At 51.1% G+C, this 57422-nt stretch carries 56 protein-coding genes and 1 riboswitch (2 of these 57 running past the window's edge); of the genes, 24 read left to right on the plus strand and 32 right to left on the minus strand.

Annotated features, from left to right (window positions below):
- The 4 genes from artQ to yegS all read left to right on the plus strand — a co-directional run.
- Positions 1–715, plus strand: the 3' portion of a protein-coding gene (gene artQ, locus G4551_RS15375) for an arginine ABC transporter permease ArtQ (RefSeq protein ID WP_003027301.1). Its footprint begins 2 nt before the window's first position; the window shows 715 of its 717 coding nt (coding positions 3–717); the start codon is cut by the window's left edge — 1 of its three bases falls inside, at position 1; it ends in the stop codon at positions 713–715.
- On the plus strand, positions 715–1383 hold the full coding sequence (artM, locus tag G4551_RS15380; protein ID WP_003840185.1) for an arginine ABC transporter permease ArtM: 669 nt from the start codon (positions 715–717) through the stop codon (positions 1381–1383). The genes artQ and artM overlap by 1 nt, the downstream gene beginning before the upstream one ends.
- Positions 1384–1645: 262 nt before the next feature.
- Positions 1646–2377 (plus strand): arginine ABC transporter substrate-binding protein ArtJ, encoded by a 732-nt coding sequence (gene artJ / locus G4551_RS15385; protein ID WP_003834417.1) that lies wholly within the window; start codon positions 1646–1648, stop codon positions 2375–2377.
- Positions 2378–2509: 132 nt separating this feature from the next.
- Positions 2510–3409, plus strand: a complete 900-nt coding sequence (gene yegS / locus G4551_RS15390; RefSeq protein ID WP_003840183.1) for a lipid kinase YegS — start codon at positions 2510–2512, stop codon at positions 3407–3409.
- A 22-nt stretch (positions 3410–3431) separates the two neighbouring features.
- Here yegS and fbaB read toward each other — a convergent pair whose 3' ends face one another.
- Positions 3432–4484, minus strand: a complete 1053-nt coding sequence (fbaB, locus tag G4551_RS15395; protein WP_003027312.1) for a class I fructose-bisphosphate aldolase — start codon at positions 4482–4484, stop codon at positions 3432–3434.
- A 252-nt stretch (positions 4485–4736) separates the two neighbouring features.
- On the opposite strand from fbaB, the gene G4551_RS15400 reads away from it, so the two are divergent.
- From G4551_RS15400 to G4551_RS15410, 3 genes are read left to right on the plus strand one after another with little or no spacing between them, the layout of a single operon-like run.
- The gene (locus G4551_RS15400) at positions 4737–6014 is read left to right on the plus strand and encodes a nucleoside permease (RefSeq protein ID WP_003840181.1); all 1278 of its coding nucleotides are present in this window, start codon (positions 4737–4739) and stop codon (positions 6012–6014) included.
- The gene (locus G4551_RS15405; RefSeq protein ID WP_003840179.1) at positions 6011–7015 is read left to right on the plus strand and encodes an ADP-ribosylglycohydrolase family protein; all 1005 of its coding nucleotides are present in this window, start codon (positions 6011–6013) and stop codon (positions 7013–7015) included. Before G4551_RS15400 ends, G4551_RS15405 begins: the two co-directional genes overlap by 4 nt.
- A complete protein-coding gene (locus G4551_RS15410; protein WP_003840177.1) occupies positions 7012–7977 on the plus strand; it encodes a PfkB family carbohydrate kinase in 966 nt (321 codons plus the stop codon). The genes G4551_RS15405 and G4551_RS15410 overlap by 4 nt, the downstream gene beginning before the upstream one ends.
- On the opposite strand, the gene G4551_RS15415 is transcribed toward G4551_RS15410, so the two are convergent.
- Genes G4551_RS15415 through thiM form a run of 3 tightly spaced genes read right to left on the minus strand, consistent with a single transcriptional unit; the run spans position 7951 to position 10325 of the window.
- The gene (locus tag G4551_RS15415; protein WP_003840175.1) at positions 7951–8697 is read right to left on the minus strand and encodes a GntR family transcriptional regulator; all 747 of its coding nucleotides are present in this window, start codon (positions 8695–8697) and stop codon (positions 7951–7953) included. The genes G4551_RS15410 and G4551_RS15415 overlap by 27 nt on opposite strands.
- Before the next feature lie 42 nt (positions 8698–8739).
- The gene (thiD, locus tag G4551_RS15420) at positions 8740–9540 is read right to left on the minus strand and encodes a bifunctional hydroxymethylpyrimidine kinase/phosphomethylpyrimidine kinase (RefSeq protein WP_003027328.1); all 801 of its coding nucleotides are present in this window, start codon (positions 9538–9540) and stop codon (positions 8740–8742) included.
- Between the two features lie 2 nt (positions 9541–9542).
- A complete protein-coding gene (thiM, locus tag G4551_RS15425; RefSeq protein WP_003840172.1) occupies positions 9543–10325 on the minus strand; it encodes a hydroxyethylthiazole kinase in 783 nt (260 codons plus the stop codon).
- A 31-nt stretch (positions 10326–10356) separates the two neighbouring features.
- Positions 10357–10453, minus strand: a riboswitch (TPP riboswitch).
- 234 nt (positions 10454–10687) lie between these two features.
- Between thiM and G4551_RS15430 the strand changes: the two genes are divergently transcribed.
- Positions 10688–11020: an RcnB family protein gene (locus G4551_RS15430; RefSeq protein WP_085951590.1), complete on the plus strand. Its 333-nt coding sequence runs from the start codon at positions 10688–10690 to the stop codon at positions 11018–11020.
- A 53-nt stretch (positions 11021–11073) separates the two neighbouring features.
- Here G4551_RS15430 and G4551_RS15435 read toward each other — a convergent pair whose 3' ends face one another.
- The 6 genes from G4551_RS15435 to apbC form a co-directional block, all read right to left on the minus strand.
- Complete coding sequence (locus tag G4551_RS15435) at positions 11074–12039, minus strand: fimbrial protein (protein ID WP_080602214.1); 966 nt, start codon at positions 12037–12039, stop codon at positions 11074–11076.
- A gap of 8 nt (positions 12040–12047) precedes the next feature.
- Complete coding sequence (locus tag G4551_RS15440; protein ID WP_003840166.1) at positions 12048–14528, minus strand: fimbrial biogenesis outer membrane usher protein; 2481 nt, start codon at positions 14526–14528, stop codon at positions 12048–12050.
- A gap of 12 nt (positions 14529–14540) precedes the next feature.
- Positions 14541–15224: a fimbria/pilus periplasmic chaperone gene (locus G4551_RS15445; RefSeq protein ID WP_003840164.1), complete on the minus strand. Its 684-nt coding sequence runs from the start codon at positions 15222–15224 to the stop codon at positions 14541–14543.
- 113 nt (positions 15225–15337) lie between these two features.
- On the minus strand, positions 15338–15880 hold the full coding sequence (locus G4551_RS15450) for a fimbrial protein (RefSeq protein WP_003840162.1): 543 nt from the start codon (positions 15878–15880) through the stop codon (positions 15338–15340).
- Between the two features lie 275 nt (positions 15881–16155).
- Complete coding sequence (locus G4551_RS15455) at positions 16156–16437, minus strand: DUF2574 family protein (protein WP_003840160.1); 282 nt, start codon at positions 16435–16437, stop codon at positions 16156–16158.
- 266 nt (positions 16438–16703) lie between these two features.
- A complete protein-coding gene (gene apbC, locus G4551_RS15460; RefSeq protein ID WP_003027343.1) occupies positions 16704–17813 on the minus strand; it encodes an iron-sulfur cluster carrier protein ApbC in 1110 nt (369 codons plus the stop codon).
- Positions 17814–17977: 164 nt separating this feature from the next.
- On the opposite strand from apbC, the gene metG reads away from it, so the two are divergent.
- Positions 17978–20011, plus strand: coding sequence for a methionine--tRNA ligase (gene metG / locus G4551_RS15465; RefSeq protein ID WP_003027344.1), 2034 nt, complete (start codon positions 17978–17980; stop codon positions 20009–20011).
- A gap of 206 nt (positions 20012–20217) precedes the next feature.
- The gene (locus tag G4551_RS15470) at positions 20218–20676 is read left to right on the plus strand and encodes a YehR family lipoprotein (protein WP_003840158.1); all 459 of its coding nucleotides are present in this window, start codon (positions 20218–20220) and stop codon (positions 20674–20676) included.
- Positions 20677–20718: 42 nt separating this feature from the next.
- On the opposite strand, the gene G4551_RS15475 is transcribed toward G4551_RS15470, so the two are convergent.
- The 3 genes from G4551_RS15475 to G4551_RS15485 are packed head-to-tail and all read right to left on the minus strand — an operon-like array spanning position 20719 to position 23637.
- Complete coding sequence (locus tag G4551_RS15475; protein ID WP_003027346.1) at positions 20719–21189, minus strand: YehS family protein; 471 nt, start codon at positions 21187–21189, stop codon at positions 20719–20721.
- 46 nt (positions 21190–21235) lie between these two features.
- The gene (btsR, locus tag G4551_RS15480; protein WP_003840155.1) at positions 21236–21955 is read right to left on the minus strand and encodes a two-component system response regulator BtsR; all 720 of its coding nucleotides are present in this window, start codon (positions 21953–21955) and stop codon (positions 21236–21238) included.
- Positions 21952–23637 (minus strand): sensor histidine kinase, encoded by a 1686-nt coding sequence (locus tag G4551_RS15485; protein ID WP_003027348.1) that lies wholly within the window; start codon positions 23635–23637, stop codon positions 21952–21954. Before G4551_RS15485 ends, btsR begins: the two co-directional genes overlap by 4 nt.
- A 225-nt stretch (positions 23638–23862) precedes the next feature.
- Between G4551_RS15485 and mlrA the strand changes: the two genes are divergently transcribed.
- Both mlrA and G4551_RS15495 read left to right on the plus strand, forming a co-directional pair.
- Positions 23863–24594 (plus strand): HTH-type transcriptional regulator MlrA, encoded by a 732-nt coding sequence (mlrA, locus tag G4551_RS15490; RefSeq protein WP_003027351.1) that lies wholly within the window; start codon positions 23863–23865, stop codon positions 24592–24594.
- 51 nt (positions 24595–24645) lie between these two features.
- Positions 24646–24753 carry a protein YohO gene (locus tag G4551_RS15495; protein ID WP_003027354.1) on the plus strand — a complete coding sequence of 36 codons (108 nt, stop codon included), beginning with the start codon at positions 24646–24648 and terminating at the stop codon, positions 24751–24753.
- Here the strand turns inward: G4551_RS15495 and G4551_RS15500 are convergent.
- The 5 genes from G4551_RS15500 to bglX form a co-directional block, all read right to left on the minus strand.
- Positions 24734–25465, minus strand: coding sequence for an ABC transporter permease (locus G4551_RS15500; protein WP_003840153.1), 732 nt, complete (start codon positions 25463–25465; stop codon positions 24734–24736). The two genes, G4551_RS15495 and G4551_RS15500, sit on opposite strands and share 20 nt — an antisense overlap.
- The gene (locus G4551_RS15505) at positions 25449–26396 is read right to left on the minus strand and encodes an ABC transporter ATP-binding protein (RefSeq protein ID WP_003840151.1); all 948 of its coding nucleotides are present in this window, start codon (positions 26394–26396) and stop codon (positions 25449–25451) included. The genes G4551_RS15500 and G4551_RS15505 overlap by 17 nt, the downstream gene beginning before the upstream one ends.
- Positions 26389–27555, minus strand: a complete 1167-nt coding sequence (locus G4551_RS15510) for an ABC transporter permease (RefSeq protein ID WP_032941234.1) — start codon at positions 27553–27555, stop codon at positions 26389–26391. The genes G4551_RS15505 and G4551_RS15510 overlap by 8 nt, the downstream gene beginning before the upstream one ends.
- A 15-nt stretch (positions 27556–27570) precedes the next feature.
- Positions 27571–28488 carry a glycine betaine ABC transporter substrate-binding protein OsmF gene (gene osmF / locus G4551_RS15515; protein WP_003840148.1) on the minus strand — a complete coding sequence of 306 codons (918 nt, stop codon included), beginning with the start codon at positions 28486–28488 and terminating at the stop codon, positions 27571–27573.
- A gap of 195 nt (positions 28489–28683) precedes the next feature.
- The gene (gene bglX / locus G4551_RS15520; RefSeq protein WP_003840146.1) at positions 28684–30981 is read right to left on the minus strand and encodes a beta-glucosidase BglX; all 2298 of its coding nucleotides are present in this window, start codon (positions 30979–30981) and stop codon (positions 28684–28686) included.
- A gap of 232 nt (positions 30982–31213) precedes the next feature.
- Between bglX and dld the strand changes: the two genes are divergently transcribed.
- Positions 31214–32923: a D-lactate dehydrogenase gene (dld, locus tag G4551_RS15525; protein ID WP_003840144.1), complete on the plus strand. Its 1710-nt coding sequence runs from the start codon at positions 31214–31216 to the stop codon at positions 32921–32923.
- A 64-nt stretch (positions 32924–32987) separates the two neighbouring features.
- Here dld and pbpG read toward each other — a convergent pair whose 3' ends face one another.
- Complete coding sequence (gene pbpG, locus G4551_RS15530; protein ID WP_003027363.1) at positions 32988–33935, minus strand: D-alanyl-D-alanine endopeptidase; 948 nt, start codon at positions 33933–33935, stop codon at positions 32988–32990.
- 180 nt (positions 33936–34115) lie between these two features.
- Positions 34116–34703: a Yip1 family protein gene (locus G4551_RS15535; protein ID WP_003840142.1), complete on the minus strand. Its 588-nt coding sequence runs from the start codon at positions 34701–34703 to the stop codon at positions 34116–34118.
- A 241-nt stretch (positions 34704–34944) separates the two neighbouring features.
- On the opposite strand from G4551_RS15535, the gene G4551_RS15540 reads away from it, so the two are divergent.
- A complete protein-coding gene (locus G4551_RS15540; RefSeq protein WP_003027365.1) occupies positions 34945–35514 on the plus strand; it encodes a DedA family protein in 570 nt (189 codons plus the stop codon).
- Positions 35515–35551: 37 nt separating this feature from the next.
- Here the strand turns inward: G4551_RS15540 and mdtQ are convergent, their stop codons facing one another.
- Entirely contained in the window at positions 35552–36991 is a 1440-nt protein-coding gene (mdtQ, locus tag G4551_RS15545) for a multidrug resistance outer membrane protein MdtQ (RefSeq protein ID WP_003840138.1), read from the minus strand.
- A gap of 169 nt (positions 36992–37160) precedes the next feature.
- Here mdtQ and G4551_RS15550 point away from each other — a divergent pair, with 169 nt between their 5' ends.
- Positions 37161–37895: a class I SAM-dependent methyltransferase gene (locus tag G4551_RS15550; protein ID WP_003840136.1), complete on the plus strand. Its 735-nt coding sequence runs from the start codon at positions 37161–37163 to the stop codon at positions 37893–37895.
- A gap of 70 nt (positions 37896–37965) precedes the next feature.
- Positions 37966–38049, plus strand: coding sequence for a small membrane protein YohP (gene yohP / locus G4551_RS24135; RefSeq protein ID WP_015572324.1), 84 nt, complete (start codon positions 37966–37968; stop codon positions 38047–38049).
- 68 nt (positions 38050–38117) lie between these two features.
- On the opposite strand, the gene dusC is transcribed toward yohP, so the two are convergent.
- The 6 genes from dusC to mhbT form a co-directional block, all read right to left on the minus strand.
- A complete protein-coding gene (gene dusC / locus G4551_RS15555; protein WP_003840134.1) occupies positions 38118–39056 on the minus strand; it encodes a tRNA dihydrouridine(16) synthase DusC in 939 nt (312 codons plus the stop codon).
- 61 nt (positions 39057–39117) lie between these two features.
- Entirely contained in the window at positions 39118–40311 is a 1194-nt protein-coding gene (locus G4551_RS15560; RefSeq protein WP_003840133.1) for a 3-hydroxybenzoate 6-monooxygenase, read from the minus strand.
- 14 nt (positions 40312–40325) lie between these two features.
- Complete coding sequence (gene maiA, locus G4551_RS15565; RefSeq protein WP_003840131.1) at positions 40326–40970, minus strand: maleylacetoacetate isomerase; 645 nt, start codon at positions 40968–40970, stop codon at positions 40326–40328.
- A gap of 8 nt (positions 40971–40978) precedes the next feature.
- A complete protein-coding gene (locus G4551_RS15570) occupies positions 40979–41680 on the minus strand; it encodes a fumarylacetoacetate hydrolase family protein (RefSeq protein WP_003840128.1) in 702 nt (233 codons plus the stop codon).
- Between the two features lie 15 nt (positions 41681–41695).
- Positions 41696–42733 carry a gentisate 1,2-dioxygenase gene (gene gtdA / locus G4551_RS15575; RefSeq protein ID WP_003840127.1) on the minus strand — a complete coding sequence of 346 codons (1038 nt, stop codon included), beginning with the start codon at positions 42731–42733 and terminating at the stop codon, positions 41696–41698.
- Between the two features lie 11 nt (positions 42734–42744).
- A complete protein-coding gene (mhbT, locus tag G4551_RS15580) occupies positions 42745–44103 on the minus strand; it encodes a 3-hydroxybenzoate transporter MhbT (protein WP_003840125.1) in 1359 nt (452 codons plus the stop codon).
- 126 nt (positions 44104–44229) lie between these two features.
- Here mhbT and G4551_RS15585 point away from each other — a divergent pair, with 126 nt between their 5' ends.
- The 8 genes from G4551_RS15585 to preA all read left to right on the plus strand — a co-directional run bounded on the left by G4551_RS15585 (position 44230) and on the right by preA (position 51193).
- Positions 44230–45138 (plus strand): LysR substrate-binding domain-containing protein, encoded by a 909-nt coding sequence (locus G4551_RS15585; protein WP_003840122.1) that lies wholly within the window; start codon positions 44230–44232, stop codon positions 45136–45138.
- 131 nt (positions 45139–45269) lie between these two features.
- Complete coding sequence (locus tag G4551_RS15590; RefSeq protein WP_003027379.1) at positions 45270–45668, plus strand: CidA/LrgA family protein; 399 nt, start codon at positions 45270–45272, stop codon at positions 45666–45668.
- Positions 45665–46360: a CidB/LrgB family autolysis modulator gene (locus G4551_RS15595; RefSeq protein ID WP_003027380.1), complete on the plus strand. Its 696-nt coding sequence runs from the start codon at positions 45665–45667 to the stop codon at positions 46358–46360. The genes G4551_RS15590 and G4551_RS15595 overlap by 4 nt, the downstream gene beginning before the upstream one ends.
- A 148-nt stretch (positions 46361–46508) precedes the next feature.
- Entirely contained in the window at positions 46509–47393 is an 885-nt protein-coding gene (gene cdd / locus G4551_RS15600) for a cytidine deaminase (RefSeq protein WP_003027381.1), read from the plus strand.
- A 134-nt stretch (positions 47394–47527) separates the two neighbouring features.
- Positions 47528–48247, plus strand: coding sequence for an outer membrane permeability protein SanA (gene sanA / locus G4551_RS15605; RefSeq protein WP_003027383.1), 720 nt, complete (start codon positions 47528–47530; stop codon positions 48245–48247).
- 2 nt (positions 48248–48249) lie between these two features.
- The gene (locus G4551_RS15610) at positions 48250–48489 is read left to right on the plus strand and encodes a DUF2542 family protein (protein WP_003027385.1); all 240 of its coding nucleotides are present in this window, start codon (positions 48250–48252) and stop codon (positions 48487–48489) included.
- 233 nt (positions 48490–48722) lie between these two features.
- The gene (locus G4551_RS15615; RefSeq protein WP_003840117.1) at positions 48723–49964 is read left to right on the plus strand and encodes an NAD(P)-dependent oxidoreductase; all 1242 of its coding nucleotides are present in this window, start codon (positions 48723–48725) and stop codon (positions 49962–49964) included.
- Positions 49958–51193 carry an NAD-dependent dihydropyrimidine dehydrogenase subunit PreA gene (gene preA / locus G4551_RS15620; RefSeq protein WP_003027389.1) on the plus strand — a complete coding sequence of 412 codons (1236 nt, stop codon included), beginning with the start codon at positions 49958–49960 and terminating at the stop codon, positions 51191–51193. Before G4551_RS15615 ends, preA begins: the two co-directional genes overlap by 7 nt.
- A 57-nt stretch (positions 51194–51250) precedes the next feature.
- Here preA and mglC read toward each other — a convergent pair whose 3' ends face one another.
- From mglC to yeiB, 5 genes are all read right to left on the minus strand, one after another.
- Entirely contained in the window at positions 51251–52261 is a 1011-nt protein-coding gene (mglC, locus tag G4551_RS15625; RefSeq protein ID WP_003027393.1) for a galactose/methyl galactoside ABC transporter permease MglC, read from the minus strand.
- Positions 52262–52276: 15 nt separating this feature from the next.
- Positions 52277–53797 (minus strand): galactose/methyl galactoside ABC transporter ATP-binding protein MglA, encoded by a 1521-nt coding sequence (gene mglA, locus G4551_RS15630; RefSeq protein ID WP_003027396.1) that lies wholly within the window; start codon positions 53795–53797, stop codon positions 52277–52279.
- Between the two features lie 71 nt (positions 53798–53868).
- Positions 53869–54867, minus strand: a complete 999-nt coding sequence (gene mglB / locus G4551_RS15635) for a galactose/glucose ABC transporter substrate-binding protein MglB (protein ID WP_003027399.1) — start codon at positions 54865–54867, stop codon at positions 53869–53871.
- A gap of 292 nt (positions 54868–55159) precedes the next feature.
- The gene (galS, locus tag G4551_RS15640; RefSeq protein ID WP_003027402.1) at positions 55160–56185 is read right to left on the minus strand and encodes an HTH-type transcriptional regulator GalS; all 1026 of its coding nucleotides are present in this window, start codon (positions 56183–56185) and stop codon (positions 55160–55162) included.
- A 144-nt stretch (positions 56186–56329) separates the two neighbouring features.
- Positions 56330–57422: the 3' portion of a DUF418 domain-containing protein YeiB gene (gene yeiB / locus G4551_RS15645; protein WP_003840115.1), read on the minus strand. 65 nt of this gene lie beyond the right edge of the window; 1093 of the gene's 1158 nt are visible here — the last part of the coding sequence; its start codon lies beyond the right edge, outside the window; the stop codon is at positions 56330–56332.

The following is a 57422-nucleotide window of genomic DNA, read 5'->3' on the forward strand; positions in this document are numbered from 1 at the left end:
GAATGAATTTTTTCCTTTAGCAAGCGCCGCCGGGATGACCGTCGGCCTTGCCGTTTGTGCGCTGATCATTGGCCTTGCGCTCGCCATGTTTTTTGCCGTCTGGGAGTCAGTAAAATGGCGCCCGGTGGCATGGGCGGGCTCGGCCCTGGTCACCATCCTGCGCGGTCTGCCAGAAATTCTGGTGGTTCTGTTTATCTATTTCGGCTCCTCACAACTGCTGCTGACGCTGGCCGATGGCTTTACGATCAATCTCGGGTTTGTACAAATCCCGGTTCAGATGCAGATCGAAAACTTCGACGTCAGCCCGTTCCTGTGCGGTGTCATTGCACTGTCATTGCTGTATGCCGCTTACGCGTCGCAAACGCTGCGTGGCGCGCTGAAGGCCGTGCCACTCGGGCAATGGGAGTCAGGTCAGGCGTTAGGTTTGTCTAAAGCCGCGATCTTCTTTCGTCTGGTGATGCCGCAGATGTGGCGTCATGCCTTACCGGGACTGGGTAACCAGTGGCTGGTATTGCTGAAAGATACCGCGCTGGTCAGCCTTATCAGCGTGAACGATCTGATGTTGCAAACCAAGAGCATCGCTACCCGTACCCAGGAGCCGTTTACCTGGTACATTGTGGCGGCCGCTATTTACCTGGTGATTACGCTGGTGAGTCAGTATATTCTCAAACGCATTGACCTGCGCGCGACACGTTTTGAGCGGAGACCAGGCTGATGCTTGAGTATTTACCTGAATTGTTGAAAGGGCTGCATACAAGCCTGACGCTGACGGTCGCCTCCATCGTGGTTGCTCTGGTACTGGCGCTGATCTTCACCGTCATCCTGACGCTGAAAACGCCGGTACTGGTGTGGCTGGTTCGCGCTTATATCACGCTGTTCACCGGTACACCGCTGCTGGTGCAAATCTTCCTGATCTACTACGGACCAGGACAGTTTCCGGCATTGCAAGAATATCCGGTACTGTGGCATCTGCTCTCTGAACCCTGGTTATGCGCCTTAATTGCGCTGTCGTTAAACAGTGCGGCCTACACTACGCAACTGTTCTACGGCGCTATCCGTGCAATCCCGGAAGGCCAGTGGCAGTCCTGCGGTGCATTGGGGATGAGCAAAAAGGATACGCTGGCGATTCTGTTGCCGTACGCCTTTAAACGCGCCCTCTCCTCATATTCCAACGAAGTGGTGCTGGTATTTAAAAGTACCTCACTGGCTTACACCATCACCCTGATGGAAGTCATGGGTTATAGCCAGCTGCTGTACGGCCGTACTTATGACGTTATGGTATTCGGTGCTGCGGGTGTGATTTACCTGATCGTCAACGGCTTGCTGACGCTGATGATGCGCTTAATAGAGCGTAAAGCGCTGGCGTTTGAACATCGGAATTAAGCATATGCCTGATGGCGCTACGCTTATCAGGCCTACGGTTCATGCACCTTTTGTAGGCCGGATAAGGTGCTAGCACCGCCATCCGGCAAATATGCATAAAGCAAAATAATAAAGACGGACAACAACCTAAATTGTCCGTCTTTTTTTATGCCATTAAAAATATTTAATCATTTTTATTGCATACAAATTCATTAAATGGCATTGTTAATCCACGCCGCAGACACGGTAAATAATCATAAGATTGACAGATGGGAGTTCCACCATGAAAAAGTTAGTACTGGCCGCATTACTTGCTACTTTCGCCGCTGGCGCCTCAGCTGCTGATAAAATTAGTTTCGGTGTATCAGCCACGTATCCGCCATTTGAATCACTGGACGCCAGCAATAAAATTGTCGGTTTTGACATCGACCTAGCAACGGCGCTGTGCAAACAAATGCAGGCAGAATGTACTTTCACCAATCACGCTTTCGATAGCCTGATCCCCGCGCTGAAATTCAAGAAATATGATGCGGTTATTTCCGGAATGGATATCACACCTGAGCGTAGCAAGCAGGTTGCATTTACTCAGCCTTACTATGCCAACTCCGCGCTGGTGATTGCGAAAAAAGACACCTATAAAACCTTTGCCGACCTGAAAGGTAAGCGCATCGGTATGGAAAACGGCACCACCCATCAGAAATACCTGCAGGATAAACATCCTGAGGTGAAAACCGTGGCCTACGATAGCTATCAGAATGCGATTATCGACCTGAAAAATGGCCGTATTGATGGCGTATTTGGCGATACTGCTGTGGTTAACGAGTGGCTGAAAACCAACCCGCAGTTAGGCGTAGCCACTGACAAAGTAACCGACCCGCAATACTTCGGTACTGGCCTTGGCATCGCGGTTCGCCCGGATAACAAAGCCCTGCTGGAAAAACTGAACAGCGCGCTGGCGGCAATCAAAGCTGACGGCACGTACAAGAAAATCAGCGATCAGTGGTTCCCGCAGTAACGTCTGCCCAATCTGAAAAGCCGCGCTCTGCGGCTTTTTTTATCTCTTCGCCTGCGCTTTCAGTCAGTTCTTACGCCATAAACACTTTCCTGGCATACACTTGTTAAAACGAAAAAAAAGTGAGGCAAACGGATGATAGCGTTCCCTGCCAGTTTACTGATCCTCAATGGAAAAAGTGCTGATAATCTCCCCCTGCGTGATGCCATTGCGAAGCTTCGCGATGAAGGCGTGGAAATCCATGTTCGCGTGACCTGGGAAAAAGGCGATGCCCAACGCTACGTTAATGAAGCTCGTCAGCTAGGCGTTGAAACGGTGATTGCCGGCGGCGGCGACGGCACCATCAACGAAGTTTCGACGGCGCTGATCCAGTCGCAGGGCGGCAATATTCCGGCGCTGGGTATTTTACCGTTGGGAACGGCAAATGATTTTGCCACCAGCGTGGGGATACCCGACGACCTTGATAAGGCGTTAAAGCTGGCTATCGCCGCAAATGCGACAGCGATCGATATGGTGCAGGTCAATGATAAAACCTGTTTTATCAACATGGCGACCGGCGGCTTCGGCACACGTATCACTACCGAAACGCCGGAAAAACTCAAAGCTGCGTTGGGTGGCGTATCATACTTTATCCACGGATTAATGCGCATGGATACGCTCAAACCCGACGTCTGCGATATTCGCGGGGAAGATTTTCACTGGCAAGGTAAGGCGCTGGTGATTGGTATCGGTAATGGTCGTCAGGCTGGAGGCGGGCAACAGCTTTGCCCAACGGCGCTGATCAACGATGGTCTGTTGCAACTGCGCATTTTTACCGGCGAAGAACTGTTGCCAGGGCTGCTTTCGGCGTTAACGCAATCCGAAGACAACCCTAACATCATCGAGGGCGCATCATCGTGGTTTGATATCCGCGCCCCACACGAAATTACCTTTAATCTTGACGGCGAACCGCTCAGCGGACAGGAGTTTCATATTGAAATCCTGCCTGAGGCGTTACGTTGCAGACTGCCGCCGGGTTGTCCACTGTTGCGCTAACACAACGACACCCCGGCTGTAATCAGGCGATGGTAACTTTGCTGTCCAGATAAACATCCTGCACGGCGTTAATCAGCTTAACGCCGTCGGCCATGGTTTTCTTGAATGCTTTGCGTCCAAGAATCAGCCCCATGCCGCCTGCTCGTTTGTTAATCACCGCCGTACGTACCGCATCACTGAGATCGGTTTCGCCGCCAGCCGCGCCGCCGGAGTTAATTAACCCGGCGCGCCCCATATAACAGTTCGCCAGTTGATAACGTACCAGGTCAATTGGATTCTCGCTGGTCAACTTGGTGTAGACGCGATCGTCGGTGTAGCCAAAATTAACCGCTTTATACCCACCGTTATTTTCCGCCATTTTCTGCTTAACGATATCCGCTCCGATAGTGGCAGCCAGATGGTTAGCCTGTCCGGTAAGATCGGCAGAAACATGGTAATCCACGCCATCTTTTTTAAACGCGGAGTTACGCAGATACGCCCACAACACGGTAACCATACCCAGCTCATGGGCGCGCTCAAACGCGGCCGAAATCTCCTCAATCTGGCGGCGAGATTCCTCAGAACCGAAATAGATGGTTGCCCCTACCGCAACCGCGCCCATATTGAACGCCTGCTCTACGCTGGCATACAGCGTCTGGTCGAACGTATTCGGATAACTCAGCGTTTCGTTGTGGTTAATTTTAACGAGGAACGGAATGCGGTGCGCGTAGCGACGGGAGACAGAAGCCAGCACGCCATAGGTCGATGCCACGCAGTTACACCCTGCTTCGATAGCCAGCTCCACAATATTCTTCGGATCAAAGTACAGCGGGTTAGCCGCAAACGATGCGCCAGCGGAGTGCTCTACCCCCTGGTCCACCGGTAGAATCGACAGATACCCTGTCCCGGCCAGTCGACCCGTGTTATACAGCGTCTGCATATTACGCAGCACGGCAGGCGGCCGGTTGTTATCCACCATCACACGGTCGACGTAATCATGTCCAGGCAGGTAAAGTTGATCAGAAGGAATGGTCATACAACGATGCTGTAAAAGGTTGTCGGCGTCTTTGCCAAGCAACTGCGCAATATCAGTCATAGCTATGCTCCCGTAATTTCCGATTTGAAACCGGAATGTGGATTGTCCTGACCCGCCTTTTTGCGGGCAGCATTAAGCCTGGTACCGACTGCGCTTTTTTTCCATCTTTAGCGCACTTTTCAGCAACTTCTGCTGGCTCGATTCAGGAAGAAATAATGTTAAGGCGGTCAAATTTAGACCTCAAAGGTATTTTAAAGGTATTACCTGATGGTACTATCAATGCGTACCTTACCTGTCATGAAGGATTTAAAGATGAAAACTACAGTTAAGCTGTCGTTCATGATGTTTGTAGAGTGGTTTATCTGGGGCGCCTGGTTTGTACCGCTGTGGCTGTGGCTGAGTAAAAGCGGCTTTAGCGCAGGGGAGATCGGCTGGTCCTACGCTTGTACCGCGATCGCCGCGATCCTGTCGCCCATTCTGGTCGGTTCAATCACTGACCGCTTTTTCTCCGCGCAAAAAGTGCTGGCGGTGTTGATGTTCGTCGGCGCTATTCTGATGTACTTCGCCGCCCAGCAAACCACCTTCAGCGGATTCTTCCCGCTGTTACTGGCCTATTCGTTGACCTATATGCCGACGATTGCGCTGACTAACAGTATTGCTTTTGCCAACGTACCGGACGTTGAGCGTGATTTCCCGCGCATCCGAGTGATGGGAACCATCGGCTGGATTGCCTCTGGTTTGGCCTGCGGTTTCTTACCGCAAATGCTTGGCTATAGCGACATTTCACCCACCAATATTCCTCTGCTGATCACTGCCGGAAGCTCTGCACTGTTGGGCGTCTTTGCGTTCTTCTTACCGGATACGCCGCCAAAAAGTACCGGCAAAATGGATTTCAAAGTTATGCTGGGTCTGGATGCGCTGATCCTGCTGCGCGATAAAAATTTCCTCGTCTTTTTCTTTTGCTCTTTCCTGTTTGCGATGCCACTGGCGTTCTATTACATCTTCGCCAACGGCTACCTGACAGAAGTCGGAATGAAAAACGCCACCGGTTGGATGACGCTGGGCCAGTTCTCTGAAATATTCTTTATGCTGGCACTACCGTTTTTCACCAAACGTTTTGGCATTAAAAAGGTATTATTGCTTGGTCTTATTACTGCGGCGATCCGCTACGGATTTTTCGTTTACGGTGGTGCGGAAGAATATTTCACTTACGCCCTGCTGTTTCTCGGCATTCTGCTGCACGGTGTCAGTTACGACTTCTATTACGTCACGGCCTACATCTATGTCGATAAAAAAGCGCCGGTTCACATGCGCACCGCAGCGCAAGGGCTTATCACCCTCTGCTGTCAGGGATTCGGCAGCCTGCTCGGTTACCGTCTGGGCGGCGTGATGATGGAAAAAATGTTTGCTTACCAGGAACCGGTTAATGGTCTCACCTTTAACTGGGCTGGCATGTGGGGATTTGGCGCGATCATGATTGCCGTCATTGCCGTGATGTTTATGATTTTCTTTCGCGAATCTGACAAAGAAATCACCGCCATTAAGGTGGACGATCGCGATGTAGCGTTGAAACAAGGGGAAGTAAAATGAAAGCAGAACGTATTCTCGGTGCTCTTTATGGGCAGGCGTTAGGGGATGCGATGGGCATGCCGTCGGAACTGTGGCCAAGAACCCGGGTTAAAGCCCATTTCGGTTGGATCGACAGTTTTTTGCCTGGTCCGGCGGAAAATAATGCCGCCTGCTACTTTAACCAGGCAGAGTTTACTGATGACACGTCTATGGCGCTGTGTCTGGCAGATGCCCTGCTTGAGTGCGACGGAGAGATTGTACCCGACGTTATTGGTCGCAATATTCTGGCCTGGGCAGAGCGTTTTGATGCCTTTAATAAAAACGTGCTCGGCCCGACCTCAAAAATTGCGCTCAAAGCCATTCGCGACGGCAAACCTGTCGCCGAACTGGAGAATAATGGCGTGACCAACGGTGCGGCAATGCGCGTTTCGCCACTGGGATGCCTGCTACCCGCCCGCAATCTTGATGCCTTTATCGATGATGTGGCACTGGCCTCCAGCCCGACGCATAAATCGGATCTGGCTATCGCGGGAGCCGTTGTCGTCGCGTGGGCGGTATCTCGCGCCATCGACGGAGGAACATGGTCGGAGATTGTCGACGCACTACCTGCCATTGCCCTGCACGCGCAGCAAAAACGAATCACCACCTTTAGCGCATCGCTTTGTGCACGCCTTGAACTGGCGCTGAAAATCGTCCGTAACGCCGACGGCATTGAGTCCGCCAGCGAGCAGTTGTATCAGGTTGTGGGGGCAGGAACCAGCACCATTGAGTCTGTGCCTTGCGCCATCGCGATGGTCGAACTGGCGCAGACCGATCCCAACCGCTGCGCCATTCTGTGCGCGAACCTCGGCGGCGATACCGATACCATCGGAGCGATGGCAACCGCCATTTGTGGCGCGCTGCGCGGCGTCGACGCGATTGACCCGGCATTGAAGCAGGAGTTGGATGCGGTTAATGAGCTGGACTTTACCCGCTACGCCAACGGGTTAATACGACTGCGTGAGCAGCGGGAGGCGCTATGAGCACCATGCGCCTGCAACAACTTCTCTCGCAGTTACGTACACAGCGGCCAGTAACGGTGGTGGGTGCAGCGGTGATTGATGTCATTGCCGATGCGTATGCCCTCCCCTGGCGAGGCTGTGATATCGAACTCAAACAGCAAGGCGTGAACGTTGGCGGCTGCGCACTCAATATTGCCGTAGCGCTCAAGCGTTTAGGTATCGACGCCAGTAATGCGTTACCGCTGGGTCAGGGGGTGTGGGCCGACATTATCCGCAATCGGATGGCAAAAGAGGGGCTGCACAGCCTGATCGACAACGCCGAAGGCGATAACGGCTGGTGTCTGGCGCTGGTGGAACCGGATGGCGAACGTACCTTTATGTCCTTTAGCGGCGTTGAGAATCAGTGGAATGCCGCCTGGCTGGCACAGCTGGATATCCCGCGTCATAGCCTGGTGTATCTCTCGGGTTATCAGCTAGCGTCCCCGTGCGGTGAATTGCTGGTGCAGTGGCTGGAAGGACTGGAAGAGGTGACACCGTTTATCGATTTTGGCCCGCGCATCGGCGACATTCCCGAGCCCTTACTGGTACGAATTATGGCCTGCCGTCCGCTGGTGTCACTTAATCGTCAGGAGGCGGAAATTGCTGCCGAGCGATTTGCATTGAGTCAGGATGTGGAAGGTTTTGGCGCAGAATGGGTGCAGCGTTTCACCGCACCGGTGGTAGTGCGTCAGGATAAAGACGGCGCATGGTATTTCAGCGCACAGACATCCGGCTGCGTACCGGCATTTGCAACGGCGGTCATTGATACTATCGGCGCAGGAGACAGCCATGCCGGCGGCATGCTGGCCGGACTAGCGTCTGGCTGGACGCTGGCCGACTCAGTGCTGTTAGGTAACGCGGTGGCGTCCTGGGTAGTTGGGCATCGTGGCGGCGATTGCGCCCCATCACGCGAGGCGCTACTCCTCGCACACAAAAACGTATAGATCGCTACGACAGTAACTGATGCTGTATTCAATAGGCCGTTGCTGCTGGTCAAGCGCTACCTGCTTGATCACCAGTATCGGCACTTTACTATCCATTTGAATGTGCGCCTGGAACTCTGCATCCGGCATTCTGGCGCTAACGCGTGAGCGCGTACGCTGTGGGAAAATATGCTGGCTACGAAAATAGTCATACAGAGAAACACCAATGGCATCCACATCATGAATTAGATGTGCGGGTACCCAAGACTCTTCAATAGATACTGCGTCTTCGTCAACGTAACGAATGCGTTTGAGCAGAAAGACATCACTTCCTCTGACAACTGCCAACTGCTGTGCCACCTCTTCCGGGCAAGGTACAATTCTTTTGTTAACCCACAACGTATCCGGTTTTTTACCGCGCAACACCACCTGCTGAGAAAAACCGCGCGCTTCTTTGAGCGAATACTCGAAGATATTGTTGATTTGCGTTCCGTAACCGCGGGCACGTGTTACTACCCCCTCTTCTTCCAGGGCCTGCATCGCCTTGCGTACCGTAATCCGAGAAACGCCGGTCAACTGGCTGAGGTCGCGCTCGCCGGGCAGGATATTGCCGTGTTCCAGGATCCCACTGCGCACAGCATTCTTCACCGTCTGCGCAAATTTCATATACAGCGGCGTGTTATCCGCCGCTGAAATACGTTCATTCAGTTGTGCGATAAGCTGGGTATGCGCTTGTTCCATTTATCTTTTCCCTGGCCGCCGTTTCTGCAGCCAGTATACCCATTACCACCACGCGTGAAAATGATGCACCGGACCAATTCCCTCGCCAACTTCCAGCGTGTCTGCCTGTGCCAGCGCCGCTGAAAGCCACAGTTTGGCTTCCTGTACGGTATCGGCCCAGTTGTTATGGCGCGGACGCAGGGCTGCCAACGCCGCCGATAGCGTACAACCGGTGCCATGGGTATTTTTGGTCATCACCCTCGGCGCGGTAAAACGCTGCTCGCCTTCGCGAGTAAAGAGCCAATCGGGGCTTTGCGCGTCATCCAGATGACCGCCCTTCATCAACACCGCCTCGCAACCCAGCGCCCGTAGCGCTCTTCCCTGCTCTAACATCTCCTGCTCAGTCTGCGCATGCGATGCCCCGAGCAGTGCAGCAGCTTCGGGTAAATTAGGGGTGATAATCGAAACCTGTGGCAGCAAACGGGTACGCAGCGTTTCTACCGCGGAGGGTGACAGCAACGGATCGCCGCTTTTTGCCAACATCACCGTGTCCAGCACCACATTTTGTACCCGATGGCGACGCAAACGTTCGGCGACCGCTTCAACAATATCCGTCTCCGCCAACATACCAATTTTTGTGGTGTCGATACGCACATCACTCAACACAGAGTCCAGCTGCGCAGCGACAAAGTCAGGTTCAATACGATACACCGACTGCACCCCGCGCGTATTTTGCGCCACCAACGCCGTAATAACGGAACAGCCGTATGCGCCCAGCGCCGAGAAGGTTTTTAAATCGGCCTGAATACCCGCGCCACCGCTTGGATCGGTTCCGGCGATCGTTAATGCGTTAATCCGTTTCATGCTTACTCCTGGGCGTTCAGGTTATAGAGGGCGTCGAGAAATGCCGGGACAAAGCTGCCCGGTCCGTTTGATTGCTCGGTGGCAATTTGCCCGGCCTGTTTCATCCAGCTACAAGCGGAGGCGACGTTATCAAGTCGGTCACCACGCAAGGCACAACTGGCTGCAACAACCGCTGATAGCGCGCATCCGGTGCCCACCACGCAAGTCATTAACGGGTCGCCGCCGTCCACGTCAACGGTACGCTGACCATCGGTGACGTAATCCACTTCGCCGGTAACCACGACAATGGTCCCAATCTGACGAGCCAGCGCCTGCGCTGCCGGAAGCGCAGCGACAGCTGTATCGGTTGTATCCACGCCGCGTCCCCCACCGTTCATGCCGGCGAGAGCAAGTATTTCCGAAGCGTTGCCACGAATAGCAGCAGGCTGTAGCGACAGTAAATCCAGACAAAAGCGGCGGCGAAACTCAAGCGCGCCTACGGCAACGGGATCGAGCGTCCACGGGGTTTTAGCATGATAAGCCCGCTCAACGGCGGCGCGCATCGCCGTGGCCCGCTCCTGAGTTAAGGTGCCGACATTAACCAGCAATGCACTGGCAATAGCGGCGAATTGGCTGGCTTCTTCAGGTTCGATCACCATCGCCGGCGATGCGCCCAGTGCCAGTAATGTATTGGCAGTAAAGCTTTGCACGACCTCATTGGTCATACAGTGTGTGAGCGGGGATAGGGTTCTAAATTGGTGCAAAGTGTGAGCCGCGAGCGCGCGGCTGTGCAGGTCAGGCTGCATGGTTCAGCTCCTGCCCGCGCGAAGAAGGGACACGGGCAGTGTCAGACTTCCCTACGCTGGCATTATCCAGATCAGGTGGTACGGGTATTTCTCAGCCTTCACCAGGAAGGGCACCCCGAGTCGTTGAAACACAAACGTAATATGCTGGTTTCAGTAACAGGATACTGCCTGTGCTTAGCGATGTAAATTGGCGTACTACCCGCCCTCACAGTGAAACTACTGGTCAAGGTTGCTGCAATTCTGTACTTTCATTTACACTTTTTACGAAATGACTGGAGTGATCACAAAATAGTGCTTGTCAGACATCCGGTATGCCAGGAATGATACATGACTGATTTTGATGACCCGAAGAGGTAGAGAGGATGGGTATGAAGAATAAAATGTTGCTGGGTGCACTTCTGCTTGCAAGCAGCGTCGTCTGGGCCGCGCCAACCGCAACAGCTGTCCCCACCGGTATCGATAAATATGAACTGAGCAGCTTTATTGCTGACTTCACCCATTTCAAACCCGGTGACAAGGTCCCACCACTGTATCTCACCGAAGAATACACCATTAAACAGTGGAATCTACGCAATCTGCCCGCGCCGACGGCAGGCACCCACTGGACCTACATGGGCGGCGCGTATGTGCTGGTCAATAATGCCGATGCTAAGATCATTAAAGCTTACGATGGCGAGATTTTTTATCACCGGTAAAAGTATTCACCTCCTCTAAAAGAGGAGGTGAATACAAATGCTATCAATAACTCTTATTGATAAGTTATTTTAAATATAACCTTGCTATCCACAGCCCCTGCAGTTGGAATATTATCATTTGTTCGTGCATACTCTGCGGAAACAGGGAATATATATTGTGAATCAATTTTCGAGTATTTACTCAAGGATAACAAACGATCTCCTTTAGACAATCTTGCATTAGTAGAATCATTATATATTTTGAACCCAACATTTTGAGCGCCATTACCATTATTATTCATTAAAATACCACCTGACGGCCCCCAATCACCGTCTGTAACAGAAAGTGACACTGGGTTGCTTGTTGCTCCAAATATACCATTACAGTTTAAAACAATATTTTTTGGTTGACTTCTTTTGGTTTCTCCAGCCAGCAATTCCTTTGTTGTGATATCATCCATTTGAATAAAATAGATAGCACTTGAGAAATCACATGTAGTGGCACGATGAACGATATTAACCGTTAAGTTACCAACATATTTATTAGCACTGGTACTAATACACCAAAAAAGGAACCATGTGCATTTATCTGATGAAATCGTAAACGCATTATTTATCAAAACTGAATCGCCTTGTATATTTTCATCAACTGATGCTGTTTGCGGCAAATATTCCATCTTAACTAGCAACTCTTTATTTATAGCTGATGCCGGGTAACGCGTATTGTTTCTAAATATATCACTAAAGGACTCACCAACATCAAAATAAATTTTGAACTTTATACCCTGGGGACCTCCAATACTGAATACTTTCTTATCGAGCTGACTTTGGAAAAGCATTTTTTCGTCGCCTGCATAACAGGTAAAAGGTTCGACAAAAGACAAATTTATCTTACCTTCTGCTTGCAAGTTTTTAGGTTGAAATTCCACATTATAACTTTTGGTATCTGTTTTCGATTGAAATATACCGTCTTTACAACTACCATATGAAAATGTTGAAAAAAACAACAGAGATGTAAAGAATATAACTTTATTCATCATTCTTTCCCTCACCGACAAATATAAACTTTACTTTCATCAATCGTTTTGCCGAAAGTGATTGCGCATGAAAGTCCCTGTTGTTTATCGACCGCCACTTTTATTTCTGATGGCACTTCATTAGTGCGAATAAAGAGTTGACTTCCCTGACCGACCACCCCGATATTGTGCCCGTGGATATCCTCAACTTCATAACCAAACGTTAGCGGTGAACCATCAGGACGCAGTGCCCGGATATACCACGGTTTACGCTGGTCGGTATCAAATCTCGCCAGCACGACCGCTCCCCGATATGGGGCTGTATTATGTCGATTCCCTTGCAAATCGGTTTCACTATTAGTATTGGAAACATCCAGCATCAGGTGGTTTTCGCGATAAGGCGTAAGTCCATCGTAGACCACCACGCCATTACGGTTAGTGGTGAGGTATTTTTGCCCGTTAACATAGGCCCCTTCCAGCCCCGGCGCATGCATTACCGCAAACGTTTCTGACAGCCGGTTGGCTAAATTCACGCCACCAGACCAGGCCACAAGGCCACCTGAAATACTGCCGCCAGTTTGCGTATATTTAGACGACTGGCTATAGCTGCCGTTAAGCGTAGCAACTGGCGCATTCCACGTCAGATTGCCGCCTGCCGTTGTTTCGCTGTTCTGTCGTTGATGACTGAGATTCACCCCATAGTTAAACTGATCGCGACTGCCCGCAGTACCGGAAAGCCCGGTATTATTTGACGCAAAACCATCATCATCAAAGGTCGTTGAGTTAGACATATACAAATGTCTACGTGGAGTGCTTATATCATCTCCCCAATCGAACGGAATGGAGATAAAAACGTTAAAACGCTTATCTTCGTGATGATCCTCGTCGTATGTCTGACTGGCTGAAAAGGTATAGCTAATCCGTTGCCAGCTATTGGAATAACTCAACTGATAATCTTTACTGTTACCGCTACGCCCCCAATAATCGCGCCACAGCGTACTGAACGAGAATGAACCCCAACCTTGCGGCATAGATTGGCTCACGTTGGCCGAAAAGCTGTTCTTACGACCAAAATCGTTCTGGTAATAATCCGCGATGTCGTACACATCATTTTCATCACGATGATAGCTGTCTTTATTATTTGCCCAGACGTGATCGTTAAACGTTCGATAATCTCGTGACGAGTAGCGATACGCCGCCAGGCCAAAACGGGTGGCGGTTTGCGTCAAATACTTGTTATAGGCAATCTGGTAGCTCTGACCGTCAAACACATCACCGCTATCCTGCTTACTGTGCGATTGCGTCGCATCGACAGAAATCGCGCCGATACGCGTATTCCAGCCGGTACCCAATGTAAACGCATTGTAGTTATCTGCCAGCATAGTGCCGCCATACAGCGTTAACAAATTATTCAGCCCATACTGATAACTCATCTGTGCAAAGTCAGTCTGGTTGCTGGCGCCTTCAATATGGCTACGCCCAGCGGCAAAATCATATTTTGAGACTCCCGGCTGCAGCATATTGGGCACCGCAGCGTACGGCACCAGATAGGTGGTGACTGAACCGTCAGCCTCTTTGACACTCACGTCAAGATCCGCACCACCACCAGCCAACTGCAAATCAGCAATAGAGAACGGGCCTGGTGGAACCTCTTTCTGATAAACGACAAAACCGTTCTGTTCGATGGTGACCAGCGCGTTGCTTTGCGCAATCCCCTGAACCAGCGGCGTAAAATTCTGCTTTGAGTTCGGCAGCATCTGCATATCGCGATACAACCGTACGCCGCGAAAGCGTACTGCATCAAAAATATCTGATGAGGTATACATATCCCCGGCACGCAGAGTACCGAGAATTTGCGGGATGCCGCGTTCCAGATACAGGGTGTTGCTTTTCCACTCCCCGCTGCTGTCATCGGTTTTGTTATAGCTGGCATCGGAATGCAGTTGCCAGCCCAGCAGGTTTAACCCACTGGTAAAACGCGCATAGGTACTTTTGCTGTTACCAGAATTCTTATAGTCGCTGTAATACTGGCTGGCATAGTACGAGGTATAGAAGGCATTGATGCCGCGATCCCAGTTTTCCGGAGGAACATACCCTTGCTCAAGTTCATCGACATAGGCCTGCGGAACGCTGAGATCCAGGCGAAACGTGCCGATATTCCAGGCATAACTGCCCCCTTGCACCGCCTGCTTCAAGGTTGGGCATTCATTCTGCTTGTCCAACGCCTGTATATTTATCCCCAGACGGGTTAATGCATCACGGGATAAACAGGTGTCATCCGGATTATCCTTAACAGTAATTTCATACTTTCCACGCCACTGTTTATTGACGTAGATGTCAATGTCATATGGGCCAGGCAGTGGTTGATTATCATCGAAGCGAAAATCAGAAACTTTCTCGCCTTTCATTCCGCCCATCATAAAATTTGTATCAAAAGTTTCCTCTCCAGCATGGGCATCAATGCCGAGCAATAATAGTAATATCGCCGAAGCAATCGGTGTCATCCTTAACATAATCAGCTCCTGTTATTTTAGGCTGACGTTATCGCTAATATAATTACCGTGATCGTCAATAATGGTTATTTTATACTGATTGGCATTAGCACTTTTTAATGTCACATCTGCACTGGAGAGCGGTGCAAGCATAATAGTTTCGTTATTTATTTTAACATTATTAGCTTTTACTTCCGTCACCGTGATCCAGTTAGCGGCATCATTCTTAATGGAATAAATACTACCGCTACGTTTCATGGACAGTTTCTGAAATGTACCTTTATTAACTGATGAGATACCTTTAGGTCGATAAAATAGTTTAATCCTATTCTGCATCGCGAACTTGAGTACATTCTTTCCTGCGTTATCAATATTGTTTGGTGGAATATCCAGCACATTGAGAAAAAACAAGCTTTCTTTGTTGTCAGGCAGCATATTCGGCATTTTTTTGATTTTAATCTGCTGGCCTGAATCCCCGGCCACTTTAACCACTGGAGGCGTTAACAAAAACGGGACCTTAATCTTTTCTGGCGGTAGAGATGTATCACCATCATCAATCCATGACTGTACAAGCGAAGAACGTCCTCCCTGGTTCATCAGTTGCACCAACACTTCATTTTTTTCCGCAGGGTAGATAATGCGAGTACCGTAGATCACAATTCCCGCATGCGCAGGCAGGACTATAGATGCAATGAGTATGACTGCGAGTCCTTTCATTTTGATGCCTCTTATACTTAAGTTTATTCTCTACAGTCTATGAGCTGCGTAATAATAACTGTCATCCTTAGCGAAGTGATAAAAATGTCGGCGGCAATGCCGCCGACATAAAATTAATCTTCAGAAACGCGCAGGACTAAATTTGAAATAACATCACCAGCGACAACATCATTATTGGTTAACTTCAAGTATTTAGCACTAAAAGGTATTGAATAATTCCCTTCGGTAGTTTTATAACTTGAAATATCTAATGGTTTAGATACATCAAGTTCCTTAGTTTCTGTGCCTAAATACAAATAATAACCTACAGTGTCATTACCACTTTTAACTGCTTTATCATTACCAGTGATTTTACCTCCACTAATTAACGAAAGCTTAAGACCGGTCGTATCGCCATTACATTTAATTTTAAGCACATCACTGGTCACACCAACTGCATCGTTATACGTTGAATATATAGGCAATCCTGAAAAAACACTGGTTGGTACAGTAGGCATATTTATACTTACAGAGCCCCCATCTGCTTCAAATGTACATGGTGCCCCTGTTACTTTCCCTGTAATTGTTAATTGTCCTGTTTCGGTATCAGCAGCAAAAGCCCCAGCGCTCATAAATACAGCAGACAGCACAGCAGCAGAAATAATTGAACGTTTCATAATATCTTCCTTAATAAAATAATTTCTATTTGTTAAGAGGACTAACTCTTGAATTTAAATTCGCACATCAGAAACGTTACCGCAATGTAAACACGTTGTTTTGTTGATTTAAAACAAGTTGCAAAGTGCAATATAATTTCGGCAAATAAATTTAGTTCTGTATTATTTTTGAAATTAATAAATTCACTAAATTAATTGTCTGGGTAGGATTTTCTGGGGGAATATCCAACCACACATCATTCATCATATCGATGTGTGGTTGATAAAAAAGTCTGTTAGTCGTAACGCGTGAGTAAAATCTGTCGTGTAGCGTCACCGGGCACAGTAACAATTTCAGTTACCGCGCCTTTCTGGAGATTGGAAAAACCCTCTTTGACGTTTGAAAAGGAAACGGCATTGCCACAGCGTTGCTGCACTTCGTTATTTACAACATCAGCGCTACAGGTGGGTTCAGTTACTCGCCCATTGATATTCAAGGTAGCAGTATCGGTGGCGAAAACAGAAGTACTCATTCCATAAGCCAGAGTAATAACTCCCAAGAATAAAATTTTCTTCATTACGTTCATTATTCCTGTATTGGTTGGGATACAGTATACAAGCTGCCCTTCCAGTAAATTATGGATTAACTGCCTCGCTAAAACCAATTGAGATTGTAGATTAATGAGATAGATTTGATCAATTCAAATGATGCATTGAGGCCAATTATTCGGAAAAAGATATGGATTTTACAGGCAGAATAAACAATATTGCGACGATTTTTCACTCCACACATTCACCACATTAATATATCATTAATGTGGTGAATAATATTTAATGCGATAAATTACACTGCGCGAAAAGCAATTTCGCCCGGAATAACTTCTCCCTGCCAATACAGCTGTGCCGCCACACGCCCTGCAAGGTCGCGGTAAATGGCGGTAAATTCGCTGTCTGGACGGCTGATAACCGTCGGCGTACCGCGATCGAGGTCTTCACGCAGAGAAATATGCAGCGGCATTTGTCCCAGCAGTTGGGTGTGGTACTGCTCGGCCAGTTTCTGCGCGCCGCCGGTGCCAAAGATTGGCTCATGGTGACCGCAATTGCTGCAAATATGCATACTCATATTCTCAACAATACCCAATACCGGCACTTCGACTTTTTCGAACATCACAATGCCTTTTTTCGCATCGATCAGCGCGATGTCCTGCGGCGTAGTGACAACAACCGCGCCCGTTACCGGAATGTTCTGCGCCAGCGTCAACTGGATGTCACCAGTGCCCGGCGGCATATCCAGTACCAGATAATCAAGATCCGGCCATAAGGTTTCCTGCAACATCTGCAACAGCGCTTTACTGGCCATCGGGCCGCGCCACACCATCGCGTTATCGTCAGTGACCAGATAACCAATGGAGTTCGTTGCCAGACCATGAGACATGATCGGCGCCATGTGGGTACCATCTGGCGAGGTTGGACGCTGGTTTTCCGCGCCAAGCATTGTCGGGATAGACGGACCATAAATATCGGCGTCCAGAATCCCCACCTTCGCCCCTTCTGCAGCCAGCGCCAGCGCCAGGTTCACGGCGGTAGAGGATTTACCCACTCCACCTTTACCTGAACTGACGGCGATGATGTTTTTCACACCATTAATACCTGGCTGGTTTTTCACGCGTTTCAGCGTCGCGATGTTATGCGACAGTTTCCAGTCGATCGCTTTCGCGCCGGTAATACGCAGCAGATCGGCGCTACATTGCTCTTTTAAGTCCTCAAACGCGCTATGCCAAACGAACGGCATGACCAGCTCAACGTGCAACGTGTCATCCATCCAGGCGACGTGGTGCAACGCTTTAAGCGTCGTCAGATTATGCTTCAGGGTTGAATGCTGAAAATTCGCCAGCGTCCCGGCAACCATGGCGCGCAGGGTCTCTGGTGATTTGGCCTGGGATTGTGCGTTCATCCCGACTCCTTTTTGTTGTTCTGAATATACAATAGTCACCAGGTAGTTTACTCCAACCGCAACAATTATTCATTTACGGATAAATGCCCTTATCGCTTGGCGCAGTAATTACCATTTTGGTACTATCAAAGCCCTTTTCACTACAAAAGAAGTAATTGCCCACTATGACTCAAGTCGCGAAGAAAATTCTGGTAACGTGCGCGCTGCCGTACGCCAACGGCTCAATCCACCTCGGCCATATGCTGGAGCACATCCAGGCTGATGTCTGGGTCCGTTACCAGCGAATGCGCGGCCACCAGGTTAACTTCATCTGCGCGGACGACGCACACGGTACGCCAATCATGCTGAAAGCACAGCAGCTTGGGATCACGCCAGAGCAGATGATCGGTGAAATGAGTCAGGAGCATCAGACTGATTTTGCAGGTTTTGACATCAGCTATGACAACTACCACTCGACGCACAGCGAAGAGAACCGTGAGCTGTCTGAGCTGATTTACACGCGCCTGAAGGAAAACGGTTTTATTAAGAACCGTACAATCTCCCAGCTTTACGATCCGGAAAAAGGCATGTTCCTGCCGGATCGTTTTGTTAAAGGCACCTGCCCGAAATGTAAGTCTCCGGATCAGTACGGCGATAACTGTGAAGTCTGCGGCGCAACCTACAGCCCGACCGAACTTATCGAGCCGAAATCCGTTGTGTCTGGCGCGACGCCGGTGATGCGTGACTCCGAACACTTCTTCTTTGATCTGCCGTCATTCAGCGAAATGCTGCAGGCGTGGACGCGCAGCGGCGCGTTACAGGAGCAGGTCGCCAACAAAATGCAGGAATGGTTCGAATCCGGCCTGCAACAGTGGGATATTTCCCGCGATTCCCCGTACTTCGGTTTTGAAATCCCGAATGCGCCTGGCAAATACTTCTACGTCTGGCTGGACGCGCCAATTGGCTATATGGGTTCATTCAAAAACCTGTGCGATAAGCGCGGTGACACCACCAGCTTTGATGAATACTGGAAGAAAGATTCCGACGCCGAGCTGTATCACTTCATCGGTAAGGATATCGTTTACTTCCACAGCCTGTTCTGGCCTGCCATGCTGGAAGGCAGTAACTTCCGTAAGCCGACCAACCTGTTCGTCCACGGTTATGTGACGGTGAACGGCGCGAAGATGTCTAAATCTCGTGGCACCTTCATTAAGGCAAGCACCTGGCTGAAGCACTTCGATGCCGACAGTCTGCGCTATTACTACACGGCAAAACTATCTTCACGTATTGATGACATCGACCTGAACCTGGAGGACTTTGTCCAGCGCGTTAATGCCGATATCGTCAACAAAGTAGTCAACCTGGCATCCCGTAATGCAGGCTTTATTGCTAAGCGTTTTGACGGCATTCTGGCGACTGAGCTGGCCGACCCGGCGCTGTATAAAACCTTCACCGACGCCGCAGCAGCGATCGGCGAAGCATGGGAAAGCCGTGAATTTGGTAAAGCTATTCGTGAAATCATGGCGTTGGCCGACGTTGCAAACCGCTACGTTGACGAACAAGCACCGTGGGTTGTGGCTAAACAGGAAGGCCGCGATGCCGACCTGCAGGCAATTTGCTCCATGGGCATTAACCTGTTCCGTGTGCTGATGACCTACCTGAAGCCGGTTCTGCCAACGCTTGCTGAACGTGTGGAAGCGTTCCTTAACTGCGAACTGAGCTGGGATGCCATTGAGCAGCCACTGCTCGGTCACAAGGTCAACACCTTTAAAGCGCTGTACAATCGCATCGACATGAAACAAGTTGAAGCGCTGGTGGAAGCGTCGAAAGAAGAAGTGAAAGCCGCTGCCGCACCAGTAACCGGTCCGCTGGCGGATGACCCGATTCAGGAAACCATCACCTTTGACGATTTCGCCAAAGTTGACCTGCGCGTAGCGTTGATTGAAAACGCCGAATTCGTGGAAGGTTCCGACAAACTGCTGCGTCTGACGCTGGATCTCGGTGGTGAGAAACGAAACGTCTTCTCTGGTATTCGTTCTGCGTATCCGGATCCACAAACCCTGATTGGCCGCCAGACCATTATGGTTGCTAACCTGGCTCCTCGTAAGATGCGCTTCGGCATTTCTGAAGGGATGGTAATGGCCGCAGGTCCTGGCGGGAAAGATATCTTCCTGTTAAGCCCGGATGAAGGTGCAAAACCAGGCCAACAGGTGAAGTAAGTCAAGTATCTCAAGCGCTGCAACCGCAGCGCTTTTTTTTTGCTACGTGAGTGCTTCCTCTAATCTTAACCCTTAATCCATTTTCGGACTGCTCAGTTGTTAATATTAGATTTATTCTATACTGCACTGGGATCAAGATAGTCCGGGCTTACCAGATTCGTGGAGGTTATTGTTTAACATCCGATATTCATGAAATGGAGTTTTACATGAAAGCGTTACATAAATTTTTCACTCTCGCCGTGGTATCGGTTGTGTTTTTTTCCCTGGCAGGATGCGGTGATAAAGTAGAGACAAAAACATTTAATGCCAACCTCAACGGTTCGGATATCACTGTCTCTTACACCTATAAAGGTGATAAGGTCCTGAAGCAAATCTCTGAAAGTAAAATCAGCTATGCGTCAGTCGGTGCCAGCAATAAAGAAGAAGCAGCAAAAGTATTCGACGCATTAAGCGCCAAATATCAAAACATTACTGGTATAGAAGAAAAACTCACCTATTCAGATACCTACGCGCAAGAAAATGTCACTATCGATATGGAAAAAGTTGATATAAAAGCGTTGCAGGCCATTTCAGGGATGAAACTATCTGAAAACGCCGATAAAAACATCAGCATGAAGCAAATGCAAACGGTAATGGAATCGGCGGGTTTTAAAGAAGTGAAGTAAAGCATCGGCGACCCGATTTTGATCGTGGTCGCCAGCGCTGCTTTACGCTTTCTTTTTATGCTCTCGCGACGTTAAACCACGCAGAAAATAACGCAGGAACTGATCGCCGCATTCGCGATAATTCTTATGGTCCGGCGCGCGCATCATGGCGGTAATTTCCGGCATCGACACACGGAATTTCTGCTCGGTCATAATTGCCAGAATATCATCGGTTTTCAGTGAAAAAGCGATACGCAGTTTTTTCAGCACCGTATTATTGTTAACACGACGCTCAAGCGCCAGTTCCGGTGCAGAATCATCTTTACCACGCAGATGATAAATCAGACCGTTTAAAAAACCGGAGAGAATGATATCCGGGCAGCGAACAAACCCGTCTTCATCTTCTTTTGTCGTCCAGGTATCGAAATTTGCGGAGATGGATTCCATGTCAGCAAGCGCAAGAATACGCACCATGTCGTTATTGTTCGCTTTCAGGGTGTAGCGCAGGCTACGAAGAATATCGTTACTTAGCATAGAGCCTTCAACAGTCGGTGATGCAATGGCGCGCAGTGTATCAGTTTTACAGTCCAATCGCCTCTTTTAGACTTTTAAGATAACGACGACTCACCGGAACGGTCAGCCCGTTACGCAAAATCAGTTCCGCCTGGCCGTTGTCTTCCAGACGGATCTCCTGCAATTGCGCCATATTTACCAGATATTGTCTATGACAACGCAGCAGAGGAGTACGGCTCTCCAGCGTCCTGAGCGTCAGCTCAGTGAAGCCTTCTTTACCATCACTGCTGGTCACATATACGCCACTCATACGGCTGCTGATAAACGCCACGTCATCCATTTGCAACAAATAAATTCGGCTGTGACCGCTGCACGGAATAAACTTCAGCGCCTGCTGATTTTCTGGCAGGAGTGATACATCCTGCTTCGTGCGCTCCTGACGCAAACGGATCAGCGTTTTTTCCAGCCGAGCTTCTTCGATCGGCTTGAGCAGATAATCAAACGCATGTTCTTCAAAGGCTTTCACCGCATACTCATCAAAGGCGGTCAGAAAAACAATGTACGGACGATGCTCGGGATCAAGCATGCCAACCATTTCCAGGCCGCTGATTCGCGGCATCTGAATATCAAGGAACAGAACATCCGGACGCAATTTATGTACCGCGCCAATGGCTTCCACCGCATTCGAACATTCGCCGACAATCTCGATGTCGCTTTGCTCCTGCAACAGGATCCGCAGATTCTCCCGGGCTAACGGTTCGTCATCGACAATTAGCACTTTGATCATGCCAGTTCCTCCAGAGGAAGTCGTAAAGTGATTCGGGTAAAGCGGTCAGGTTCACACGCTACGCTAATGCCAAAATCATCGCCAAACCGCTCGCGCAGTCGTTTATCGACCAGATTCATACCCAGTCCACTGGCTTCTGATGTTGGCTGATACAGCCCGGCATTGTCTTCGATATCCAGCATCAGATATTGCCCTTCTCGACGGGCGGTAATCGATACTTCACCGGTATCTAATAACTGAGAAGTACCGTGTTTGATAGCATTCTCCACGATGGGTTGCAGAGTAAAAGCGGGTAATTGCTGATGCGAAAGTTCTTCTGGCACCGTCAAGGTCACCTGAAGACGCGATTGGAACCGTGCCTTTTCAATTTGCAGATAAGCATTAACGTGTTCAATTTCATCGGCCAGCGTCACAATTTCCGACGGGCGTTTTAAATTTTTACGAAAGAACGTCGACAGATACTGCACCAGTTGGCTGGCCTGCTCGCTATCACGTCGGATCACGGCTTTGATGGTGTTGAGCGCATTAAACAGAAAATGGGGATTGACCTGGGCGTGCAGGAGTTTTATTTCCGACTGCGTGAGCATCGCTTTTTGCCGCTCATACTGCCCGGCCAGGATCTGCGCCGAAAGCAGTTGGGCGATCCCTTCCCCCAACGTGCGGTTGATCGAGCTAAAGAGGCGGTTTTTGGCTTCATACAGTTTGATGGTCCCCATCACCCGCTGGTTTTCACCCCGCAAGGGGATCACCAGCGTCGAACCTAATTTGCATTGCGGATGCAAAGAGCAGCGATAAGGGACTTCATTGCCGTCAGCATAAACCACCTCTCCGGTTTCAATCGCCCGCTGGGTGTACGAGGAAGAGATAGGTTTGCCCGGCAGATGATGGTCGTCACCAATACCGGTAAATGCCAGCAGTTTCTCACGATCGGTAATCGCCACCGCACCGATATCCAGCTCTTCATACAGCACCTGAGCAACCTTCATGCTGTTAACCTCGTTGAACCCCTGGCGCAAAATCCCTTCCGTTGAAGCGGCAACTTTGAGCGCGGTGGCGGAAAAAGCGGAGGTATATTTTTCAAACATCGCCCGTTTATCGAGCAAAATACGCATAAATAAGGCGGCGCCGACGGTATTGGTCACCATCATAGGTGCGGCAATATTGCTGACCAGTCGATAGGCATCATCAAACGGCCTGGCGATCAATAAGATGATCAACATCTGCACCAGTTCAGCAACAAAGGTAATGGCGCCCGCCGTCAGCGGGCTGAATACTTTATCGGTACGACCACGACGGGTGAGCACGCTGTGCACCAGTCCGCCGAGCAACCCTTCCACAATGGTCGAGATCATGCAGCTAAGCGCCGTCATTCCGCCCATTGAATAACGATGTAAACCACCGGTCAGACCGACTAAGCCGCCAACCACAGGGCCGCCAAGCAGTCCGCCCATTACCGCACCAATAGCGCGAGTATTCGCAATGGAGTCATCAATGTGCAGCCCGAAATAGGTGCCCAAAATGCAGAAAATGGAAAAGGTAACGTAGCAAAGCAGTTTGTGCGGCAGCCGGATAGTCACCTGCATCAGCGGAATAAACAAACGCGTTTTGCTCATGAGCCACGCGATAACGAGAAACACGCACATCTGCTGAAGCAGCAGCAACACCAGATTAAACTCGTACATACCCGCCAACCACACATCTCTTAAAAGCGCGTAACATACATGGGCTGCGCGTAACTTTCTTTGAAGTGTTGCAAAAAAAAAGGAATTTGTGAGAACGATCACTCGAAAGCGCGAGCATGACTACAAACTCACCCATTTATTGATCAAAAAACAGACAAAACTACCTGGTTCGCAAAAGAGCGTCTAAAGTAAAACTGGGACCTCGCAAGCATAAGTGAGACGACGATGGCGCTTTACACAATAGGTGAAGTGGCTTTGCTTTGTGATATCAACCCTGTCACTTTACGTGCGTGGCAGAGGCGTTACGGATTACTGAAACCGCAACGGACAGACGGCGGACATCGCCTGTTTAACGACGCGGATATCGACAGGATCCGTGAGATAAAACGCTGGATCAACAACGGTGTCCAGGTCAGCAAGGTTAAAATGTTGCTCAGCAATGAGAGCATTGATGTGCATAACGGTTGGCGTGAACAACAAGAGACGCTGTTGAGCTATTTGCAAAGTAATAATCTGCATAGCCTCAGACTGTGGATCAAAGAGCGTGGTCAGGATTATCCCGCACAAACGCTCAACACCCATTTATTCATTCCGTTACGCCGACGTCTGCAATGTCAGCAGCCGATCCTCCAGGCGTTACTGGGGATCCTCGACGGCGTACTGATCAACTACATCGCGATTTGTCTTGCCTCAGCACGCAAGAAACAGGGCAAAGATGCTCTGGTGGTTGGCTGGAACATTCAGGATACGACCCGCTTATGGCTGGAAGGTTGGGTCGCCAGCCAGCAGGGGTGGCGCATTGACGTCCTTGCCCATTCGCTGAACCAACTGCGACCGGAGCTGTTTGAAGGTCGCACCTTGCTTGTCTGGTGCGGCGAGAACCAAACGCCCGCTCAGCAACAACAGCTGAATGAATGGCGCGCGTTGGGTCACGATATTTATCCACTCGGTATTTAATATTCTATTAACAAACGTGTACAATCCTTGAATTCACATAAGGAGTGCATAATGAGCGCAGCTAAAATCGGTGTCATTACCCTCTTCCTGCTGATGGCCATCGGCGGTATCGGCGGTGTCATGCTGGCAGGTTATACCTTTATTTTACGTGCCGGGTAAGATGTCTCGCTAATTTCTCAAAACCGCGGTCAACAATTACCGCTGCCAGCGCGACCAACAGCGCCCCCTGAATTACATAGGCGGTATTGAACCCACTCAGCCCGATAATAATCGGCGTACCCAGCGTGTTCGCTCCAACGGTTGAGGCGATGGTTGCGGTGCCTATATTAATAATCACCGACGTGCGAATCCCGGCCAGAATAACCGGGGCCGCCAGCGGTAACTCTACTTTACGCAGCCGCTGCCCCTGACTCATGCCCATTCCGCTGGCTACCTCAATCACGCTGGGAGAAATACCGCCGAGTCCCGCCAGGGTTGCCTGCAAGATCGGTAATACCCCATACAGGATCAGCGCAATAATTGCCGGTTCAGGACCAAACCCCATCACTGGTACGGCGATCGCCAACACTGCAACTGGCGGAAAGGTCTGCCCCACGGCGGCAATCGTTTCCACTATCGGCCTGAATTCCGCGCCCCAGGGCCGGGTTACCGCAATTCCCGCCCCAACGCCAATCAATACGGCGATAAGGCTTGAGATCCCCACCAGTGTAAAATGGCTCAAAGCCAGCGCCGTAAAACTTTCCTGCTGATACACGGGACGTGGCAGCTCAGGAAACAGCGAACTAAACAGGGTCTGACTGTGAGGCAATCCAACCAACAGGATCAGAAACAACGTAACAAGCCACAGCAGTGGATCAGCAAGACGTTTCACGGGTCGGCATCTCCGAAAGCAAATCGCGAAAATGGAGCGTTCCGCAGGGTACCCCCTGCAGCGTCACGACAGGTAAAACGTCGCAACCGCGCGCCACGAACACCGATAACGCATCACGAAGCGTCATCTCATCCACCAGCGGCTCGCCGTCTGAGTGTTCTCCTCGACGGATAAAATCGCCTACCGTACGCAGCGACAACAGACGTACGCCCAGTTCACTGCGGCCAAAAAAGGTTTGTACGAAATCATTCGCTGGCGCAGTGAGCATCGACAGCGGCGTGCCTTGCTGCACGACCTTTCCTGCATCCATCAGCACCAAATGTTCCGCCAGTCTTAGCGCCTCGTCGATATCATGCGTCACTAACACAATGGTACGCCCCAACAAACGGTGAATACGCGTCATCTCCTGCTGCAGCGCACCGCGGGTGACCGGGTCCAGCGCGCCAAAAGGCTCATCCATCAATAGCACCTGCGGATCCGCCGCCAACGCACGCGCAACCCCGACCCGCTGCTGCTGTCCGCCGGAAAGCTGATGCGGATAACGGTGGCGCAAACTTTCCTCAAGACCCAGCAGCGCCATCAGTTCATCTGTTCGGTCATCAATACGTGAGCGCGACCACTTTTGCAGTTGCGGTACGGTGGCGATGTTCTGCGCGACGGTCCAGTGGGGAAACAAGCCAATAGACTGAATCGCGTACCCCATGCGCCGTCGTAGCTCCAGCACCGGCAGGCTACGAATTTCTTCTCCGGCAAAGCGGATCTGCCCGCTGTCGTGTTCAACCAGCCGATTGATCATCTTTAGCGTGGTGGACTTCCCCGAACCTGACGTGCCGATTAACACCGAAAAGCTGCCCTCCCCTAAATGCAGGTTAAGGTCATCAACGGCTTTTTGCTGACCATAGGTTTTACTGACGTGGCGAAATTCAATCATTATTCGATACCTTTAGCAGCGCGAGACCTAAATCAAACAGCGCATCAATCAACACTGCCAGCACAACGACTGGGATCACGCCCAACAGCACTAAATCGACGGCGCTACTGAGCAATCCCTGAAAGACCAGCGCGCCAAATCCCCCTGCTCCAATCAGCGCAGCAATCACCGCCATTCCCACGGTTTGCACCATCACTACCCGTAAACTGCGTAAGAAGACCGGCAATGCCAGCGGGAACTGCACCGAGACAAATCGCTGGAAAGTGTTCATTCCCATCGCTCGAGCGCTTTCCAGTACATCCCGCGGTACCTGATTCAACCCAGCCACAACGCCACGTACCAGCGGTAACAACGCATACAGCACCAACGCAATAAGCGCAGGCGTCATACCGGTTCCCGCGACACCGAACTTGCCCAATAAAGGAAAGTGCTTCACCAACCCGGCAAGCGGCGCAATTAACAGGCCAAACAGCGCGACGGAGGGAATGGTCTGGATGATATTCAGTAGTGCAAATACCGGCCCCTGACGGGTGACAGAGAAAGCACACCAGATGCCCAGTGGCACACCAATAAGCAGCGCGGGCACCACGGTAGCAAACAGAATCGTCAAATGTTGCGCCAGCGCGTCGTTGAAGACATCCTGGCGGTTGACATATTCTTTAAGCAGAGAAAGATCGTTAAACGTGCCGGAGAACAAAAGCACCAGCGGCACAATGAATATTTGAGCATGCAGCGCCCAACGCCACAGTGCCTGAGCGGTGATGCGACGAATAGCGTCACTGGCGGCCAGCAGCATCAGCCCCACGCCCAACCAGAATCCACTGCCCAGACTAGTTCTGGCCAGCGGACTCCCTGTCTTCGCCAGATACGTTGCCGTTGTACCTGCGGTTACCAGCGCGGCGATCACCAACAGTTGGCAAACGATAAGCGCCAATATATTACCGGACCTTCCCGGTACAACGCTCAGAAGACACAGCAGCAAACAGGCCACCGCCAATCCCCATGCCGTGTCGGAGCTGATATCCCAGAGTTGACGACCTTCGCCGGACACCAGACGATTAGGGGCATAGCTAATGAAAGGCAGCGCTGCCGCCGCGAAAGTAAGAAGCACCAGCAACAACAGCACCCGATTGACTGAAATATTCGACAAAACACCCACCCGCTGCAAACGCCGTTACTTCACCCATCCTTTTTGCTTCAGGTAATCTGCTGCGACTTTTTTCGCATCCAGCCCCTCCACGGCAATACTGGCATTCAGCTGCTGCAACGTTTTTTCATCCAGACTGGCAAAAACCGGCTGTAGCCACTCTCCCATTTGCGGATAGTCTTTCAGCACAGATTCACGTACGACGGGTGCTGGCGCATAAATGGGCTGGACACCTTTTGGATCGCTTAAAGTTTGCAGACCGAGCGCCGCAACCGGGCCATCGGTGCCATAAGCCATCGCCGCATTGACTCCGGAGGTCTGCTGCGCCGCCGCTTTAATCGTTACCGCGGTATCCCCCCCAGCCAGCGACAACAGCTGATTTTGATTCAGTTTGAAATCATAGGCTTTTTCAAACGCTGGCAGCGCGTCAGCCCGTTCGATGAATTCCGCAGAGGCGGCAAGTTTGAACGTTCCTCCGTCCTTCAGGTAACGGCCTAAATCAGCAAGGGACTCAAGTTTGTTCTTTTGCGCGACATCCTGGCGTACTGCAATAGTCCAGGTGTTGTTGGCGGGTGCAGGGGTTAGCCAGACCAGCTTATTTTGCTCTGCATCCAGCTTTTTCACTTTGTCGAATCCAGCCTGCGCATTTTTCCACGCGGGATCATTTTCATCTTTAAAAAAGAATGCGCCATTACCGGTATATTCCGGATAAATATCCAGCTCACCGGAGGTGATTGCCCCACGCACCACTGGGGTGGTACCAAGCTGTATTTTATTGACGGTTTTCACGCCATGGCTTTCGAGCACCTGCAAAATAATGTTGCCGAGCAGCGCCCCTTCGGTATCTATTTTTGAACCGACCGTGACGGGTGACGCGGCCTGTAAGGGTAGGCTTATCGCAGCTAACAGCGCCAGCGAACCCACCGATACTTTTGAGATTATCATGCTGTACTCCTCATCCTTTTGCGGCCCTTTTCAGAGACTTGAGGAAAAAGCATAGTCGAAAAATCAGGGCTTAACCTGGCAATTGGGGAGTAAGAGAGGGATTCGTTAGCAATAACGTGATGAGAAATAAGAAGCAGACGCGGCGCGTACGTCTAAAGATAAAGGCCGGAAACCCGGCCTTTACTCGCTAATCAATTACAGCAGTTCAAATTCGCCCTGCTTCACTCTGGCGGAATCCACGCCGATGAAAACGTTAAATTTGCCAGGTTCTGCATCGTATTGCATACGCTGATTCCAGAACTTCAGCGCGTCAATGTCAATCGGGAAGCTGACGGTCTGGGTTTCACCCGGCTTAAGATTCACTTTCTCAAAACCTTTCAGCTGTTTTACCGGACGACTCATGGAAGCGGTCACGTCCTGCAAATACATCTGAATCACCGTCGCACCTTCGCGCTTGCCGGTGTTGGTCACCTGCACGCTGGCCGTCACGGTCCCGTCACGCTTCATCGTTGGAGAAGAGAGCTTCACATCAGAAACCGTGAACGTGGTGTAGCTCAGGCCATAACCAAAGGGATACAACGGACCATTCGCTTCATCAAAGTAGCGCGACGTGTACTTGTTCGGCTTATCTGCGTTATACGGACGACCGGTATTGAGATGGCTGTAATAGACCGGGATCTGTCCGACAGAGCGCGGGAAAGACATCGGCAGCTTGCCTGACGGGTTGTAATCACCAAACAGCACATCGGCGATGGCGTTACCGCCTTCCGTCCCGGCAAACCAGGTTTCGAGGATCGCATCGGCCTGTTGATCTTCTTTAACCAACACCAGCGGACGTCCGTTCATCAGTACCAGAACCAGAGGTTTACCGGTGGCTTTCAGCGCGGCAATCAGGTCACGCTGACTCTGTGGAATAGTGATATCGGTGCGGCTGGAAGCTTCATGCGCCATACCTTGCGCTTCGCCGACTACCGCAACCACCACGTCAGACTGCTTCGCTGCGTTCACGGCTTCATCGATCATCGCCTGCGGCGAGCGCGGGTCAACCTTCACCGCCTCTTCATACAGATTGAGGAAATCGACAATGCCTTTGTCGTTGGTGATATTCGCCCCTTTGGCGTACAGCACTTTGCCCTGATCGCCGACGGCATTTTTAATCCCCGTCAGTACCGTTACCGACTGATCGGCAACACCGGCAGCGGACCAACTGCCCATCACATCACGCTTGCTGTCGGCCAACGGACCGACGACTGCCACGGTGGCGGATTTTTTCAGCGGCAACGTTTCCAGACGGTTTTTCAGCAGCACCAGGCTTTCTCGCGCTACTTCACGCGCCTCTTTACGGTGCAAACGGCTTTCCGCGTTGGTGTCCTGTGGGTCAGATTCTTTGGCCCCCAGATGACTGTACGGGTCGTTAAACAGCCCCATATCATATTTCACGTTCAGCACGTGGCGCGCGGCGTCATCCAGCTCCGCCATCGTCACTTTGCCGGATTTAATCAAGCCCGGAAGATATTTGCTGTAATACTCATCGCTCATACTCATATTAATGCCGGACTTGATCGCCACACGCACCGCATCTTCAGGATCGGAGGCAGTACCGTGCTTAATCAGTTCCTTAATCGCGCCGTGATCGGAAACGGTAATACCCTTAAAGCCCCATTCATCACGCAGCACGTCTTTGAGCAGCCATGCATCTGAGGTTGCAGGCGTACCGTTTAGCGAATTAAGTCCTACCATTACCGCACCGCTACCAGCGTCCAGCCCGGCTTTATACGGCGGCATATAGTCGTTGAACAGACGCTGTGGGCTCATATCGACGGTGTTATATTCCTTGCCACCTTCAACCGCGCCATAAGCAGCGAAGTGCTTGACGCTGGTCATCACCGAATAGCGATCCGCCGGGCTTTTACCCTGCATCGCTTCTACCATGGTTTTACCCATCGTAGCCGTTAAATACGTGTCTTCACCAAAACCTTCTGAAGCACGGCCCCAACGCGGATCGCGAGAGACATCGACCATTGGCGCCCAGGTCATATTCAGACCATCATCGGCGGCTTCATACGCGGAAATACGGCCAACGGTTCTGACCGCATCGAGATTAAAAGAGGATGCCAGGCCGAGACTTATCGGGAACACGGTACGTTGGCCGTGCAATACGTCGTAGGCAAAAAAGAGAGGAATTTTCAGGCGGCTGAGTTCCATCACCTGATCCTGCATTTTGCGGATATCCTGGCGCGTGACGGTGTTAAAAATTGCCCCAACCTGCCCATCTTTGATCATCTCGCGGATGGCTTCTTTCGGGTTATCAGGCCCGACGCTTATCAAGCGTAGTTGCCCAATTTTCTCATCCACGGTCATCTGTTTAAGTAAATCGGTAACGAATGCATCCCGCGCTTCTGGCGTCAGAGGATGGTTACCAAACAGCGTGTCCGCCTGCGCTGGTTGCAACGCCAGACTCACCGCGACACCTACAGAACATAGCCATTTCATGTTGATTCTCTCTTTATTTTTTCCCGACGAGGCAGCGAAAATATAACAAAAACCGCAGTTTGCCGTAAGACTAAACGGGAGCAATAAAGAAAGCTAAGGTTATTCTCCTAATTTTCAAAACTAGCGCAAATCATTAGAAGACGAACCAGAGACAATATGAATGAGAAAGCGTATTGTCATACAAAGCGCTATGCTTGTTCCTGATATTGAGTCCCACCACAAGGAGTGGAGAATGTCTTCCATTACAACAGATAATAAAGCTTTCCTGAATGAACTGACCCGTCTGGTTGGTCATTCTCACCTGCTCACTGAACCTGCTAAAACGGCCCGCTATCGCAAGGGATTCCGCTCCGGCCAGGGCGAAGCGCTCGCCGTTGTGTTCCCCGGCTCGCTTTTAGAGCTGTGGCGCGTTCTCAATGCTTGCGTCGCCGCTGATAAAATTATCCTGATGCAGGCCGCCAATACCGGCCTGACCGAAGGCTCTACGCCGAGCGGAAATGATTACGACCGCGAAATTGTCATTATCAGCACCCTGCGCCTGGATAAACTGCACGTCATCGGCAAAGGCGAACAAGTGCTGGCTTATCCCGGTACAACATTGTATTCGCTGGAAAAGGCGCTCAAACCGTTTGGCCGTGAGCCACATTCTGTGATCGGGTCATCCTGTATTGGCGCTTCGGTAATTGGCGGCATTTGCAACAACTCCGGCGGCTCGCTGGTACAGCGCGGCCCGGCATATACCGAGATGTCGCTGTTTGCGCGTATTGACGAACAAGGTAAATTGCAGTTGGTCAACCATCTGGGTATCGAGCTGGGCCAGACCCCGGAACAGATCCTGAGCAAACTTGATGACGAGCGGATTAAAGATGACGATGTCCGCCACGACGGGCGACACGCGCACGATCACGACTATGTCACCCGCGTCAGAGATATTGAGGCGGACACGCCCGCCCGCTATAACGCCGACCCGGATCGCTTGTTTGAATCATCCGGTTGTGCAGGTAAGCTCGCGGTTTTCGCCGTGCGTCTGGACACCTTCGAAGCCGAAAAAAATCAGCAGGTCTTTTACATCGGTACCAATCAGCCTGAAGTGCTGACGGAAATCCGCCGTCATATTCTGGCAAAATTCGAGCACCTGCCGGTTGCTGGTGAATATATGCACCGCGATATTTACGACATCGCCGAGCAATATGGCAAAGATACGTTTCTGATGATCGACAAGCTCGGCACCGACAAAATGCCGTTCTTTTTCACCCTGAAAGGTCGCACCGATGCGATGCTGGAAAAAGTGAAAATTTTCCGTCCGCATTTCACCGACCGGGCAATGCAGAAATTTGGTCATTTGTTCCCCAGCCACTTACCGTCACGCATGAAAAGCTGGCGCGATAAGTACGAGCATCACCTGCTGTTAAAAATGGCCGGTGGCGGCGTGGCTGAAGCGCAAAACTGGCTCAGCGAATATTTCAAAACCGCTGAAGGCGACTTCTTTGCCTGTACCCCAGAAGAAGGCAGCAAGGCGTTTTTGCATCGCTTTGCGGCGGCTGGCGCGGCGATTCGTTATCAGGCCGTACATGCCGATGAAGTAGAAGATATTCTGGCGCTGGATATCGCGCTGCGTCGTAACGACACCGAATGGTATGAGCATCTGCCGCCAGAAATCGACAGTCAACTGGTGCATAAGCTCTATTACGGTCACTTTATGTGCTATGTATTCCATCAGGATTACATCGTGAAAAAAGGCGTGGATGCACATGCGCTAAAAGAGCAGATGCTGGAGCTTCTGCACGAGCGCGGAGCACAGTATCCGGCAGAGCATAACGTCGGACATCTGTATAAAGCACCGGAAACATTAACCCGTTTTTACCGCGAGAATGACCCCACCAACAGTATGAATCCGGGTATTGGTAAAACGAGTAAGCAAAAGTTCTGGAAAGAATCGTAGGCCCGATAAGCGTAAGCGCCATCGGGCACGTTGCCGGGGGCGCTTCGCTTGGCCAGCCTACGGTTTAATCGTTTTGCGCGGTTTGCTCACCCGTAGCTGAACCTGCCGCCGCCATCTGCGCCGCTTTTTGCTTTTTGTAGCTCAGCGCTGCCGCCGGAACCGGCATCACCTTGCCGGTTTCAATCCAGGTGCGTAAACGGCTGGCATCGGCAAAGTGGGTATATTTACCGAACGCATCCATCACCACCAGCGCCACCGGTTTGTTATTGATCACGGTGCGCATCACCAGACAGTGGCCTGCCGCATTGGTAAATCCGGTTTTGGTTAACTGAATATTCCAGTTATCGCGGTATACCAGATGGTTGGTGTTACGGAATGGCAGCGTATAAGCCGGGTTGGCAAAGGTCGCCATATCTTCACGCGTAGTGCTTAACTGGCCAATCAGCGGATACTGCTTGCTGGCGATCAGCAGCTTGGTTAAATCACGAGCTGTCGAGACGTTATGAATCGATAAGCCGGTTGGTTCCACAAAGCGTGTCTGAGTCATGCCGAGCGCTTTCGCTTTGGCATTCATGGCTTTAATAAACGCGTTATAACCGCCAGGGTAATGGTGCGCCAGACTGGCTGCCGCACGGTTTTCTGACGACATCAGCGCCAGCAGTAGCATGTCTTTACGGCTAATTTCACTGTTCAGTCGCACACGAGAGTAGATGCCTTTCATTTCCGGTGTCTGACTGATATCAACTTTCAGTTTCTCATCCAACGGCAGTCGTGCATCAAGCACCACCATCGCGGTCATTAATTTGGTAATCGACGCAATCGGACGCACAAGGTCCGGGTGGTTCGAATAGATAACTTTGTTGGTATTCAGATCAACAATCATCGCGCTACCGGACGCTATCTCAGGTTGAGAAGCCGCTGCGGTAGTTGCCGTTTTCGCCACGGCTTGGGGTGCAAAAGGAACGGCCAGCACCAGGGCAAGGCTTAATAATGAAACTCGGAATTTCAGCATGATGAGATTTCTGATAATGGTTCACGCACGTCACAACGCACACCGCCAGAGACTAAGTATTATCTCAAGCTAGCTCAGGCATCATAGCGATCCGGCAGGTTTGCCGCCACAGGAGAATCGTCTCGAAATGCTGCGTTGCTGACTTTTACGTCAACAACGCAGCGCAGACAGGTTTATCCGTCAGAATAATCGGTAGCCGTAACCCCACAGGATTACCGTAATAGCCAGCAGAACTTCCAGTACCAGCACACCGATCGCCAGCGTCGAACTGGAAAAACTTAACCCTTCCTCGCGTGTGATATTCAGGAATGTCGGTATGCCGAGATAAAGTAAATAGCCGGTGTAAAACAACGCAATGGTCCCCACCAATGCGCACAGCCAGACCAGCGGATAAAGTGCGACCAGTCCGCTTAAAAACAGCGGCGTCGCGACATATCCTGCAAAAACCATACAATGAGCCAGCGACGGGCGCTGCGGGTAATTACGCGCCATCCACCAGATAACCCGCCCCATAACGGCGACGCCCGCCAGCATCACCCCGTAAAACAGAATTGCCATCGCAAATCCGGTCAACAGAGATAGCTTCAGGATATTGCCATCGCCAAAATTCCAGCCGATTTGTGTAGTACCGATAAACGCGCAAACCACCGGGATTGCCGCCATCAGCAGTACATGGTGGGTATAGTGATGCGAAACGCTTTCGTTTTCGCTGTTGATCACGTGCATTTCACGATCGGGATGGGAAAACAGCCCCCAGACATGGTTCATACCGCCCCCTTGTTGTCAGCTCCGGACCTCAACACTTCAAGTATAATTCAGCTTTTGATTATTTTATGTACACCGAAAAAATACCGAAGCGCCGGGTAAAAAGTTTGTCAGGCGTAGGCATGATAAGCGAAGCGCCATCAGGCATTGGAGAGCTGAGCGACCTTAAGCGCTACTACGCGGCTTTTCCGGCATCAAACAATCATAGGGTGTATGCTATTAGCAGTGGAGGTCATACAATCGTATGGATATAAATCATTATGTTGCGCAATACGGCTATGCTGCGTTAATCATCGGCAGTCTGGCGGAAGGCGAAACCATTACCCTGTTAGGCGGCGTTGCGGCGCATCAGGGCGTCCTGAAATTTCCCCTGGTGGTACTCTCGGTCGCGCTGGGCGGGATGATTGGCGATCAGTTGCTTTATTTACTCGGACGTCGTTTTGGCGGCAAAATTTTGCAGCGTTTCTCGCGCCACCAGGCGAAAATTGATTACGCACAGAAGATAATCCAGCGACGTCCTTACCTGTTTGTAGTCGGTACGCGCTTTATGTACGGCTTTCGCGTTATTGGTCCCTTACTGATTGGCGCCAGTCACCTGCCGCCGAAGATCTTTTTACCGCTAAATATTCTTGGCGCGTTTGTCTGGGCATCGTTATTTACTACTCTGGGCTACATCGGTGGTGAAGTGATAGCGCCGTGGCTGCACAGCCTTGACCAGCATATCAAGCATGGCATCTGGCTGGTGCTGGTTATCGGGATTGTCGCGGGCGTCCGCTGGTGGATGAAACGGCGAAGCACGCGTAAAGCGCAATGAAGATGGCCCGACAGCAGAACACCGTCGGGCCGATTAATCAGGACGCGTGATAACCGCCGCCCAGCGCACTGGTCAACTGAATTGAGGCATCCAGCCATTGGCCCTGCAAAAGCAGACCGTTGCACTGCTCACGTAATGCCGGGATCTTTGCCTTGCTGACCCTGGAGCCCGCAATAATACCCGCATTAAAGCGTGCCTGAGCCAGCCCCACTACGCGCTGAGCGTCATGTTCAATCTGCTGCTGATGCTGATTTTTCTGCGCTAATGTTTCTACCTGCGATGCAGCACGTGCCACGTCATTCACCGCATCCACCACCGCTTTGTTGTAATTCGCCACCGTCAGGTTGCTTTGCGCTTTCGTAATATCGAGATTTGCGTTCAGCCTGCCGCTGTCAAAGATAGGCAGTGTCAGCCCGGCGGTTACGCCCATTTGCTGCGCGGAATGGCGGAACAGGTCACTCAGATGTAACGCATCCTGTTGTAAAAATGCCATCAGATTCACATCGGGATAAAAAGCCGCTTTCGCCGCATCAATGCTGCTCAGCGATGATTCAATGTACCAGTGCGCCGCCTGTAAATCCGGGCGGCGGGCCAGTAGCGAGTAACCCAATTGTGACGGGAGCTGGCTTTCGACCGCGGGCAGTGGGGTCGAATGGAGCTTCAGGGCAGTGGACTGGGCATTGGTCAGCGCGCTCAGCCGTGCTTCAATCACCTTCATTTTACCGCTGACATCATTCAACTGCTGCTCTGTTTTGCTGGAATCAATATCAGTTTCAACGCCTTCCACTGAAGAAGTTAGACCGTTTTGATACAGCTGACGATCGACGGTTATCACATTTTGCTGCTCGCTTTCGATTTGCGTCAGTACGGTTTTCAGCGCCGCCTGCGTCTGCCATTCCCAGTAAAGGCGGGAGACACCGCTCGCCAGCAGCTGCCGGGTTTGCTCGCGCTCAGCCTCACGTGCCTTAACGGCCCCAATGCGCGCCGTCACTTCAGCCCGATTTTTACCCCACAGATCCAGATTCCAGCCAGCAGTTAAACCAAAGGTTCCGTTGGTGTACCACGGTCCTGTTGTTCCGGCGGCCGGATCGGTAATGGCAAACGGTCCCATCAGCCCCTCAGCTGACATTCTCTGACGCTCAACGTCTGCGGAGAAGTCGATCTCCGGGCCATCCTGTGCTTCCACGGCCTTAGCCTGCGCCTCCGCCAGTTGAATGCGCTGTTCCGCTACCTGCATATCAGGAGAATTTCGCAACGTGCTGTCAATCAACGCATTAAGTTGTGGGTCGTGATATGCCCTCCACCACTGGCTGTCCGGCCAGCCATTTTTTAACGCGGCAGGCAATGTGGTATCGACATTCGCAGCAGGGGTCTGCTGTGACAGAGACTGGCGGTCATCATGCATAGGCGCACAGCCTGCCATCAGAACAAAAAGCGGCAACAATGCCGTGGTGATAAATACAGAATTACGATTCATGGAGATATACAGGTAAGAAAAGATGTGCAGAGATTACGACTTGTCGCTTTTGCTTTTTTAGTTACGCGTGGCAATACATCTTTGGCAATAAAAATATAAAATCAGAAAAATATACACCTCGCGAATAATATAGGTTAAATAGTTTTAATAATTAATGGATGGAGATTTTATGTCACAGAATATCTATGACGATCCTGAGTTCTTTGCCGGATATGCCACGCTGGATCGTTCAGTAAAGGGGCTCGACGGCGCGCCAGAATGGCCGACAATACAAGCGATGCTCCCCTCTCTTCAAGGAAAAAACATTCTTGATTTGGGCTGTGGATATGGCTGGTTTTGCCGCTACGCACGCGATAATCAGGCTGCCAGTGTAGTGGGACTGGATATTTCACAAAAAATGTTAACTCAGGCGCACAGTATGACGCAGGGTAATGGCATCGTTTATCAGCGTGAAGATCTCGAAACGCTTACCTTGCCCCCAAATTCCTTTGATCTGGTTTATAGCTCGCTTGCCCTGCACTATTTGCACGATATAGAACGATTATTCGTAACCATTTACCAGTCATTAACACCGGGAGGTATGTTGGTTTTCTCTGCTGAGCATCCAATTTATACCGCACCGCTTAACCAGGGCTGGATCAAAGATAAAACCGGGCAACTCTCCTGGCCGATTAATCATTATCAGCAGGAAGGTGAGCGCATCAGTAACTGGTTTGCTGAGGGCGTCAAAAAACAGCATCGTAAGCTGGCGACCTGGATTAATGCGCTGATTGGGGCCGGATTCGACATGGTTTGTGTCGATGAATGGGGACCTTCCGCGCAACAGATTGCTGAAAACCCAGCGTTAGATGAAGAAAAAGAGCGGCCGATGGTGTTTCTGCTCAGCGCACGTAAACCTGCATAACAGCGCCTCCAGGCAGAATGATTAATACTTTCCTATACTCAATCTGAACTTACCAAAAAAAGGAAAGTTAATGAAAATTCTGCTGTGGGTTATTCTGATTATTTTTCTGATTGGACTGTTGGTGGTAACAGGCGTGTTTAAGATGATTTTTTGATATTGCTGCCTATCAGCCAGTCCGGATAAGGCATTAGCATTTAATCCGGTCTGGCGCATCAGCTGTGTTCAAAGGGTAATAGCCTGAATCGCACGCGCGATATCCGGCGAATTGTTTAACGCACGAATTTCCTGAAACAGCGCGGTTGCCTCTGAATATTCTTTTCGCAGATATCCTAACCACTGCTTAATCCGCGCTACATGATACAGCCCGGTGTCCCCCTGCTTTTCAAGACGGGTATATTTTTGCAACAGCGTCACGACATCAGGCCACGGCATACGCGGCTCGTTGTATTTCACCACGCGGCTCAGGTTTGGAATATTTAATGCGCCACGTCCTATCATCACCGCATCACAGCCGGTGATAGCCATGCAATCCTGAGCACTTTGCCAGTCCCAGATTTCGCCATTCGCGATAACCGGAATGGTAAGCCGCTGGCGAATCTCACCGATCGCCTGCCAGTTGATATATTCGGCCTTGTAACCCTGCTCCTTGGTTCGGCCATGCACCGCCAGCTCGCTGGCGCCAGCCTGCTGGACGGCATCAGCAATTTCAAACTGCCGATCGCTGTTATCCCAGCCCAGACGCACTTTCACCGTCACCGGGAGATGAGCCGGGACCGCCTCGCGCATAGCTTTTGCGCCCCGGTAGATAAGCTCAGGATCTTTCAGTAACGTTGCGCCACCGCCGCTGCCGTTCACCAGCTTCGACGGACAACCACAGTTCAGATCGACACCGTACGATCCCAGTTCTACCGCGCGCGCGGCATTCTCCGCCAGCCACTGCGGATACTGTCCTAACAGCTGAATGCGAACCAACGTGCCGGATGGCGTCCGGCTGTTGTTATGCAGTTCCGGGCAGAGTCGATGAAATACTTTTGCCGGCAGGAGCTGATCCACCACGCGCACAAACTCGGTGATGCACAGATCGTAATCATTCACTTCAGTCAGCAGCTCGCGCACCAGTGAGTCGAGCACGCCTTCCATCGGCGCCAGTAAAACACGCATATCGTCACCCGCAAAAAAAGAGGCGCTATGGTAGCGCCTCCGTTCGGGAGATTAAAGAGGCTCAACGTGGCAGCAGGCAGTTATCTTCTTTCCAGCCGTATAACCATTCCATACCGCGATAAAATTCCGCCTGCGATTTGTCTTTCCACAACAGATTACGCACCTGACGCTCGACACCTGCGGCATGGTAGACGCGTCCCATTTCTCGCGTTGACCAGACGATGCGTGCGGTACGCGGAATACGCACCGACTCATACAGCGCAAAGGCATCAGCCGCATCGCCGTCACACTGCTGTAACGCTTTACCTAGCGTGACAGCATCTTCCAGCGCCATACAGGCTCCTTGCGCCATATATTGCGCCACCGGGTGCGCGGCATCTCCCACCAGCGTGATGCGGTCGGTTCCCCATTTCTCTACCGGCTCACGATCGGCGGTTGACCAGCGCCGCCAAGACGTCGGTTTATCCAGCATCTGACGGGGGCGTGGATGAATACCCGCAAAATAGGAGAGCACTTCCTCTTTGCTACCATCCTTCACCCCCCACTCCTCCTGCTGACGACTGTGGAAGGTCACCACCAGGTTGTACTGTTTGCCGCCGCGCAGTGGATAGTGCACCAGATGACAATGCGGTCCGGCCCACAATACCGGCGCGTTAATGCGCAAATCTTCCGGCATATCATCGCAATCAATCACGGCGCGATAGACCACGTGCCCGGTAACCCGTGGAGCATCGCCAATCAGAGACTGACGAACAACCGATTTTACACCGTCACAGCCCACCAGAATATCCGCCGTCCAGTTGTTGCCGTGCTCGTCAAATACCGTCACGTCATTCTCTGTCTGGCGAATATCAACCACATTAGTTGAAGTGCGATACTCAACGTTAGGATGCACCAGCGCCGCTTCCCAAACGCTGGCGTGAATATCAACTCGATGGATAACCGCATAAGGACCGCCAAAGTGATCGCGGAACGCCTGCCCGGTTTCAATCCGTACTACCTCTTTCGCATTTACCGCATCCATCATCGTGATGTGGTCGGTAAAAACGGCGCGTTGACGGGCAACTTCCCCCACGCCAAGGCTGTCCAGAGCAGAGAATGCATTCGGCCCGAGCTGAATACCTGCGCCAATTTCACCAATCTCGTGCGCTTTCTCCAGCAACATCACTTTAATGCCCTGACGGGCCAGCGATAGCGCGGTCGCCGCGCCGCCAATCCCGCCACCCACGATAATTGCGCGTGTCACTTTAGCCATTGTCGTTCTCCTTATCAGGCTGGAATTTTGTCTTGTTGATTCTCGGGCGCGGCGGCGATAAACGCCGGAAGCTGGGTACAGGCATCATATACCGCCTGACAGCGCGGATATCCGCTCAGATCGCAACCCATCCGCAACGCATTTGCCCACTGCGGGATCAGACAACAATCCGCCAGCGTCGGTGCGTCCCCCACGCAAAACGTCCCCGAGTGACTCTGGCGCAGCATTTGTTCCACCGCGCTTAACCCTTGCTGGATCCAGTGCGCATACCAGCGTTTTTTATCTTCTTCACTGACTTTTAACTCTTCGCTCAGGTAGCGCAGTACCCGCATGTTATTTACGGGATGGATATCACAGGCGATGGCATAAACAATTTCCAGCACCTTACTGCGCGTCGGGAAGTCAGCAGGCAGCAGCGGCGACTGCGGAAAGTGATGATCCAGCCAGTCGGTTATCGCCAGAGACTGCCCGAGTGATTCTCCGTCATCGGTCACCAGCGTAGGCACCAGCCCCAACGGGTTCATCCGCCGGTAGGCCAGTTCGTTCTGCTGACCAATGCGAATATTGACGCCCACCGTTTGGTAATCGAGCCCCTTCAGCGCCAGCGCAATGCGTACACGATATGACGCGGAGCTATTAAAGAAACTGTACAGCTTCATTATCCACCTCAGACAATCTTCACGGCGATGGGGGTTAAACCGTCTACGTTTCCGGTGATCACATCCCCTTTCACTACCGCCCCTACGCCTTCGGGTGTACCGGTGTAGATCAGATCGCCTGGCTGCAGTTCGAAAAAGCCTGACAGATAGCTGATGGTTTCATTCACAGACCAGATGAGGTGGCGAATATCGCTACGCTGGTGATCGTCGCCGTTGACCTGCAACCAGATTGGCGCATGGTTAACATCCACACTTTCGCTGGCTTTATGCAACGGCGCGATGGGCGCGGAGAGATCAAACGCTTTGCCGATTTCCCACGGACGCCCCATCTGACGCATCTCCATCTGCCGGTCACGGCGGGTCATATCCAGACCGGTGGCATAGCCCCAGATATATTCGTGCGCTTTTTCCAGCGGAATATCGCTGCCCTTTTTACCAATCGCCACCACCAGCTCTATCTCATAGTGATAGTTATCGGTCTGCGATGGGTACGGCAGTTCAAGGATCTGACCAGCTGCCACCGGGACTACTGCATCAGCAGGTTTACAGAAGAAGAACGGGGGTTCTCGATCCGGATCAAAGCCCATTTCACGCGCATGAGCGGCATAGTTACGGCCCACACAGTAAACGCGGCGCACGGGAAATTGTTCATCGCTGCCAACCACCGGAACGGTAACAGGCGCTTGTGGTTCGAATACATATTGCGTCATTTTCTTTCTCCCAAATTAATAGCGTGCTTCGCGGAACAGCCCCAGCGCTTCCTGAACCGGTCTGTCCGAAAAACTGAATAAGACGGTATCTTCGTGGGTCTGGAACGACACGCCGTGCCAGGTCGGCACCACAAAAATATCTTTTGGCGAAAAGTTGAAGGTCTCGTTACCGATGGTGACCTGCCCACTTCCTTCCACCACGTGATAGATAGTGCTGTCAGTGGTACGCGCCATTCGTGAGGAAAAGCCCTGCGGCAACAGTTGCAGGAAGGTTCCCATCGAAGGCATGGGATAACCGCCGGTTACCGGGTTGACGTAACGCATCTTGTAACCGTCCCACTCATCGGCGTCGCCCATACGGGTCAGGTCATGTAGCGCTTCACGGCTGCGATCGTAGCGATAGTTAAAAATCGGCGATGAGTTACCCTTCTGATGACGCAGCGGCAACATATTGGCCGCGTAGCGCGGTAAGTAATCCCCTTCCTGGCGCGTGACCGGCTGCTGATCTTCCGGGTAGTCTTCCGCAAAGCCGCAGCCCAGCAGGTTCACCAGCGGCAAATCCAGACCGTCCAGCCACACCACCGGTTCACTGCCCGGGTTGCCGTGATCGTGCCAGCGCCACTGCGGCGTCAGAATAAAATCGCCTTCATGCATCTGGGTGCGCTCGCCATCCACGGCGGTAAATGCCCCTTTCCCTTCGACAATAAAGCGCAGTGCAGACTGGTTGTGGCGGTGACTCGGCGCAACCTCGCCCGGCATAATTAACTGCAATCCTGCGTACAGCGTTGGAGTGATTGAAGACTGTCCGCGCAACATTGGGTTTTCCAGCACCAGCACGCGGCGAATCGCCTCTTTCGCGCCAATCAGATCGCCACTTTCTAACAGCAGAGGGCGGATCTCCTGATAGTTCCAGTACGCAGGCGCGCAATGTGCGTTCGGTGTTGGCGGCACCAGGCGGTGCAGCGACTCCCACAGAGGGGTCAGATTCTGCCCGGAAATATGCTGGTAAAACTGCTGACGGCTGTTCTTAACATCCTGATTCAGTTCAGACATAGGGATTCTCCTTATTCATTCACAACACCTGCGCGAGGCAGAGTATTTGAGGCAGAGGCCGACTGGCGGATAACAACCGTCAGCAGCATAAGTATCACCGCGCTGATGGCCGCCGGGACGGAAATAATGAAAAACAGGTTATCGAATGAGAAATTCATCGCCATCATCACGCCGCCAGAAAGCGAGCCGACAATCGCGCCGCAGCGCCCCACCGCATTAGACCAGCTGACGCCCGTCGCCCGGCTTTGTGTCGGATATAGCGTGGCGGTTAACGCATTTAGACCAACCTGAGAACCGCTGATACCAATGCCGGTGCCAAAAATAGCCAGAGCCATCAACCACAGACCGTTCTCGCTCAGGCCAATCATGACGATGCACACTGCGCCCAGTGCATAACTCACGGCCAGCACGCGGAAAGGATTGTATTTATCCATCAGCATGCCCAGCGCCAGCGCCCCCAGCGTTCCTCCAATCTGGAAGGCGGCAGTTACCCATGAGGCATGCTGCAGATCAATTCCACGATGGTTTAACAGCGTTGGCATCCAACTGGAGAGCAGATAAATAATCAGCAAGCTCATAAAGAACACTACCCATAGCATCAGGGTAATGGGCAGCTGTCGCCCGACGAACAGCTGGCGAATGCTTCCTTTAGCAATCGCTGTGTCCTCGTTGAGATAAAAATGGGTAGTGTCATAACGTTCCCGGGTGATGGCGCTAACGGTTCTGGCAATCACGTTTTGCGGCAGTTGGCGACGAACCTGCCAGCGCGGGGATTCCGGTAGCGCAAACAGCAGAGCCACAAACAGCATGAGTGGTAGAACGCCTCCCAGCACCAGAATGCCGTGCCAGCCAATAACCGGCACCAGTTGCGCGCTCACAATTCCACCCATCGCCGACCCCAGGGTAAATCCACAAAACATCATAGTCACCAGCGCGCCACGCCGCCGCGCTGGCAGGTACTCTGACGTCATGGTGATGGTATTTGGCATCGCGCCGCCCAAACCTAACCCGGTAAGAAAGCGCAAAATAACCAGCGTTTGTAGATCGGGAGAAAAAGCCGAAATCAGGCTCAGGGCGCCGAACAGCGCCACGCAGAGTTCAATCACCCGTTTACGGCCAAAACGGTCAGACAATGGGCCGCAGAGCAATGCGCCAGCGGTTAGCCCCAACAGGCCTGCGCCAAACAACGGCGCCAGATCGCCGGCAGTCAGCTGCCAGTGAGTACGAATGTCGGGAGCGATAAAGCCAATAGCTGCGGTATCAAATCCGTCAAGCATGACGACCAGAAAACAGCAAATGATAACGCGCCACTGGGTCTTACCGACGGGAGCGGAATCGATCAGTGCTTGTAGATCACGTTGATGAGTCATAGTGAATGCCTCAGTGCAGGTAGAGTAGATGTCTGTTTTGTTTTGGGTATGTTGCGACTTTGTATGTTTGGAGATGAAATGTACAATGGCTTTTCATGCAGAGGCATAACCTGGAGGTTATAGCAAATGGCAAATTGGGCGCAGAAACTTAAGTTGCAACACCTGCAAACGCTTATCGCGCTGGGCGAACAGGGAAACCTGACTCACGTCGCACGGATGATGAATATCACCCAGCCAGCGTTGTCAAAATGGTTATCACAGCTCGAAGATGAGATTGGCATCACCCTCTTTGAACGTCACAGCAAAGGCTTGCGTCCTTCCGAAGGCGGCAAGCTGTTACTGCAGCATGCCCAACGCCTGCTCAATGATATGGAACGTTCGCAATATGAAATCGCCCGTTTTAAGCAAGGCGGCCTGGTGGGAAGTCTGAAGATTGGCTGCTCACCCGTAGCGACCGACTGCGTTTCACTGGCAATACTGGGTTTGCTCAAAGAGTTGCCAACCCTGAACCTTAATATCGAAGAGAAAGTGATGACCCCGCTGCTGCACGATCTGCTCGCGGGTTCGGTGGATGTCGTCGTCGGTCGCGTCGGTGGCCGGGCGCTTCAGTTGCCGCTCAATTACCAGGTGCTGTATACCGAGCCGGTCTGTTTCGTCGCCCGTCCCGATCATCCCTTGGCAAAATATCCCTTGCTCACCTGGCACGATCTGGCGAACTGGCGCTGGATTGTCTGGCCGACAGGAACCCCTATCCGGATAAGCATTGATAATGCGCTGGTTGATAACGGCGTCATGTTGCCGGAAAACATCATTGAATCGGCGTCGATCAACGTCAGTACCAACCTGCTGCAAAGTAGCGATATGATCTCTATTCTTTCTTTGCGTCTGGCACAACGGTATGCCGCCCAGGGACAGCTGGCTATTCTGAATCTGCCGAAGATTGAACAAAAAGGCAGCGTCGGCGTATTCTGGCGCAACAACGAAACACCTACTACCGCCCTGAATCGTTTTTTGTATTATCTGGCACAGGCTTAGCGCGGAGAGTTAGGGCCATCGCCCGATGTTCCAGATATCTATTTCCTCTATGCTTAGAATTCATGATGTGATCGGTAGCACGTTTTTAAGTTTAATTGTATGATGAATCAGTCTCGTCAAGGGTTTCAACTATGAGCAAAGCACTGAACGTTATCTGGCAATATTTGCGCGCATTCGTCCTGATTTATGCCTGCCTCTACGCAGGTATTTTTCTTGCGTCGCTACTTCCTATCACCATTCCGGGCAGCATTATCGGCATGCTGATTCTGTTTGTCTTACTGGCTTTGCAGGTGTTACCGGCAAAATGGGTTAACCCTGGCTGCTACGTGCTGATTCGTTATATGGCCCTGCTGTTTGTCCCGATTGGCGTGGGGATCATGCAGTACTTTGACCTGCTCCGCGCACAATTTGGTCCGGTAGTGGTGTCCTGTACCATCAGTACGCTGGTCGTTTTCCTGGTGGTGAGCTGGAGCTCGCACATTGTGCACGGTGAACGCAAAATCGTTGGGCAAAAAGGGTCTAAAGAATGATGTCGTATATCTGGTGGTCGTTACCTCTTACGCTGGCGGTATTTTTTGGCGCACGTAAGCTGGCTGCACGATTTAAAATGCCGCTATTGAACCCGCTGCTGGTTGCCATGGTGGTGATTATTCCCATTCTGCTGCTGACCGGCATTCCCTACGATCACTATTTCAAAGGCAGCGAAGTACTGAACGATTTACTGCAACCTGCCGTGGTCGCGCTGGCCTATCCGTTATACGAACAGTTGCACCAAATTCGCGCCCGCTGGAAATCAATCATTGCTATCTGTTTTGCCGGGAGCGTTGTGGCGATGGTAACAGGTACAACAATCGCTTTGTTGATGGGCGCATCACCGCAAATTGCCGCGTCTATCATGCCAAAATCGGTCACCACGCCTATCGCTATGGCCGTGGGAGGCAGTATTGGCGGCATTCCGGCTATCAGCGCCGTATGCGTTATTTTTGTCGGTATCCTCGGGGCAGTATTTGGTCATACGTTGCTTAATGCGATGCGCATTCGCACCAAGGCCGCTCGGGGGCTGGCAATGGGCACCGCGTCGCACGCCCTGGGTACCGCACGCTGTGCAGAACTGGACTACCAGGAAGGCGCGTTTAGTTCTCTGGCGCTGGTTATTTGCGGCATTATCACCTCGTTGGTTGCCCCATTCCTGTTCCCGATTATTCTGGCGGTGGTGGGTTAACCTTCATTTTTTAGCTATTTATTTGCGATGCGTTGCACATTTTTCATTTAAGTTTCATAAGTTGCATACGTAATGGGATTTAGATCACATATAAAGCCATAACAGGTCCGTAAACTACGATTCCATTACATTGTTATGAGGCATCGCCATGCATCCACGTTTTCAAACTGCTTTTGCCCAACTCGCGGATAACTTGCAATCAGCCCTGGCCCCTGTTCTGGCGGATGCGCATTTCCCCGCCATGCTGACTGCTGAGCAGGTCTCTTTGCTGAAACGCGAATCGGGACTGGACGAAGACGCGCTGGCATTCGCTCTGCTGCCGCTGGCTGCGGCCTGCGCACGTACTCCACTGTCCAATTTCAACGTTGGGGCTATTTCTCGCGGCATCAGCGGCAACTGGTACTTCGGTGGGAACATGGAGTTCCTGGGCGCGACCATGCAGCAAACTGTTCATGCCGAGCAAAGCGCTATCAGCCACGCCTGGCTGCGCGGTGAAAAAGGGCTCGCCGCCATCACCGTCAACTACACGCCGTGCGGCCACTGTCGCCAGTTTATGAACGAACTAAACAGCGGACTGGATTTACGTATTCATCTGCCGGGACGTGCGCCACACGTACTACGCGATTATCTGCCAGATGCCTTCGGCCCGAAGGATCTGGAGATTAAAACGCTGCTGATGGACGATCAGGATCACGGCTTCGCACTGCAGGGCGATGCGTTGACCCAGGCAGCAATCACCGCTGCCAATAGATGTCATATGCCGTACAGCAAATCCCCAAGCGGCGTGGCACTGGAGTGTAAAGATGGTCGTATTTTTAGCGGCAGCTATGCTGAAAATGCCGCTTTTAACCCAACCCTGCCACCACTGCAAGGCGCGTTGAACCTGTTGAATCTGAACGGTTATGATTATCCAGATATCCAACGCGCCGTGCTGGCTGAAAAAGCCGATGCGCCGTTAATTCAGTGGGATGCGACATCTGCCACGCTGAAAGCACTGGGCTGCGACAATATAGAGCGCGTGCTACTCGACTAAGTCGTGTTGCCCGATGGCGTAACGTCATCGGGCAACAGTGACTAAAATCCCCTCAATCAGATTACTGTTTCTTGCGCTACGTCTTCCGGTACAGTAGCCTGATTGAAATTCCATCCAAATAACGAGTTTTCTGCATGTTAAAGCGCGTGTTTTACAGCCTGTTAGTCCTGCTGGGCTTGCTGCTTTTGACTGTGCTTGGACTCGATCGGTGGATGAGCTGGAAGACTGCTCCCTACATTTACGACGAACTGCAGGATTTACCCTACCGCCAGGTAGGAGTGGTTCTGGGCACGGCGAAGTATTACCGCACCGGCGTCATCAATCAGTATTACCGCTACCGCATTCAGGGCGCATTGAACGCCTATAACAGCGGGAAGGTAAACTATCTGCTGTTAAGCGGCGACAACGCGCAGCAAAGCTACAACGAACCCATGACGATGCGTAAAGATCTGATTGCCGCAGGCGTCGATCCCGCTGACATCGTGCTTGATTACGCCGGGTTCCGAACGCTCGACTCCATCGTGCGTACCCGTAAGGTGTTCGATACCAACGATTTCATCATTATTACCCAGCGATTCCACTGTGAGCGTGCCTTGTTTATTGCGCTCCATATGGGTATCCAGGCCCAGTGCTACGCCGTACCTTCGCCAAAAGATATGCTCACCGTGCGGGTACGTGAATTTGGCGCCCGTTTTGGCGCACTTGCCGATCTCTACATTTTTAAACGTGAACCCCGCTTTTTAGGCCCACTGGTCCCTATCCCTACCATGCATCAGGTACCGGACGATGCACAGGGATATCCGGCAGTCACGCCTGAACAACTGCTCGAATTACAAAAGAAACAAGGAAAATAAGCATGGATGTACAAACCCTTTTCGTCGTGTTGGCCTTTCTGCTCATTCCCGTGTTTTGTTTTCGTGAAGCCTGGAAAGGCTGGCGCTCGGGAGCCGTAGATAAAATTAAAAAGAATGCGCGCGAACCGGTTTTCGCTTATCGCAATCAAGAGCCGCTGCAATTTTGGTCTTACGTACTGGTTTATGCTGGATGCGGGTGCTTATCCTTCGGTATGGTTATTTACTTAGTTTTTTATCGATAACGCATTTGCCTTTATATTAGCGTTTGAGAATAGCTAATATTTTGATAATAGTTACCATTTCAAGATAAGGGATTAATGCTGCCCGTCAGCATTTCCCTCAAACTATCTTCTATTTGTGAATCCTTTCACAGAATACTCTTCCTGCAGTGCTTAGCCTTAAGAATAGCCTTTCACTTTTTATATTTTGTTATTAACGGTTTGCCTTAATTTACTCAAGCATTAAGGAAGAAAATATGCCACAACAAAATTATCTGGATGAGCTCACGCCTGCTTTTACCCCATTATTAGCAATAAAAGAGGCTTCCCGCTGTTTATTATGTCACGATGCCCCCTGTAGTCAGGATTGCCCGGCGCAAACCGACCCGGGGAAATTTATTCGCTCCATTTATTTCCGTAATTTTAAAGGCGCAGCCGAAACTATCCGCGAAAATAATGCGCTCGGTGCGGTGTGCGCTCGAGTTTGCCCAACCGAAAAATTATGCCAGCGCGGGTGTACGCGTTCAGGAATTGATAAACCTATCGATATTGCGCGTCTGCAGCGCTTTATTACCGATTTTGAACAGCAGACCGCGATGAAAATCTATCAACCGGCAACAAAAACGCTGGGCAAGGTCGCCATTATCGGTGCAGGTCCGGCAGGATTACAGGCCAGCGTAACGCTGAGCAATCTTGGTTATGACGTAACCATCTTCGAAAAACAGGCTCAGCCAGGCGGCTGGTTGCGCTATGGCATCCCAGAGTTTCGTTTGCCGCATTCGGTTTTGGATCATGAAATTGCCCGTATCGTTGAAATGGGCGTGACCATCAAGTGCAATTGTGAAGTCGGCAATGCCCTTTCCGTTGAGCAACTCAAAGCAGAATATCGCGCCGTACTGGTTACCCCAGGTATGTCTTACGGCTCAACATTGCCTCTTTTTGAGAAAGCGAATCACGTTGAAATTGCCGTCGATTTTCTGCAAAGAGCCCGGCAATCAATCGGAGATATTACCGTCGCCAAAAGTGCATTGATCATCGGCGGTGGCGACGTGGCGATGGATGTCGCCAGTACGTTGAAACTGCTGGGCTGCCCGTCAGTCACCTGTGTCGCGCGTGAAGAACTGGCTGATTTTCCGGCCAGCGATAAAGAATTCAGCAGCACCCAGGCATTAGGCGTGTCGATTATTGACGGTTTCACGCCCGTGGCGGTAAGCGGAAATCAAGTTACCTTTAAGCACGTACGCCTGCCAGGCGAACTCATGCTAGAAGCCGAGCACATTATTCTTGCCGTCGGTCAACACGCTCAGCTTGATAATTTCGCCACGTTAAAGCCACAGCGCAATCTAATCAATACGCAAAACTACCAAACTGCTGATCCGGCTCTGTTTGCTGCGGGCGATATTGTTGAAGGCGATAAAACGGTCGTTTACGCCGTGAAAACCGGAAAAGAAGCCGCTCAGGCCATTCATCACTATTTAGAGGGAGCTTGCTCATGTTAACGAAAGATCTTTCTATTACCTTTTGCGGCGTCAAATTTCCCAACCCGTTCTGCCTCTCTTCCTCCCCGGTGGGCAACTGTTATGAAATGTGCGCCAAAGCCTATGATAGCGGTTGGGGCGGCATTGTTTTTAAAACGATCGGTTTCTTTATTGCGAATGAAGTTTCCCCACGTTTTGACCATCTCAGCAAAGAAGATACCGGCTTTATTGGCTTCAAAAACATGGAGCAAATTGCCGAGCATCCGCTGGAGGAGAATCTGGCTGCTATTCGGCGACTGAAACAAGACTACCCGGATAAGGTTCTGATTGCGTCGATCATGGGGGAAAATGAGCAGCAATGGCAGGAACTGGCCCGCCTGGTTGAAGAAGCGGGTGCAGATATGATCGAGTGTAACTTCTCCTGCCCGCAAATGACCTCGCATGCTATGGGCAGCGATGTAGGACAAAGCCCTGAGCTGGTTGAAAAATACTGTCGGGCGGTTAAACGCGGTTCGTCCCTGCCAATGCTGGCTAAAATGACACCAAATATTGGTGATATGTGTGAGGTGGTGCTGGCGGCAAAACGCGGAGGAGCCGACGGTATCGCGACCATCAATACGGTTAAATCCATCACTAATATCGACCTGAACAGGAAAATCGGGATGCCGGTCGTCAACGGTAAATCTAGTATTTCCGGCTACTCCGGCAAGGCCGTTAAACCTATTGCTTTGAGATTTATCCAACAACTACGCATGCACCCTGAACTGCGGGATTTTCCGATTAGCGGCATTGGAGGAATTGAGACCTGGGAAGATGCCGCCGAGTTTTTACTGTTAGGCGCGGCCACGCTGCAGGTGACCACCGGGATCATGCAGTATGGATATCGGATTGTGGAGGACATGATCAGCGGGCTGTCACATTATCTCGCCGATCAAGGGTTTGACTCACTGGAGGAGATGGTGGGTCTGGCCAATGCCAATATCATCCCCGCCGAGGAGCTTGACCGTAGCTACATTGTCTATCCGAACATCCATCTTGATAAATGCGTCGGCTGTGGTCGTTGCTACATCTCCTGCTATGACGGCGGGCATCAGGCGATGGAATGGAATGAGGAAACCCGTACACCGCACTGCAATACGGAAAAATGTGTGGGATGTTTATTGTGCGGTCACGTTTGCCCGGTAGCCTGTATTGATCTGGGCGAGGTGAAATTTAAACCCGGAGAGAAAGAACATGCGTTAACGTTGTAACGCAGATAAAAAAGCCCGGTGCAGGTTGCGCTGCACCGGGCTTTTTACATTGTACGATTACTTCTTACGCGCGTACTTCAGTGAGTCCAGCGCGACCGCGAAAATGATAATGCCGCCCTTGATAATATACTGCCAGTAAGGGTTTACGCCGATGTAGGTCAGACCGTAGTTGATGACGGTGAAGATAATCACACCGGTCACCACGCCAAACACGGTACCTACCCCGCCGCTGAACGACACGCCACCAACCACGCACGCCGCAATCGCATCCAGCTCATACATAAAGCCGAGGTTGTTGGTCGCCGAGCCGATACGCCCGGCTTCCAACAAACCACCGAAGGCATAGAACACGCCAGATAACGCATAGATAATCAACAGGTTCAGCGCAACGTTTACCCCAGACACTTTTGCAGCTTCCGGGTTTCCGCCGATGGCGAAAATGTTTTTACCGAAGCGGGTCTTGTTCCACAGCACCCACACAAAGGCCACGGCAATCAGCGCGTAGAAGGTGATGTAGGAGAGTCGGAAACTGCCCAGTGCAATAAAGCCCTGTGCAAAGGTTGAAAATCCGCTGTCAAAGCCAGAGATTGGCGATGCGCCGACGAAGTCGTAGTACAGGGAGTTGATCCCGTAAACGATAATCATCGTACCCAGGGTGGTAATAAACGGCGTCACGTTCAGGTAAGCAATGATAATACCGTTCACCAGACCGATAATGGCACCAATCACGCAGACAATCAGCACCACTACAATTATCGGCATCGTCGCCATTTCCGGGAACACCTTGTTGGCATTCTCCATCGACTGCAACAAAGTCGCTGCCACCACTGCCGCCAGGCCAACCTGACGCCCCGCCGACAGGTCGGTCCCTTGGGTAACAATCAGTCCAGCCACACCCAATGCGATAATAATACGCACCGAGGATTGCGTGAGAATATTACTCAGGTTCAGTAAGCTTAAGAAAGTGGGATCCTGGAAAATAATAATCGCCAGCAAAACCAAAAGAACAACGTAAATTCCGCCTTCTTTCAGGTAAGTAAGAAAACTTTTCTTATTTAACGCACTCATGAGGAGCCCCTAATCTTAAAGGTGCAAAGACGCAAGACGGAGGATTTCGTTTTGCGTTGTTGTTTTAGTGTCAACAATTCCGGCAACGAGACCATTGCTCATCACCAGAATACGATCGGTAATACCCAGCAGCTCCGGCATTTCAGAGGAAATAATAATAATCCCCTTATCCTTTTTCGCGAGTTCGGCAATTAACTGGTAAATTTCAAATTTCGCGCCAACATCGATTCCACGCGTCGGTTCATCCAGCATCAGAATTTCTGGCTGCGTTAATAACCAACGACCAATAACCACCTTTTGCTGATTACCGCCAGAAAGTGAACCAATTTGCGTACGGTGGCCCGGTGTTTTCACCCTCATGGAGTCAATTACCCACTGGGTGTCACTCTTCATGCGGGAATTATCCAACAGACCGACTTTGTTTTTGTAATTTTGGATATTAGAAATTAACGAGTTAAAACCAATGTCCAGATACGCATAAATACCGGTTGAGCGGCGCTCTTCCGTGACCAGCGCAAAACCATGGTTGATGGCTTCATTTGCACTGTGGTTATTAATCTTTTTGCCATGTAGCGTAATCGTACCCGATGATTTCTCACGAATACCAAAAAGCGTTTCAACAATATCCGTGCGTTTTGCACCCACCAGACCGGCAATCCCGAGAATTTCCCCTTTGTGTAAATCAAACGAGATATCACGAATCGACGGCTGACGCAGCGAGGTCAGGTTACGCACTTGCAGAATGACTTCACCAGGTTTGTTTTCTTTATCCGGAAAACGTTGGTTCAGTGAACGCCCTACCATCATGGCGATGATCTTATCCATATCCAGCCCTTCCAGCGGCTGGGTCGCAATCCACTGGCCGTCGCGTAGAACGGTAATTTCATCACACAGCTGGAAAATTTCTTCCATTTTGTGAGAAATATAAACAATACCGCATCCACGCTCTTTCAGCTTACGGATGATAGTGAACAGATGATTAACTTCTTTCTCGGTTAACGATGAAGTTGGTTCATCCATGATGACGATTTTGGCGTCATAGGAGAACGCCTTCGCAATTTCAATCATCTGCATTTGTGAAACGGATAATGTGCCGACGCGCGCACGCGGATCGATATCAATATCCAGTTCATCAAATATCGCTTTGGTATCGCGGTACATTTTTTCCTGATCGACAAACATGCCTTTGGTGGGATAGCGTCCCAGCCACATGTTGTCCATCACAGAGCGTTGTAATACCAGGTTTAATTCCTGGTGTACCATCGAAATACCATTCTCAAGCGCTTCCTTAGCAGAATGAAAATCGATTTCTTTACCCTGAAATAAAATACTGCCGGAATCTTTTTGATAGATGCCGAAAAGACATTTCAATAATGTTGATTTCCCCGCGCCATTCTCCCCCATTAAGGCGTGAATAGAATGCGGGCGGACTTTTAAATTGACATTATCAAGCGCCTTAACGCCGGGGAAGGACTTGTTGATGCCGGTCATTTCCAACAAGTATTCGCCTGACGACTGAGTATGTGTGCTGACCATAATTATACCTTGTTGGCCTTGCAGAGTGCGTTATTAAGGGCGCAATGAAATTGCGCCCACAGACGGAGTATTTACTTATTGGTGAACTCGGCCAGATTATCTTTATCGACACCTACGTACGGAACGCGAACAATCTTGTTCTCAATTTTCCAGTTAGTGCCATCTGCCGCACCTTTGCCATCAGCCAGGTTTTTCGCCAGATCAAAGGTGGCTTTCGCCTGGTTATTAGCATCGTTCAGCACGGTACCGGCCATAGCGCCAGATTTCACCAGCGCCAGTGCTTCAGGCAGGGCATCCACGCCAAATACCGGTACGCTGGTTTTATTGTGTGCCTTCAGCGCTTCAACTGCGCCCATTGCCATAGCATCGTTGTTGGCGATAACGACTTCGATTTTGTTCGCGTTCGGACCGGACATCCACGCATCCATCTTATCTTTCGCCTGAGCGGTATCCCACATTGCAGTATCTAACTGCAGTTGCTCAGTTTTAATGCCTTTGTCGTTCAGCTCTTTAATCACGTAAGTAGTACGTGCTTCAGCATCCGGGTGTCCCGGTTCGCCTTTCAGCAGAACAAACTGAATTTTGCCGTCTTTGTTCAGGTCCCAGTTCGGGTTAGCTGCCCAGTGTTTGGCAATCAAATCACCCTGAATAATACCGGACTCTTTAGAGTCAGTACCGACGTAATACGCTTTGTCATAGCTGTCCAGCGCCTTGCGAGAAGGTTCTTTGTTGAAGAACACGATCGGTACGTTCTGTCCGCGTGCTTTTTCAATGACCGTGCCTGCAGCTGCCGGGTCAACCAGGTTAATCGCCAGTGCTTTAACGCCTTTTGCCAGCAGCACGTCGATCTGATCGTTTTGTTTGGACTGGTCGTTCTGCGAGTCGTTCATCAGCAGTTGTACATCTGGCGCCGCTTTGGCATCTTTTTCAATAGCCTTACGTACCACTGACATAAAGTTATCGTCATACTTATAGATAGTCACACCAATACGGGTATCAGCAGCGTGCGCAGCCGCGCCGAATAACATGCTTGCCATTACAGCAGACAGGGTCAACACCTTCTTATTCATGGTATCTCCGGTTTTATTATGCAGGGTAGTACTTGAGATAAATGCTCGGCAGGCAGAACGTTACTGAAGTGTTACTGAACGCCGAAGTTCACTTTTAAAAATATTTCTTCCGTGTCTGGCAACGCTCCCAAAACAGGCTTTAATTATCGTTTAAGGCAGCTATACCTCGATGAAAGTGATTATTCACCGTTACATAGTAGTTACAGCGCAACAAACAGTGTCATCATAGCTATCGCATTGTTAATATACTGTGAATTTACTCACATATTGAAAGCGGTTACATCGCGCTGCGTTATAAGTTAGTGATCGGTGCCGCATTCTGCCGCAGCGCCACTGAATGGCGACGTACCAGCGTCGGCATAAAGCAATGCGTCGCCTGCGGATCCAACGTGCCAGCCGCGCCCTGTAGTGCAAGTTCCGTCGCCATTTTTGCCATAGAGGCAATGGGATAGCGCACGGTGGTTAGCTGCGGATCGGTGTAACGCGCGATGGGAATATCATCGAAGCCAATGATTGAAAGGTGTAATGGAATAGCGATACCGTTATCTTTTAGCGCTGTCAGCGCGCCAGCGGCCATATTGTCGTTATAAGCGAAGACCGCCGTCAGTTGTAAATTGCGCCCCAGCAATTCCACCATCGCAGACTCTCCGCCCTGCATATCGGGCGAACCGGTGCCGACCCAGCTTTCTGCCGCAACAATCCCCTGCTCTTTCAGAGCAGTTAACCACCCTTCTTTGCGCATGGTGTCATCTTCAATGCGATGGCTTGATGCCAGATAACCGATGCGTTGATGACCATTATTCAGCAACATACGGGTCGCCATTTTAGCGCCGCTGATGTTATCCAGGCAGACGCAACGGTGGGCGTAACCCGGTACCAGGCGATTGATAAGCACCATGCCGGGGATTTGATCCATAAACTCGGCCAGTTCCCGATCGCTCAGTGCTTTAGAGTGTACAATCAGTGCGTTGCAGCGTTGGCGAATCAACACCTCAATGGCATGACGTTCTTTTTCCGCCTCATGGTAGCTGTTGCCAATCAGGACATACTTCTGATGCTGCTGGGCAACCATATCCACGGCTTTTACCAGCGCGCCAAAAAACGCATCTGATACATCCATGACGACAACACCAATCGTGTCGCTTACCTGCGTCGCCAGCGCTTGTGCGTTGGCATTAGGTCGATAGCCAAGCTGAGTGACTGCTTTCATTACCGCTTCACGCGTATCGGGACTCACCAGCGCACTGTTATTCAGTACGCGGGAAACGGTCGCTACAGAAACGCCAGACTGCCGTGCCACATCACGAATGGTTACCATATTCACTGCCCTGTTTTAGATTGCGGCTGCCCGCAGACACCCCAGGCTGGGTATTTTGTCAGCACAATGAAACGGACTGCGTGAGTGATGTCACAGGAATGAAAGCGCTTACATCCATTTTGTTAATGAATGTGATCCAGATCGTTATCTGGATGTTCGCGGTAATGATGTCCCTGCAGCACGCAGGGTTAATTGACGCCACAGCCATTCCACCGGGCCTTGGCGGTAATAACGTAGCCATATCACGGAGAAAAGTAAGTTAATGACCCAGACCGGGATGACGAAATACAGCAGCTCCAGCCGGTCGAATTTCATAAATAAGCCGAATTGATAGAACAGCGTGGTACAGATTAAGGTTTGTAACAGATAGTTGGTTAATGCCATGCGTCCCACACAGGCGACGGCAATGACCCATTTTAAACGGCTAAGCTGCGGCCAGAAACCGTACATCAGCGCGGCGTAACCAATGGTCTGCATCGGCGCTCCCAGCTCTCGCGGGGCTTGTAACAGGAAAGCACACCAGCGGTAGGCCCAGTCCAGATTCCACTGAGCGATAATAGCAGGCAGGTTTATCGCCATCCCAATAATGACCAGCAGCACGCCGGTACGTCGATAGTGCTGCAAACTGTACTGCCCTTTTAGCCAACCGCTGCGCATTAATGCCGCGCCGAGCAGCATCATCCCCGCCAGTTGCCAGCCGTACTGAGCACCCAACGCCAGCAAGCTATTGGACATCATATCCACGCGATTGCTGATTGCTTCCATTCCGCCGTTCACTTTCCAGTATTTTTCATACAGCAACGCTGAAGCATCCGGCGTCCAGGCGCGGCTGGTTTCGCTCCCGGAGATCACACCCAACAGCAGCAGTACGCCAACGCCCACCAGATACAGCAGCACACCAGTGTTAAATAAGCTTTTTACCGACGGCGCATCCCGGATCAGCCGCCAGCAAATCAGGCCGATCAAGCCATATGCCAGCAGGATATCGCCATCCCAGAAGAGTAAACCGTGAATAAAACCCAATAACACCAGCAGCGTAAGCCGTGACTGGATCCAGCGTTTACCGCGTGGGAGCAGCATTTGCAGACCGGCACCGAACAGCAGCGCAAACAGCGTGAGGAATTTTACCTGCGCAAAGAGATCGAGCAGCGCCCAGGTCCAGGCATCGGATAAGGTGATGTCGCCATACCAGGCAGGATTGAGGTATGCCGCCTTTGGCAAGCCAAAGGCGCTAATA

The organism is Citrobacter freundii ATCC 8090 = MTCC 1658 = NBRC 12681 (genome assembly GCF_011064845.1).
In the GTDB taxonomy this organism is placed as follows: Bacteria; Pseudomonadota; Gammaproteobacteria; order Enterobacterales; family Enterobacteriaceae; genus Citrobacter; species Citrobacter freundii.

What these genes read in the sequence shown, in the direction of transcription:
- artM (WP_003840185.1), top strand. Translation starts at nt 715, where the DNA reads ATGCTTGAGTATTTACCTGAATTGTTGAAAGGGCTGCATACAAGCCTG.
- thiD (WP_003027328.1), bottom strand. Translation starts at nt 9,540, where the DNA reads ATGAAACGGATTAACGCATTAACGATCGCCGGAACCGATCCAAGCGGT.
- artJ (WP_003834417.1), top strand. Translation starts at nt 1,646, where the DNA reads ATGAAAAAGTTAGTACTGGCCGCATTACTTGCTACTTTCGCCGCTGGC.
- G4551_RS15410 (WP_003840177.1), top strand. Translation starts at nt 7,012, where the DNA reads ATGAGCACCATGCGCCTGCAACAACTTCTCTCGCAGTTACGTACACAG.
- G4551_RS15550 (WP_003840136.1), top strand. Translation starts at nt 37,161, where the DNA reads ATGTCACAGAATATCTATGACGATCCTGAGTTCTTTGCCGGATATGCC.
- maiA (WP_003840131.1), bottom strand. Translation starts at nt 40,970, where the DNA reads ATGAAGCTGTACAGTTTCTTTAATAGCTCCGCGTCATATCGTGTACGC.
- thiM (WP_003840172.1), bottom strand. Translation starts at nt 10,325, where the DNA reads ATGCAGCCTGACCTGCACAGCCGCGCGCTCGCGGCTCACACTTTGCAC.
- G4551_RS15570 (WP_003840128.1), bottom strand. Translation starts at nt 41,680, where the DNA reads ATGACGCAATATGTATTCGAACCACAAGCGCCTGTTACCGTTCCGGTG.
- G4551_RS15430 (WP_085951590.1), top strand. Translation starts at nt 10,688, where the DNA reads ATGGGTATGAAGAATAAAATGTTGCTGGGTGCACTTCTGCTTGCAAGC.
- G4551_RS15445 (WP_003840164.1), bottom strand. Translation starts at nt 15,224, where the DNA reads ATGAAAGGACTCGCAGTCATACTCATTGCATCTATAGTCCTGCCTGCG.
- G4551_RS15470 (WP_003840158.1), top strand. Translation starts at nt 20,218, where the DNA reads ATGAAAGCGTTACATAAATTTTTCACTCTCGCCGTGGTATCGGTTGTG.
- galS (WP_003027402.1), bottom strand. Translation starts at nt 56,185, where the DNA reads ATGGTAACCATTCGTGATGTGGCACGGCAGTCTGGCGTTTCTGTAGCG.
- mhbT (WP_003840125.1), bottom strand. Translation starts at nt 44,103, where the DNA reads ATGACTCATCAACGTGATCTACAAGCACTGATCGATTCCGCTCCCGTC.
- G4551_RS15475 (WP_003027346.1), bottom strand. Translation starts at nt 21,189, where the DNA reads ATGCTAAGTAACGATATTCTTCGTAGCCTGCGCTACACCCTGAAAGCG.
- G4551_RS15595 (WP_003027380.1), top strand. Translation starts at nt 45,665, where the DNA reads ATGATGTCGTATATCTGGTGGTCGTTACCTCTTACGCTGGCGGTATTT.
- mglB (WP_003027399.1), bottom strand. Translation starts at nt 54,867, where the DNA reads ATGAATAAGAAGGTGTTGACCCTGTCTGCTGTAATGGCAAGCATGTTA.
- dld (WP_003840144.1), top strand. Translation starts at nt 31,214, where the DNA reads ATGTCTTCCATTACAACAGATAATAAAGCTTTCCTGAATGAACTGACC.
- osmF (WP_003840148.1), bottom strand. Translation starts at nt 28,488, where the DNA reads ATGATAATCTCAAAAGTATCGGTGGGTTCGCTGGCGCTGTTAGCTGCG.
- G4551_RS15585 (WP_003840122.1), top strand. Translation starts at nt 44,230, where the DNA reads ATGGCAAATTGGGCGCAGAAACTTAAGTTGCAACACCTGCAAACGCTT.
- G4551_RS15405 (WP_003840179.1), top strand. Translation starts at nt 6,011, where the DNA reads ATGAAAGCAGAACGTATTCTCGGTGCTCTTTATGGGCAGGCGTTAGGG.
- cdd (WP_003027381.1), top strand. Translation starts at nt 46,509, where the DNA reads ATGCATCCACGTTTTCAAACTGCTTTTGCCCAACTCGCGGATAACTTG.
- G4551_RS15615 (WP_003840117.1), top strand. Translation starts at nt 48,723, where the DNA reads ATGCCACAACAAAATTATCTGGATGAGCTCACGCCTGCTTTTACCCCA.
- sanA (WP_003027383.1), top strand. Translation starts at nt 47,528, where the DNA reads ATGTTAAAGCGCGTGTTTTACAGCCTGTTAGTCCTGCTGGGCTTGCTG.
- G4551_RS15435 (WP_080602214.1), bottom strand. Translation starts at nt 12,039, where the DNA reads ATGATGAATAAAGTTATATTCTTTACATCTCTGTTGTTTTTTTCAACA.
- G4551_RS15440 (WP_003840166.1), bottom strand. Translation starts at nt 14,528, where the DNA reads ATGTTAAGGATGACACCGATTGCTTCGGCGATATTACTATTATTGCTC.
- G4551_RS15495 (WP_003027354.1), top strand. Translation starts at nt 24,646, where the DNA reads ATGAGCGCAGCTAAAATCGGTGTCATTACCCTCTTCCTGCTGATGGCC.
- bglX (WP_003840146.1), bottom strand. Translation starts at nt 30,981, where the DNA reads ATGAAATGGCTATGTTCTGTAGGTGTCGCGGTGAGTCTGGCGTTGCAA.
- G4551_RS15455 (WP_003840160.1), bottom strand. Translation starts at nt 16,437, where the DNA reads ATGAAGAAAATTTTATTCTTGGGAGTTATTACTCTGGCTTATGGAATG.
- yegS (WP_003840183.1), top strand. Translation starts at nt 2,510, where the DNA reads ATGATAGCGTTCCCTGCCAGTTTACTGATCCTCAATGGAAAAAGTGCT.
- fbaB (WP_003027312.1), bottom strand. Translation starts at nt 4,484, where the DNA reads ATGACTGATATTGCGCAGTTGCTTGGCAAAGACGCCGACAACCTTTTA.
- G4551_RS15560 (WP_003840133.1), bottom strand. Translation starts at nt 40,311, where the DNA reads ATGGCTAAAGTGACACGCGCAATTATCGTGGGTGGCGGGATTGGCGGC.
- mglC (WP_003027393.1), bottom strand. Translation starts at nt 52,261, where the DNA reads ATGAGTGCGTTAAATAAGAAAAGTTTTCTTACTTACCTGAAAGAAGGC.
- btsR (WP_003840155.1), bottom strand. Translation starts at nt 21,955, where the DNA reads ATGATCAAAGTGCTAATTGTCGATGACGAACCGTTAGCCCGGGAGAAT.
- G4551_RS15540 (WP_003027365.1), top strand. Translation starts at nt 34,945, where the DNA reads ATGGATATAAATCATTATGTTGCGCAATACGGCTATGCTGCGTTAATC.
- mglA (WP_003027396.1), bottom strand. Translation starts at nt 53,797, where the DNA reads ATGGTCAGCACACATACTCAGTCGTCAGGCGAATACTTGTTGGAAATG.
- yohP (WP_015572324.1), top strand. Translation starts at nt 37,966, where the DNA reads ATGAAAATTCTGCTGTGGGTTATTCTGATTATTTTTCTGATTGGACTG.
- mdtQ (WP_003840138.1), bottom strand. Translation starts at nt 36,991, where the DNA reads ATGAATCGTAATTCTGTATTTATCACCACGGCATTGTTGCCGCTTTTT.
- G4551_RS15590 (WP_003027379.1), top strand. Translation starts at nt 45,270, where the DNA reads ATGAGCAAAGCACTGAACGTTATCTGGCAATATTTGCGCGCATTCGTC.
- G4551_RS15450 (WP_003840162.1), bottom strand. Translation starts at nt 15,880, where the DNA reads ATGAAACGTTCAATTATTTCTGCTGCTGTGCTGTCTGCTGTATTTATG.
- G4551_RS15535 (WP_003840142.1), bottom strand. Translation starts at nt 34,703, where the DNA reads ATGAACCATGTCTGGGGGCTGTTTTCCCATCCCGATCGTGAAATGCAC.
- dusC (WP_003840134.1), bottom strand. Translation starts at nt 39,056, where the DNA reads ATGCGTGTTTTACTGGCGCCGATGGAAGGCGTGCTCGACTCACTGGTG.
- apbC (WP_003027343.1), bottom strand. Translation starts at nt 17,813, where the DNA reads ATGAACGCACAATCCCAGGCCAAATCACCAGAGACCCTGCGCGCCATG.
- G4551_RS15415 (WP_003840175.1), bottom strand. Translation starts at nt 8,697, where the DNA reads ATGGAACAAGCGCATACCCAGCTTATCGCACAACTGAATGAACGTATT.
- G4551_RS15485 (WP_003027348.1), bottom strand. Translation starts at nt 23,637, where the DNA reads ATGTACGAGTTTAATCTGGTGTTGCTGCTGCTTCAGCAGATGTGCGTG.
- G4551_RS15505 (WP_003840151.1), bottom strand. Translation starts at nt 26,396, where the DNA reads ATGATTGAATTTCGCCACGTCAGTAAAACCTATGGTCAGCAAAAAGCC.
- gtdA (WP_003840127.1), bottom strand. Translation starts at nt 42,733, where the DNA reads ATGTCTGAACTGAATCAGGATGTTAAGAACAGCCGTCAGCAGTTTTAC.
- G4551_RS15400 (WP_003840181.1), top strand. Translation starts at nt 4,737, where the DNA reads ATGAAAACTACAGTTAAGCTGTCGTTCATGATGTTTGTAGAGTGGTTT.
- pbpG (WP_003027363.1), bottom strand. Translation starts at nt 33,935, where the DNA reads ATGCTGAAATTCCGAGTTTCATTATTAAGCCTTGCCCTGGTGCTGGCC.
- mlrA (WP_003027351.1), top strand. Translation starts at nt 23,863, where the DNA reads ATGGCGCTTTACACAATAGGTGAAGTGGCTTTGCTTTGTGATATCAAC.
- metG (WP_003027344.1), top strand. Translation starts at nt 17,978, where the DNA reads ATGACTCAAGTCGCGAAGAAAATTCTGGTAACGTGCGCGCTGCCGTAC.
- G4551_RS15610 (WP_003027385.1), top strand. Translation starts at nt 48,250, where the DNA reads ATGGATGTACAAACCCTTTTCGTCGTGTTGGCCTTTCTGCTCATTCCC.
- preA (WP_003027389.1), top strand. Translation starts at nt 49,958, where the DNA reads ATGTTAACGAAAGATCTTTCTATTACCTTTTGCGGCGTCAAATTTCCC.